The sequence below is a fragment of the Nocardia sp. NPDC004260 genome, from assembly GCF_053603155.1.
The window spans coordinates 1-50,322 of sequence record NZ_JBSGEZ010000056.1; the positions used below are offsets into that span (position 1 = coordinate 1).

47 protein-coding genes and 3 pseudogenes are annotated in these 50,322 nt (G+C 66.0%); 32 read left to right on the plus strand and 18 right to left on the minus strand.

The genetic code is table 11. From position 1 onward, the window contains the following. Positions 1-90 precede the first annotated feature (90 nt). Positions 91-870, minus strand: a complete 780-nt coding sequence (locus ACWEO7_RS27395) for an enoyl-CoA hydratase-related protein (RefSeq protein WP_452427357.1) — start codon at positions 868-870, stop codon at positions 91-93. A gap of 258 nt (positions 871-1,128) precedes the next feature. On the opposite strand from ACWEO7_RS27395, the gene ACWEO7_RS27400 reads away from it, so the two are divergent. From ACWEO7_RS27400 to ACWEO7_RS27410, 3 genes are all read left to right on the plus strand, one after another. Continuing rightward, a complete protein-coding gene (locus tag ACWEO7_RS27400) occupies positions 1,129-2,691 on the plus strand; it encodes an esterase-like activity of phytase family protein (protein WP_452427433.1) in 1,563 nt (520 codons plus the stop codon). Positions 2,692-2,849: 158 nt separating this feature from the next. After that, positions 2,850-3,440 carry a TetR/AcrR family transcriptional regulator gene (locus ACWEO7_RS27405; protein WP_452427359.1) on the plus strand — a complete coding sequence of 197 codons (591 nt, stop codon included), beginning with the start codon at positions 2,850-2,852 and terminating at the stop codon, positions 3,438-3,440. 68 nt (positions 3,441-3,508) lie between these two features. After that, positions 3,509-4,396: a haloalkane dehalogenase gene (locus ACWEO7_RS27410; RefSeq protein ID WP_452427361.1), complete on the plus strand. Its 888-nt coding sequence runs from the start codon at positions 3,509-3,511 to the stop codon at positions 4,394-4,396. An 88-nt stretch (positions 4,397-4,484) separates the two neighbouring features. Here the strand turns inward: ACWEO7_RS27410 and ACWEO7_RS27415 are convergent. Further along, positions 4,485-4,688 (minus strand): annotated as a pseudogene (locus ACWEO7_RS27415) (hypothetical protein); the annotation flags it as partial. On the opposite strand from ACWEO7_RS27415, the pseudogene ACWEO7_RS27420 reads away from it, so the two are divergent. Then, positions 4,644-4,915: pseudogene (locus ACWEO7_RS27420) on the plus strand (MarR family transcriptional regulator); the annotation flags it as partial. The pseudogenes ACWEO7_RS27415 and ACWEO7_RS27420 overlap by 45 nt on opposite strands. A 134-nt stretch (positions 4,916-5,049) precedes the next feature. On the opposite strand, the gene ACWEO7_RS27425 reads toward ACWEO7_RS27420, so the two are convergent. Continuing rightward, complete coding sequence (locus ACWEO7_RS27425) at positions 5,050-6,006, minus strand: GlxA family transcriptional regulator (RefSeq protein WP_452427363.1); 957 nt, start codon at positions 6,004-6,006, stop codon at positions 5,050-5,052. Between the two features lie 60 nt (positions 6,007-6,066). On the opposite strand from ACWEO7_RS27425, the gene ACWEO7_RS27430 reads away from it, so the two are divergent. From ACWEO7_RS27430 to ACWEO7_RS27440, 3 genes are all read left to right on the plus strand, one after another. Beyond that, the gene (locus ACWEO7_RS27430; protein WP_452427365.1) at positions 6,067-6,381 is read left to right on the plus strand and encodes a putative quinol monooxygenase; all 315 of its coding nucleotides are present in this window, start codon (positions 6,067-6,069) and stop codon (positions 6,379-6,381) included. Positions 6,382-6,385: 4 nt separating this feature from the next. Further along, positions 6,386-6,802 carry an alcohol dehydrogenase catalytic domain-containing protein gene (locus ACWEO7_RS27435; protein WP_452427367.1) on the plus strand — a complete coding sequence of 139 codons (417 nt, stop codon included), beginning with the start codon at positions 6,386-6,388 and terminating at the stop codon, positions 6,800-6,802. Positions 6,803-7,101: 299 nt separating this feature from the next. Continuing rightward, positions 7,102-7,899: a crotonase/enoyl-CoA hydratase family protein gene (locus ACWEO7_RS27440; RefSeq protein ID WP_355073858.1), complete on the plus strand. Its 798-nt coding sequence runs from the start codon at positions 7,102-7,104 to the stop codon at positions 7,897-7,899. Between the two features lie 276 nt (positions 7,900-8,175). Here the strand turns inward: ACWEO7_RS27440 and ACWEO7_RS27445 are convergent, their stop codons facing one another. Genes ACWEO7_RS27445 through ACWEO7_RS27455 form a run of 3 tightly spaced genes read right to left on the minus strand, consistent with a single transcriptional unit; the run spans position 8,176 to position 10,875 of the window. Beyond that, the gene (locus ACWEO7_RS27445; RefSeq protein WP_452427369.1) at positions 8,176-8,628 is read right to left on the minus strand and encodes a PaaI family thioesterase; all 453 of its coding nucleotides are present in this window, start codon (positions 8,626-8,628) and stop codon (positions 8,176-8,178) included. 44 nt (positions 8,629-8,672) lie between these two features. Beyond that, on the minus strand, positions 8,673-9,779 hold the full coding sequence (locus ACWEO7_RS27450) for a zinc-dependent alcohol dehydrogenase (RefSeq protein WP_452427371.1): 1,107 nt from the start codon (positions 9,777-9,779) through the stop codon (positions 8,673-8,675). Positions 9,780-9,783: 4 nt separating this feature from the next. Next, a complete protein-coding gene (locus tag ACWEO7_RS27455; RefSeq protein WP_452427373.1) occupies positions 9,784-10,875 on the minus strand; it encodes a hypothetical protein in 1,092 nt (363 codons plus the stop codon). Between the two features lie 470 nt (positions 10,876-11,345). Here ACWEO7_RS27455 and ACWEO7_RS27460 point away from each other — a divergent pair, with 470 nt between their 5' ends. Further along, positions 11,346-11,651: a putative quinol monooxygenase gene (locus ACWEO7_RS27460; protein WP_452427375.1), complete on the plus strand. Its 306-nt coding sequence runs from the start codon at positions 11,346-11,348 to the stop codon at positions 11,649-11,651. Between the two features lie 155 nt (positions 11,652-11,806). On the opposite strand, the gene ACWEO7_RS27465 is transcribed toward ACWEO7_RS27460, so the two are convergent. Beyond that, positions 11,807-12,805 carry an NAD(P)H-dependent flavin oxidoreductase gene (locus ACWEO7_RS27465; RefSeq protein WP_452427377.1) on the minus strand — a complete coding sequence of 333 codons (999 nt, stop codon included), beginning with the start codon at positions 12,803-12,805 and terminating at the stop codon, positions 11,807-11,809. A 222-nt stretch (positions 12,806-13,027) separates the two neighbouring features. Here ACWEO7_RS27465 and ACWEO7_RS27470 point away from each other — a divergent pair, with 222 nt between their 5' ends. From ACWEO7_RS27470 to ACWEO7_RS27500, 7 genes are all read left to right on the plus strand, one after another. Then, positions 13,028-13,591, plus strand: coding sequence for a PadR family transcriptional regulator (locus ACWEO7_RS27470; protein ID WP_452427379.1), 564 nt, complete (start codon positions 13,028-13,030; stop codon positions 13,589-13,591). A gap of 279 nt (positions 13,592-13,870) precedes the next feature. Further along, positions 13,871-14,380, plus strand: a complete 510-nt coding sequence (locus ACWEO7_RS27475; protein WP_452427381.1) for a winged helix-turn-helix transcriptional regulator — start codon at positions 13,871-13,873, stop codon at positions 14,378-14,380. A 304-nt stretch (positions 14,381-14,684) separates the two neighbouring features. Further along, positions 14,685-15,902 carry an acetyl-CoA C-acetyltransferase gene (locus tag ACWEO7_RS27480; RefSeq protein ID WP_452427435.1) on the plus strand — a complete coding sequence of 406 codons (1,218 nt, stop codon included), beginning with the start codon at positions 14,685-14,687 and terminating at the stop codon, positions 15,900-15,902. Between the two features lie 235 nt (positions 15,903-16,137). After that, the gene (locus ACWEO7_RS27485) at positions 16,138-17,139 is read left to right on the plus strand and encodes an NADP-dependent oxidoreductase (RefSeq protein ID WP_452427383.1); all 1,002 of its coding nucleotides are present in this window, start codon (positions 16,138-16,140) and stop codon (positions 17,137-17,139) included. 136 nt (positions 17,140-17,275) lie between these two features. Next, entirely contained in the window at positions 17,276-17,878 is a 603-nt protein-coding gene (locus ACWEO7_RS27490; RefSeq protein WP_450026058.1) for a TetR/AcrR family transcriptional regulator, read from the plus strand. 316 nt (positions 17,879-18,194) lie between these two features. Continuing rightward, complete coding sequence (locus tag ACWEO7_RS27495) at positions 18,195-18,707, plus strand: SRPBCC family protein (protein WP_452427385.1); 513 nt, start codon at positions 18,195-18,197, stop codon at positions 18,705-18,707. After that, positions 18,707-19,780, plus strand: coding sequence for an LLM class flavin-dependent oxidoreductase (locus ACWEO7_RS27500; RefSeq protein WP_452427387.1), 1,074 nt, complete (start codon positions 18,707-18,709; stop codon positions 19,778-19,780). The genes ACWEO7_RS27495 and ACWEO7_RS27500 overlap by 1 nt, the downstream gene beginning before the upstream one ends. Positions 19,781-19,865: 85 nt before the next feature. On the opposite strand, the gene ACWEO7_RS27505 is transcribed toward ACWEO7_RS27500, so the two are convergent. After that, positions 19,866-21,110, minus strand: a complete 1,245-nt coding sequence (locus ACWEO7_RS27505; protein ID WP_452427389.1) for a PucR family transcriptional regulator — start codon at positions 21,108-21,110, stop codon at positions 19,866-19,868. A 176-nt stretch (positions 21,111-21,286) separates the two neighbouring features. Between ACWEO7_RS27505 and ACWEO7_RS27510 the strand changes: the two genes are divergently transcribed. The 3 genes from ACWEO7_RS27510 (at position 21,287) to ACWEO7_RS27520 (ending at position 26,351) form a co-directional block, all read left to right on the plus strand. Next, positions 21,287-22,855 (plus strand): GMC family oxidoreductase, encoded by a 1,569-nt coding sequence (locus ACWEO7_RS27510; protein WP_452427391.1) that lies wholly within the window; start codon positions 21,287-21,289, stop codon positions 22,853-22,855. Next, positions 22,852-24,552, plus strand: coding sequence for an aldehyde dehydrogenase family protein (locus tag ACWEO7_RS27515; RefSeq protein WP_452427393.1), 1,701 nt, complete (start codon positions 22,852-22,854; stop codon positions 24,550-24,552). The genes ACWEO7_RS27510 and ACWEO7_RS27515 overlap by 4 nt, the downstream gene beginning before the upstream one ends. 122 nt (positions 24,553-24,674) lie before the next feature. Next, positions 24,675-26,351: a long-chain fatty acid--CoA ligase gene (locus ACWEO7_RS27520; protein ID WP_452427437.1), complete on the plus strand. Its 1,677-nt coding sequence runs from the start codon at positions 24,675-24,677 to the stop codon at positions 26,349-26,351. 108 nt (positions 26,352-26,459) lie between these two features. Here the strand turns inward: ACWEO7_RS27520 and ACWEO7_RS27525 are convergent, their stop codons facing one another. The 3 genes from ACWEO7_RS27525 to ACWEO7_RS27535 form a co-directional block, all read right to left on the minus strand. Then, complete coding sequence (locus tag ACWEO7_RS27525; protein WP_452427395.1) at positions 26,460-26,927, minus strand: hypothetical protein; 468 nt, start codon at positions 26,925-26,927, stop codon at positions 26,460-26,462. A gap of 11 nt (positions 26,928-26,938) precedes the next feature. Further along, the gene (locus ACWEO7_RS27530) at positions 26,939-28,147 is read right to left on the minus strand and encodes a zinc-dependent alcohol dehydrogenase (protein ID WP_452427396.1); all 1,209 of its coding nucleotides are present in this window, start codon (positions 28,145-28,147) and stop codon (positions 26,939-26,941) included. Positions 28,148-28,216: 69 nt separating this feature from the next. Beyond that, positions 28,217-28,558, minus strand: a complete 342-nt coding sequence (locus tag ACWEO7_RS27535) for a DUF3140 domain-containing protein (protein ID WP_450026074.1) — start codon at positions 28,556-28,558, stop codon at positions 28,217-28,219. Between the two features lie 139 nt (positions 28,559-28,697). Here ACWEO7_RS27535 and ACWEO7_RS27540 point away from each other — a divergent pair, with 139 nt between their 5' ends. From ACWEO7_RS27540 to ACWEO7_RS27550, 3 genes are all read left to right on the plus strand, one after another. Next, complete coding sequence (locus ACWEO7_RS27540; RefSeq protein ID WP_452427438.1) at positions 28,698-29,300, plus strand: hypothetical protein; 603 nt, start codon at positions 28,698-28,700, stop codon at positions 29,298-29,300. Positions 29,301-29,432: 132 nt separating this feature from the next. Beyond that, on the plus strand, positions 29,433-29,780 hold the full coding sequence (locus ACWEO7_RS27545) for a hypothetical protein (protein WP_452427398.1): 348 nt from the start codon (positions 29,433-29,435) through the stop codon (positions 29,778-29,780). Continuing rightward, a complete protein-coding gene (locus ACWEO7_RS27550) occupies positions 29,777-30,214 on the plus strand; it encodes a MerR family transcriptional regulator (protein WP_452427400.1) in 438 nt (145 codons plus the stop codon). The genes ACWEO7_RS27545 and ACWEO7_RS27550 overlap by 4 nt, the downstream gene beginning before the upstream one ends. 160 nt (positions 30,215-30,374) lie before the next feature. Here ACWEO7_RS27550 and ACWEO7_RS27555 read toward each other — a convergent pair whose 3' ends face one another. After that, a complete protein-coding gene (locus ACWEO7_RS27555; RefSeq protein WP_452427402.1) occupies positions 30,375-31,397 on the minus strand; it encodes an Lrp/AsnC family transcriptional regulator in 1,023 nt (340 codons plus the stop codon). 132 nt (positions 31,398-31,529) lie between these two features. Between ACWEO7_RS27555 and ACWEO7_RS27560 the strand changes: the two genes are divergently transcribed. Both ACWEO7_RS27560 and ACWEO7_RS27565 read left to right on the plus strand, forming a co-directional pair. Next, positions 31,530-32,384: an NAD(P)H-binding protein gene (locus ACWEO7_RS27560; protein ID WP_452427404.1), complete on the plus strand. Its 855-nt coding sequence runs from the start codon at positions 31,530-31,532 to the stop codon at positions 32,382-32,384. Between the two features lie 178 nt (positions 32,385-32,562). Then, positions 32,563-33,325: pseudogene (locus ACWEO7_RS27565) on the plus strand (lipase family protein). A 143-nt stretch (positions 33,326-33,468) separates the two neighbouring features. Here the strand turns inward: ACWEO7_RS27565 and ACWEO7_RS27570 are convergent. From ACWEO7_RS27570 to ACWEO7_RS27590, 5 genes are all read right to left on the minus strand, one after another. Next, positions 33,469-34,485 (minus strand): hypothetical protein, encoded by a 1,017-nt coding sequence (locus ACWEO7_RS27570; protein ID WP_452427405.1) that lies wholly within the window; start codon positions 34,483-34,485, stop codon positions 33,469-33,471. Beyond that, positions 34,482-35,816 (minus strand): Dyp-type peroxidase, encoded by a 1,335-nt coding sequence (locus ACWEO7_RS27575; protein ID WP_452427407.1) that lies wholly within the window; start codon positions 35,814-35,816, stop codon positions 34,482-34,484. The genes ACWEO7_RS27570 and ACWEO7_RS27575 overlap by 4 nt, the downstream gene beginning before the upstream one ends. Positions 35,817-35,834: 18 nt before the next feature. Beyond that, complete coding sequence (locus ACWEO7_RS27580) at positions 35,835-36,395, minus strand: hypothetical protein (protein WP_452427409.1); 561 nt, start codon at positions 36,393-36,395, stop codon at positions 35,835-35,837. A 71-nt stretch (positions 36,396-36,466) separates the two neighbouring features. Continuing rightward, the gene (locus tag ACWEO7_RS27585) at positions 36,467-38,662 is read right to left on the minus strand and encodes a serine/threonine-protein kinase (protein ID WP_452427411.1); all 2,196 of its coding nucleotides are present in this window, start codon (positions 38,660-38,662) and stop codon (positions 36,467-36,469) included. A 171-nt stretch (positions 38,663-38,833) separates the two neighbouring features. Then, positions 38,834-39,280, minus strand: coding sequence for a CBS domain-containing protein (locus ACWEO7_RS27590; protein WP_452427413.1), 447 nt, complete (start codon positions 39,278-39,280; stop codon positions 38,834-38,836). Between the two features lie 146 nt (positions 39,281-39,426). Here ACWEO7_RS27590 and ACWEO7_RS27595 point away from each other — a divergent pair, with 146 nt between their 5' ends. Continuing rightward, entirely contained in the window at positions 39,427-39,993 is a 567-nt protein-coding gene (locus ACWEO7_RS27595) for a TetR/AcrR family transcriptional regulator (RefSeq protein ID WP_452427415.1), read from the plus strand. Positions 39,994-40,066: 73 nt separating this feature from the next. After that, a complete protein-coding gene (locus ACWEO7_RS27600; RefSeq protein WP_452427417.1) occupies positions 40,067-41,098 on the plus strand; it encodes a medium chain dehydrogenase/reductase family protein in 1,032 nt (343 codons plus the stop codon). A gap of 154 nt (positions 41,099-41,252) precedes the next feature. On the opposite strand, the gene ACWEO7_RS27605 is transcribed toward ACWEO7_RS27600, so the two are convergent. Further along, entirely contained in the window at positions 41,253-41,447 is a 195-nt protein-coding gene (locus tag ACWEO7_RS27605; RefSeq protein WP_452427419.1) for a hypothetical protein, read from the minus strand. 167 nt (positions 41,448-41,614) lie between these two features. On the opposite strand from ACWEO7_RS27605, the gene ACWEO7_RS27610 reads away from it, so the two are divergent. From ACWEO7_RS27610 to ACWEO7_RS27640, 7 genes are all read left to right on the plus strand, one after another. Beyond that, positions 41,615-41,920 carry a hypothetical protein gene (locus tag ACWEO7_RS27610; RefSeq protein WP_364426146.1) on the plus strand — a complete coding sequence of 102 codons (306 nt, stop codon included), beginning with the start codon at positions 41,615-41,617 and terminating at the stop codon, positions 41,918-41,920. Between the two features lie 76 nt (positions 41,921-41,996). Beyond that, the gene (locus tag ACWEO7_RS27615; RefSeq protein ID WP_452427421.1) at positions 41,997-42,479 is read left to right on the plus strand and encodes a nucleoside deaminase; all 483 of its coding nucleotides are present in this window, start codon (positions 41,997-41,999) and stop codon (positions 42,477-42,479) included. Positions 42,480-43,486: 1,007 nt separating this feature from the next. Beyond that, positions 43,487-44,875, plus strand: a complete 1,389-nt coding sequence (locus ACWEO7_RS27620) for a hypothetical protein (protein WP_452427423.1) — start codon at positions 43,487-43,489, stop codon at positions 44,873-44,875. Positions 44,876-44,931: 56 nt separating this feature from the next. Beyond that, on the plus strand, positions 44,932-46,173 hold the full coding sequence (locus ACWEO7_RS27625; protein WP_452427425.1) for an AAA family ATPase: 1,242 nt from the start codon (positions 44,932-44,934) through the stop codon (positions 46,171-46,173). Next, a complete protein-coding gene (locus tag ACWEO7_RS27630) occupies positions 46,170-47,408 on the plus strand; it encodes a vWA domain-containing protein (protein ID WP_452427427.1) in 1,239 nt (412 codons plus the stop codon). The genes ACWEO7_RS27625 and ACWEO7_RS27630 overlap by 4 nt, the downstream gene beginning before the upstream one ends. A 139-nt stretch (positions 47,409-47,547) precedes the next feature. Beyond that, complete coding sequence (locus tag ACWEO7_RS27635) at positions 47,548-49,038, plus strand: glyceraldehyde-3-phosphate dehydrogenase (protein ID WP_452427429.1); 1,491 nt, start codon at positions 47,548-47,550, stop codon at positions 49,036-49,038. Positions 49,039-49,359: 321 nt separating this feature from the next. Beyond that, a partial coding sequence (locus ACWEO7_RS27640; protein WP_452427431.1) for a fatty acid desaturase occupies positions 49,360-50,322 on the plus strand: 963 nt, incomplete at its 3' end.

The window sequence follows — 50,322 nt, forward strand, 5'->3', positions numbered from 1 at the left end:
AAACACCCAGCAACCAGAAGCCATCCAAACCCCCCGGGCCACGACCCCGCCGAACAGGATAAAAACCCAGCTCAGAGGTTAAAACTCAAGCTAGTCGCGCCAGACAGGTGGGCGCTTCGCCAGGAAGGCCGCCATTCCTTCGCGGGCGCCGGGAAGTTGAGCGGCCGCGGCCATGACTTCCAAGGCGAGGGCGTAGGCATCTGCTTCCGGACGGTCGAGCTGGCGGTAGAGAGTGCGTTTGCCCAGTGCCTTGCTGGCGCGGCTGCCGCGGGTAGCTCGGGCGAGCAACTCGTCGACGGCGGTGTCCAGCTCGGCATCCGGCACCGCTTCGTTGATCAGGCCCCATTGTTCGGCGGTGCGGGCATCGATCGGGTCGCCGGTGAGGGCGAGTTCCATCAGTCGTTTGCGGCCGACGGCGCGGGCTACCGGCACCGCGGGGGTGTGGCAGAACCAGCCGCCCTTGCCGCCGGGCAGCGCGAAACCGGCCGATTCGGCGGCGACAGCCAGATCGCACGAGGCCACCAGTTGGCAGCCGGCGGCTGTGGCCAGACCTTGCACCCGAGCGATCACCACCTGCGGGACCGACTCGATGGTCGACATGAGCTCGGTGCACAGTGTGAGCAAATCTCGCACGCCGAGCAGGTCACGAGCGGCGACATCGGCGAAATCATGTCCTGCGGAGAACACCGGACCGTGCGCCCCGAGCACTATGCCGGTGGCGTCGGTCTCGCCGGCACCCCGGAAGGAGGCGAGCAGCTCGGCCAGATGTTCGCCGGACAGCGCATTGCGCCGCTCCGGCCGGTTCATCGTGATGCGCACTGTGTCGCCGTCCCGCGCGACCAGCACATGCCGATACTCCAAGGCGGTCATATATCCACCGTAGATCTCTACGGGCAACTACACGACGGTTCCGCAGTGCCGAACGGCCCGCATGGCCGAGAGGTGATCGCGGCGGTGGGCTGATCCCGGCGCGGTGACGGCTCAGACCGCGCTCGGCTATCGCGATGTCCACGCTCGTCAACGTTGGTAACACCGCACAATGATCGGATGATTGTGGGGACCGACGGCTCATGTTCAGCTCGATGCCAACTGGTGGTCGGGCTCGGACGGTACGCATCGCTGGTGAGAATGCACCGCAGTACCCGAAGCGCGCTCGTCATGGTCGCCGTGTGCGCGACCGCCGTTCTGTCCGCTTGCTCGTCATCGAACTCGGAGGCGGGCTTCACCGCCGCCAAGGACCAGCCATTGGTGATCTCGCTGGATGATCTGCTGGCCGCGACCGGCGGCAGCGCCGCGGTCGGGATCGCCGATCCGCGGCACGGCACGATCACCCGCCGCACCGACGGCGCGGTGGTGTACACCCCTGCGGCTGGATACACCGGTTCCGACAGCGTCACCGTGACCACCACCGACGCCGTGAAGCTGTTCACCACCGACATTCCGCCGCTCGGTGACTTCGGTGGCGTGAGTCTGCAGGGCAGCGGGTACGGGTCGGCGTTCACGCCGGTGCCCGGATCGACCGACGAGTTCTACGGTCTCACCGACCGCGGTCCGAACGTGGACGGCAAGGGCAAGAACGAGAAGCTCACGCCGATACCGACTTTCACGCCCACCATCGCGAAATTCAAGTTGGTCGGCACCAAGGCGGTGCTGGAAAGCGCCATTTCCCTGAAGAACTCGGCGGGCCAGCCGTTCAACGGCCTGGTAGACACCTCCGCAAGCACTGGCGAGACCATCCGCGATCTCAACGGCACCGTCCTGCCGCCGACCGATCACGGCATCGACAGCGAGGGCCTGGTCGCGATGCCCGACGGCAGCTTCTGGGTGTCCGACGAGTACGGGCCGTTCGTCGTGCACTTCGACGCCAACGGCACCGAGCTCGAGCGGCTCGCACCGGGACGCGTTCTGCCCAAAGAGCTTTCGCTGCGCACCCCGAACCAGGGTATGGAGGGACTCACCATCACGCCGGATGGCAGCACACTGGTCGGCATCGTGCAGAGTGCACTGAACGAGCCAGGCGTCACGTCGGCGCGTGAGGTGCCCATGACCCGGATCGTCACCGTGGATCTGAAGACCCGGGACGTCAAGGAATTCGTATATCCGCTGGAGAATCCGAAGCAGAAGCTCGCGGTCTCCGAGATCACGGCGCTGAGCAACACCACCTTCCTGGTCGACGAACGCGACGGCAACAAATCGCCCAAGGCCGACAAGAAGCTGTGGACCATCGACATCACCGGCGCCACCGACATCGGCCCGCAGGCGAAAATCCAGAATGCGCAATACGATCCACAACTCGGCCTGCTGGTCGACGGCAAGCCGCTGGAACTCCTCGTCGGTGCCGTGCCCACTGCCGAAGGCGTCGCCACGCTGTGGAAGGCGGGTGTCACCCCCGTCACCAAGAAGTCCGACCTGGACCTCGGCGGTCTGCTGGACGGCCTGAACGCCGACGGCAAGTTCTTCGGCCACGACAAGATCGAAGGCGTCGCCACCCGTGACGGCGGCAAGACCCTGTATATCGCCGATGACAGCGACTTCGGCATCGAGGCCGCCACCGGTGACCAGCCGCCGTTCGGACTGAAAGCCAAGCTCCTCGCCAACGGCGCCCAGGACGCGGGTGAGGTGCTGATGGTCGACACCACCAAGCTGCCCGCCAAGACGCAGACGCGGACGATCACGATCACCGTGAAGTAGCGGACGTACCGCGCGATATCCCGCGCGCGCCCCGACCGCTCGGCCGGCTGGGCGCATTGACATGACGGACATCATGCGAGAATGTAGTTCACATGATGGTCGACATGCCAAATTCTCCCTCCGGGGAGGGGCGGCGAGCGCGACAGAAACGAGAGTCGTTGACGCGCATTCTCGACGCGAGCGCCGCTCGGCTGCGGGCGGATGGTCCCGATGGCGGCGCTATCGGGAAGGTCATGCAGGACGCGGGCCTGACGCACGGAGCCTTCTACTCACATTTCGCGAGTAAGGACGATCTGGCCATCGCGGCCTTCCGGCACGGGCTTGCCGAAAGCCGGCCGCGTTGGATCGGCAAGACGCGCGACGCGTCCTGGGGCGCCCGCGCGGCCCGCCTCGCGCGCGGCTATCTCAACCGGACCCACCGCGACGAGCGGGCGGATTCGTGCGCGTTCTCGGCGATCGGATCCGACGCCGCGCGCATGCCCGCCGAGTTCCGGACAGCCTACGAGGAGGAACTGCGCAAGACCCTCAACGCGATGGGTGGCCGTCCGGTGGATGATCCGCAGGAGCACGAACTCTATGACGAAGCCATCGCGACCCTGGCCTTGTGTATCGGCGGACTCGTGCTGTCACGGGCCGTCGAATCCGAGTCCTTCTCGTCGCGGATTCTTCGTGTGTGCCGGAATGCGGCGGCGCGGATGGGTGCCGCGGTCGATGAACGCGCCGAGCGCGGACACGGGGCAGAGGTATGAGTTACCGGACTGCCGCAGCGGCATAGATTTGCCTCCAACAGGACACCTACATATCAGGAGACCCTGTAATGCCATATGGTACAGCGCCTTTCGCGGCGAAGAAGTTCTCAGATGTTCGTGGCCTGCGCATGGCCTACATCGATGAGGGGCAGGGCGACGCCATTGTCTTTCAACACGGCAACCCCACATCGTCGTATCTGTGGCGCAATGTCATGCCGCACTGTAAGGGGCTGGGACGGTTGATCGCCTGCGACCTCGTCGGCATGGGTGATTCCAGCAAGCTCCCCGATTCCGGTCCCGACCGATACACCTATGCCGAGCACCGCGAGTATCTTTTCGATCTGTGGGATGCGCTCGATCTCGGCGACAATATCGTGCTGGTCCTCCACGACTGGGGGTCGGCTTTGGGATTCGATTGGGCCAATCAGCACCGCGACCGTGTCCGGGCAATCGTCTACATGGAAAGCATCGTCTTGCCGGTGACGTGGGAACAGTGGCCCGAAGGCGCACGGGGCGTGTTCCAGGGTTTCCGGTCGCCTGCCGGTGAGGGAATGGTGCTCGAGAAGAACATCTTCGTCGAGCGGGTTCTCCCCGGTTCGGTACTGCGGGCGCTGAGCGACGCGGAGATGGCGGAATATCGGCGGCCGTTCGCGTCGCCGGGCGAGGATCGGCGGCCCACTCTGAGCTGGCCTCGCCAGATCCCGATCGAAGGGGAGCCGAAAGACGTCGTCGAGGTGGTCGAGGACTACGGACGATGGTTGAGCACCAGCGATGTCCCGAAGTTGTTCGTCAACGCGGAACCGGGCTCCATTCTCACCGGACCGCAACGCGAATTCTGTCGCACCTGGCCCAATCAGCGCGAAACGACCGTCGCGGGATCACATTTCATCCAGGAAGACAGCCCTGATGAGATCGGCACCGCCATAGCGGAATTCATCAAGGAAGTACGCTACTGAAGGTACGTGAGTCGCCGAGGCGACAGCGACTTCTGAGGTGAGCCCGGGCCGGTCGGAAAGCGTATGTCCAGCAGCCGCGCCGGTCCGGTGCCGTCACGGATCCCGGTGAGGTCGATGATCGTCCGGTGGCGCTGGTCCTGTCGCGGAGTGCGAACGCGATCGGGTTCGTCTCGAAGACGACGGCGTGTGGAGGTCCGGCCTGCGAGCGGACGAGGCCGACGTACTGCTCGTAGAACGCCTGCGAAGCGGCCAGCTCGCGCGGGGCGCGTTCGTGACACGGCAGACGAGGAATGTGCTACTCCAGGCCCTGGAACGAGACGGCTATGTGACCAGGCCCGCAAAGGCACCCGTCGGAAAGGCTCTTCCCACACGGCTCACGCCCCGCGGACGACGAAGCCTCGAGAAGGCGACCTAGCGGTCCGGTCCGTCGAGGTCAGAATGCTCGCCGGCCTGACCGAGACCGAGCGGTCCAACGCGTTGCGGATCCTGCGGAGCATGATCCATTCCCTGCGCGATGGCAACGACGGGTGCACAGCTCGTTCCCCGGCGCCCGTCTCGTCGCGCTCGGATAGCAGTGCAGCCGAGCGCGAAAATCCCGTGCGGGCGACCTCGAAAACCGACGACTCGACGGCACCCTCTTCTGCCATGAGCCGTCAATTGTTCTCGCGGCATTCGCTGGCGGTCAGTGCGTTGCGTAGTGCGGCGCTGCTTTGGTAGCCGACCATCGGCGCGATCTTGGTGAGGGGAAGATCGGTGGTGCGCTGGAGGTGGCGGGCGCGTTCGGCGCGAATGTGTTGCACGAGGGTATTGGGGCTGGTGCCCAGTTGTTGCCGGACGTGACGTTCCAGAGTGCGACGGGTGGTCCCGATCGCGGTGGCGGCGTCGGAAATCGAGATGGGCTCGGTCAGATGTGCGCGGATCCAGTTTTCGAAGTCGGTGATGAGCCGGTCGGTGCTGGAGAGATAGCCGAGGGCGGATTCGATACTGCGGGAGGGACGTTCATCGATGAGCAGAGTCGCGGCCGTGAAGTCGGCGAGTTGTGGACTCGCCCGAGCCACGAGGTTGATCGCGAGATCGATGTGGGCGAACGCGGCGCCCGCGGTGGTGATGTGCCCGTCTTGGACGACCATTCGGGTCATGTCGAGATCGACGCGCGGGTAGCGGCGCTGGAATTCGGTGGTGAGCCACCAGCTGGTGGTGGCGCGGCGTCCGTTGAGGATGCCCGCCTCCGCCAGCAGCAGTGTGCCGGTGCAGGCGGCGGCTAGTTGACGGCCTTCGTCCGCCCAGTCGCGTAGCTGCGTGCGCAGCCGATGTATGTCGGGGCGCAGGAGGGCGTCGATCACGCCGGGTGGGCTGTTGGCGCCGATGGCGGGAATGACGAGGATGTCGAGATCGCCCGTGCGGGCGTCATCGAAGGTGAAGTCGATCGGGACCAGCAGGCCGCCCTGCGTGGGCATCGGTGCCGGGGTCGCCGCGATTGTGCACACGGAAATCGCCGGAATATTCCGGTCGACTCGTTCTCGTGCGGCTTCGGCGGTACGGAGGACATCCAAGACGGTGGTCAGGCCGGAGTCCCAGCCGCCGGCGATCGCGGCAACCCCGATCTTCATGTCGCAAAGTGTAGCCGTTTTGTCGCAATCATTAGTTTTGTCGTCAATAGTGTCGCGGCCATGACAACGAATGCCGCATTGATGGTCACCTTCACCACCGCCGAGGGTAAAGCGGACGCCTTCGCCGAACTCCTCGAACGCGCCCGTCCCTTGATCGAAGCCGAAGCCGGGACGACGGTGTGGCTGGCCGGACGGTCGGCCACGGAACCGTCGACGTTCTTCCTCGTCGACGTGTTCACCTCGCCGGAGGAGCAGAAGGCGCACATGGCGGGCGCGGCCGCCGCACTGATTCTGGGTGAGGGCAGCGATCTGCTCGCCCAGCCACCGACGGTGTCACCGCTGTCGGTGGTCGCGATCAAGAACGGTCCGGCGTAACTTCATGCGAGCCACGTATTTGTACGGTCCCGGCGACGGTCGCGTCATCGATGTCCCCGACCCGGTGATCCACGACGCCACCGACGCCATCGTCCGCGTGGTGCGCGCGTGCGTGTGCGGGACGGATCTGCACCCTTACCATTCCATGGCTCCGACACCTCGGGGCAGTTCCATGGGCCACGAGTTCGTCGGCGTGGTCGAAGACATCGGCGGCGACGTGCACACCGTGAAGAAGGGTGACCTGGTCATCGCGCCGTTCGTATGGTCGGACGGCACCTGCGATACCCTGCTGCCGGGCGTCCTGGACGGCAGGGTGGAACCCGGCAAGGTCTTCGACCGCGAAGCCGGCCTCGACCAGATCGCCGCTGCCTACCGCGCCATGGATTCCCGCGAAGCGCTCAAGGTGCTCGTCCGACCCTGAACAGGCGGCCGAGCCGGACTCTGTTGTCGCCGACCATGTCGCAAACGGTGGCCGTTATGCCGCATCAGGTATCCGGGCGCTCCGTAGCGTCGGCCGCGACGACGAAATCGGTCGTCGTCGATGTCCCGAACGGAGAACTTCATGAAGGCACAGGTAGATTCTCGGCCATATTGTTTCCGGCGGCTCGGAGTTTTCCGCGCCGCCGGACAGTCCGCAAAGGACGGCTCGCGCACGGACTGCTCGCATTTCCGAACATACGAGTCGATGGTGAAACAGGCCGTGTCGACGGTGGTCTCGGCATGACCGAGAATCTGCGGCCAAGTGCGGTCCTCACCGTCGAGCGGCGCGGGCATGTCTTGTTGATGGGCCTGAATCGCCCTGCCAAACGCAATGCGTTCGACATGGAGTTGCTGCGTGCGCTCGGAAATGCCTACTACGTCCTGGAAACGGACGACGACCTGCGGTGCGGTGTCCTGTACGGCCACGGCGCGAATTTCACCGGCGGCCTCGATCTGGCCGATGTGCTGCCGCAGATCACCGACAGCAGCGTCGATTGGGCCGAGGACGAGTTGAATCCGGTGTCCACCACCGGACCGGCGCGCACGACTCCGGTCGTGGCGGCCGTGCACGGATGGTCCATGACCATCGGTATCGAACTGCTGCTCGCGGCGGACGTGCGCATCGCCGCCGCCGACGCTCAGTTCGCGCAGATGGAAGTCCAGCGCGGTATCTTTCCCCTCGGTGGCGCGACCTACCGGCTTCCGCGCGAGGCAGGCTGGGGCAACGCGATGCGCTGGCTGCTCACCGGCGATCCGTTCGACGCGAACGAAGCACTGCGCCTCGGGCTCGTCCAAGAGGTGGTCGAGCCCGGCCGTCAACTCGAGCGTGCGCTCGAGCTGGCGGAACGGATCAGCGAGCAAGCGCCGCTCGGTATCGAGGCGACCATGGCTTCGGCGCGCCGCGCGATAAACGACGGCGAGGTCGTCGCGGGCGAAGCCATCCGTGCGGACCTGCGGCGTCTGGTCACCAGTGAGGACGCCAGGGAAGGCATGCTGTCGTTCCTGGAGCGGCGACCGGCACGATTCACCGGGCGATAACAAGCGGATGCCGGGGCCGAGTTCGCAGTTGGGAAACGCAATTTACGCCATCTGACAGTTGATTTCGGCCTCGGCTCACAACTGCACTTCATCGCATCCTGGGAAGCGGCGGTGATATTCGCACGGGAATCGACTGCGAAGGGATGGGCCCGGACCGTGACACTCGATGACCGAGTAGAAGGAAGCTATCCGTCCATGCCGTGCCAAGACCTGTGGTCATAGGTCGGCCACTGCCGGGCGTGACGGCGAACGGACGCCGCACGCCCGGGCCGCTGCCTACCGGGGGAGGAAGATCATGCAGGTGGTGGTGGCGTGCGCGACGAGCTTGCCACTCTCGTCGAAGGCCTTGCCTTCGGCGGTGGCCACCGTTCGCCCGACATGGATCACTCTGCCCTCGGCGGTGATTCGCCCCGCATCGAGCGCGACGGGGCGGATGTAGTTCACCTTCAGCTCCAGAGTGGTGTAGCGAGCTCCGGCCGGAAGGGTCGTGTGCACCGCACATGCCATGACCGAGTCGAGCAACGTGGCCGCGATGCCGCCGTGGACCTGGCCGAGCGGGTTCGAGAAGTCCGGCTGCGTACGTATCGACATCGCCGCATACCCCTTCTCGACCTCATTCATGGTGATACCGATCAAGCGGCCGATGGACGGTGTGTCAGCAGGCCGATCCCGTTGGGCCCAGCGCATCAGTTCGAGTCCACTCATGCTGGTGAAGTCGACTGCGGTCATGGTTGTCTTCCTGTCGGTCTCGTCGGGGCGTTCGTCAACCGTGCTCACATTTCCTCGACGCCGCTGCTGGATCCGCGAACGCAGACGGGTTTGTATCCGGCCGTCGGTATCGCCTGGTCGGCGCTGTCGAACGGAATCACGTCGGTGATGATCAGTTCCGGATGCAAGCGGCTGCTGGACAGCAGATCGAGCACCTCGGGCATGTGCGAGCGGGCGTTGCTGAGCGCGCTGCTGAAATGGATGCCTTTCATGTGCATCGCGGGCAGCGGCAGCCCGATGTCGCTGAAATAGAACGAGCTGCTTTCGACATAACCGCCCGGTGCTGTCGCCAGGATCGCGTTGCGCAAGGCACGGACCGATCCACTGGAGTGGTTGAGGGCGATCTGGTACTCGTGGGCGCTGGGCTCGAACTCTTCGGGAGCGCTGGTCCTGGCGCCCAGTTCGGCGGCGATGCGACGCCGGTCCGGGTCTGGGTCGACATAGTGCACGACACGAGCGCCGCAGGCACGCGCGACATCGGCGCTGTAGAGGCCGATCGTGCCTCCGCTCATCACCAGGACATCGGCGCCGGGGTCGCGGCGCAGATGCGGAACCACCGAGCGCCAGGCGTCCGCGAGGTTGTCGCCGACCGAAACAGCTTGGATGGCAGTGACATTCGGTGGCAGCGGTAGCAGCGCATAGCTCGCGAACGGGACTCGCACGAGGTCGGAGAACAGTCCGCCGTATCCGCCGCCGAACGGGATTCCGTATGCCGCCACACCGTGGGCGGCGGTGGCGCGGCAGTAGAGCGGCAGGTCCGCGCGGCACCGGTCGCAGTCCCCGCAGGACACGTGGTAGGGGATCGCGACCAGGTCGCCGGGGGCGATACCGGTGACCGCGTCCCCGACCTGCACGACTTCGCCGACGCCTTCATGACCGATGGCGAACGGGGCGTCGACACCCGGGAGAGGTACCGCGCCGCGGATCACTCGCTGATCCAGATCGCAGGTCGAGACCGCGATGGGCCGGACCAGCGCGTCGGTCCGGCTTCGGATCACCGGCTCGGGTTCGTCGCGCCATTCCAAGCCCCCGGCTCCGTTGTAGTAGAGCACTCGCATGCGTCGCAGCTTTCTTCTCGGTCCGGCGCCAGTGCCGGACTTGGGGTGTGTCATTCGGTCATGCTTGATGAGTGATGATCGGCGGATGCTCGGCGTCGACGGGTGTCGTCGCCGTGGCGTCGTGTGCGCGCTCGCCGAAATACAGCAGTTCCCAAATGGTTCGGCCGTCGAGACTGTCGGTGTGCCCGTCGCTGGTGTGCGTCAGCGTCACGTCGCCGAGGAAGCGGTGGTAGGCGCCGTACTCGCCGAAGTCCAGCCGGAAGATGTCGTCGAGGTAGGTGAAGGTGACGGTGTAGGTCGTGCCCGCTTCCTCGATCGTGTACCGCAGCCGCTTGTCGAACGGCACGCCGCTGTCGGGATGTACGGCGGTGTCGTCCGCGGCGACCTCGATGCCTTCCGCGCCCACTCTGGCGGCCACGATCTCGCCTGCCTTGACGATCAGCAGTATGGGGACCGTCACGCCGCCGTACTGATCATCAGCGACGAACGCCAGCGTCACGATCGTGTAGTCGCCGAGCAATGCTCGACCCCAATACCAGTGGTCGAGGATCTTTCGTGGTGCGATGTTGCCCCAGTTGTGGTCGTGGTAGCCCAGTCCCGTCGATCGCACGACCTCGTCGTCCACGGTCAGAACGGCGTCGACGGCACCCCTCGCCACCACCGGCAACCAGGCGATGTAGTGCTCTTCGTTCTCGCCGAAGAAGAGCAGCCCCGATTCGGGCCGCCACGGTGGCACCTGCGGGTTCAGCGTGAGGTCGACGGTCACTTCATCGATCTCGACATGAATGGTGTAGCCCTCGGGGCCTCCGCGGAAGACGTTGGCGCCGATCCGCACGTCGCAGCCGGCGGTGGCGGCTTGGAAGGCGTCCGGTGACTCGATGCAGGTCTTCTGAATTCGTGTTCCGTCCGGGCGCGTCAACGTCAGCAACACGAACGGAGTCAGCGGCGCCCTGGGGGAGACATACGGCGGCTTGGTGTGGAACTCGACCGTGAGGGTCGAACCATCCTCCAAATGCGCGTCGCAATACCACCATTCGAATGTCCCGTCGGCAGCGCCGGTGCGGAGGCCGTCCTCCCAGGGCTCGATCACGCCGGGCGTGAGACCCAACCGCTGGTAGTGGCTGGGGCTGTTGCCAATGACAGCTTTCATCGGTGTTCCTCACCTTTGATGACTCGAACGACTCGGTTGGCGTGGCGGTGACACTGGGTCCGGGGGGTCTTGCTTCGGACTCGACCAGCGGCAGGGAGCGTGCGAGCCTTGAGCGCACACCGCGACCGATAGTTAAGGAGTTGAGTATTTGTGTTCCCGTTGCCACGTTTGCGACGCTAGCCAGCGACATGGTCAAGATTGCGACAATAGAACGAGCGATTGCGACATTATGGGCATTTGCACTGCGGAATCAGTGCCGCTGCACGACTGTTCAGCGTGCCCGGGCGTGATGTGCGCCGACGCGCGAAACGTTGATCTCGACGCCATGGCCTGTGAAGCATATAGTAAGAATGTTGACTATGGCGCGTCGGGTAGACACCTGGAACAGGCCGCCATGGCAGTGCGGCACTGCTACGCCGCTGCATTCGCCCCGCCCGAGAGCATCGGCCGCGATATGGAGAAGAAACCAGATGAGTCAGACTTACTTTCAGGTGATCGCCCACTACCACGTGCAGCCGGAGCAGTTGACGACCGTCCTCGAACTGCTCGCCCGGTTGCGCGCCGCCAGCCGCCGAGAACCGGCCAACCTGTCGTACGACTATTTCCAAAATGCCGACGACCCAACGCACCTGGTGATCCTCGAGCGTTACACCGATGCCGGGGGCTTCGCCGCCCACCGCGAATACGACCACTTCCGGACTCTGGGAATCGACGGAATCATTCCGCGACTGGATCGCAGGCAGGTCGACACCTACCCGGTCGTCGCGGCCGGCTGAGACTGCTGCCGCGGGCCGGTCACCGGCGCGCCGGAACGCGGAATACCCGCCTGCCTGGCAATGATCGCGTTACCAGGTAGGCGGGTATTCCGCGTCAGCGGCCGGTGAACTCCGGCTCGTCTTCGGCGGGGAAGGCCTCGACGGCCATGTGCGGGTCAGGCCGGCTGTACGACGGTGTCGGGCCTCGGTGTCTTGCGGGCGAGAGCCTGGAGCGCCTCGTCGTACTGGGCCTTGAAGCGAGCCACCAAGTCCGCGACAGTGAGGTTTTCCTTGATCGCGCCGATGCCTTGTCCGGCGCCCCAGATGTCCCGCCATGCCTTGGCGCTCGCATTGCCGCCGGAGCCGAAATTCATGACGGAAGGGTCGGAATGGGGGAGGTTGTCCGGGTCCAGGCCTGCGGCGACGATGCTGCCGCGCAGATAGTTGCCATGGACGCCGGTGAACAAGTTGCTGTACACGATGTCCTTGGCCCGGGAGTCGACGATCATCTGCTTGTATTCCGCAGCCGCTATCGCTTCGGCGGTCGAAAGGAATGCCGAACCGATATAGGCGAGGTCAGCGCCTGCGGCCTGCGCGGCGAGGATGGAACGGCCGTGGGCGATCGCGCCGGACAACAGCACCGGCCCGTCGAACCACTCCCGGATCTCCTGAACGAGCGCGAACGGTGACTGCGTTCCGGCGTGGCCGCCTGCGCCGGCAGCGACGGCGATGATGCCGTCCGCGCCCTTTTCGATTGCCTTCCGAGCGAACTCGTCGCTGATCACGTCGTGCAGGACGATTCCGCCGTAGGAGTGGACGGCGTCGTTGATCTCCGGGCGTGCGCCCAGAGAGGTGATCACGATAGGCACGCGGTGCTGCACGATCACGTCCATGTCGTGTTCGAGGCGGTCGTTGGTCCGGTGGACGATCTGGTTGACGGCGAACGGCGCGACGGTGGCGTCCGGGTTCACCGCCGCGAACGACGCGTTTTCCTCGGTGATGCGGTCCAGCCAGTCCGCCAGCAGTGATGCCGGACGTGCGTTCAGCGCGGGAAAGGATCCGATCACCCCGGCCTGGCACTGAGCGATCACGAGTTCGGGTCCGGAGGAGATGAACATCGGCGAGCCCACGATGGGCAGGGTGAGGCGACCGGACAGAGCGGCGGGTAAGGCCATGATGACGTCCTTCGAGGAGTTCTGAAGCGTTGACTCGCGGCGATTCGGGCCGCATGGCGCTGCGTTACGACGAAGCTATCGACGCACCCGCATTCATGCAATAAGTTGCAAAAACATGTGTGGCCGATCACATGCCCGGTGGTCCCGCGCGCAGCCTTCGCCGCGGATACTCCGGATTCAGGTCGCGGGACCAACGCGCTCGACGCTCTCTAACATGGGGCCGTGGCACTGCAGTTCGCGATCCTCACCGCGTTGACCGAACGGGCCTCGACCGGAATCGAGCTCGCTCGGCGCTTCGACCGCGCCTTCGGATACTTCTGGTCGGCCACCCATCAGCAGATCTATCGCGAATTGGATCGGCTCAGCGGTGGCGGTTTGGTCGCCGAGGTTTCGCAGCCACAGGCGCCGGGACGTGGTCAGCCGAAGCGTTTCTCGATCACGCCTGCGGGCACCGCTGCGCTTCGCCGTTGGGTGTGCGAGGTCGACGAGCCGCCGCAGCAGCGAGAAACGCTGCTGATCAGGTTGCGAGCAGCGGCCGCCACCGGGGACTTCGAAGGTGTCCGCGAGGTGGTCGCGCACCACCTCGCGGTGCACGAGAAGACGTTCGCGACCTATCGGGAGATCGAGGCACGTGATTTTCCGGCTGTCGGCGACGATGCCGGCGCGATGAGGCATCTGATCCTGAAGGCCGGTCTCGGGACCGAACGTGCCTGGGTCGACTGGTGCCGGGAAGTCATCGAAGCCCTCGATGCCATGCAGACGCCGAGCCAATCGCGCTCGACCTGAGCCTTCGCCGTCGTTCGATCGCGACGCGAACCATCACCCACAAGTCGACGGCCGGTTCCGGTCGACAATCCCTGCCGTGCGCCGCCGATCGCGGCCTGAAGGCGCTGAAGCCTCTCGCCGACCGAGCTGTGGCCGCCGAACCACCCATGCGCGGCGGCCAAACGCTACCGGCGAAATTCGGGGTCGCGGCTTGTCCGATGGATGGCCGCCCAGAGCGGGAGCGGCCGCGTGGCCGTCGCCAAGTGCATGGTCTACCTATGAAACCGATATTCTCGCTGCATGAGGCGTACATCCTTCGCACGGTGGCCATGCTCCGTCGCGCGCACGATGGATCTGCTCGGTGATTGGTGGACCCCGCTGGTGATGCGTGAGGCCTTCTATGGAGTACGCCGTTTCGAGGACTTCCAGCAGCAGTTGGGCATCGCGCGCAATACCCTCAGCAGCCGTTTGCGTCGTCTGGTGGACGAAGGCTTGCTCGAGAAACGGCCGTATCAGGTCGAGCCGACCTGGTACGAGTACGTGCTCACCGAGAAGGGTGCCGACTTCTGGAGCGTGTTGCTGGCGATTTCGAGCTGGGGTGATCGCTGGCTCGCCGACGAATCGGGTCCGCCGGTGCTCGTGCAGCACACCGCGTGCGGTCATGACACACAGGTCAAGGTGGTCTGCGAGCACTGTGAACAGCCTGTCCCGATCGAGGAATCCCGCCTGCGCATGGGCCCGGGCTACCCCGAACATCTGCGTGAACGCCCCGACGTCGTGGAGCGCTTCGCGCGGCAAGAGTCGAAGTAACTGACGAAAGTTCACCGGGGCCGGTTCCAGGTCCCGAGGCGTAGCGGCACACCGAGTTGCTGGTCCACCGCCATCGTTCGCTTCGGTGCTCTGCTCTGCCGAAGGACACTCAGAACGAGGCGGTACTCGCACCGTGGCCACGTCTCTTCGAGAGCCAGATTCACCTGCGTTACCAGCGCTTATGTACATGTTGTGTGATAGATCGCATCGATAAATGGGGGCCACCGGTATTGACCGCGGCCTGTCCGATCGCGCATCGTATGCGCTGAATAAGCGCTTAGTAAGTAACTGGGAGGTTGGGCACATGCCCGAAGCCGTCATCGTCTCCGTCGCCCGGTCGCCGATCGGACGCGCCGTCAAGGGCTCGCTGAAGGACATGCGACCCGATGACTTGGCGGCGCAGATCGTCAAGGCCGCGCTGCAAAGGGTGCCCGCGCTCGATCCGGCCACGATCGACGACCTGATGCTCGGCTGCGGCCAGCCCGCGGGTGAATCGGGTTTCAATCTGGGGCGGGTGGTGGCGGTACTGGCCGGGCTCGATCGGGTGCCCGGCGTCACGGTCAATCGCTATTGTTCGTCGAGCCTGCAGACGACCCGCATGGCGCTGCACGCGATTCGAGCCGGTGAAGGTGATGTGTTCGTCTCGGCGGGCGTCGAGACCGTCAGCCGCTACAACAGCGGCAATGCCGACGGCCTGCCGGGCACCCAGAACTCCCTGTTCGAGGACGCGGTCGCGCGGACGTCGAAATTCGCTGCGGGAGGACAGGTTTGGTCGGACCCCCGCGAAGACGGAGCACTGCCCGACATCTACATCGCGATGGGGCAGACTGCCGAAAACGTCGCGCAGTTCGCGGGTGTCAGCCGCGCGGAGCAGGACGCCTTCGGCGTGCGTAGCCAGAACCTCGCCGAAATCGCGCTGTCGAATGGATTCTGGCAACGCGACATCACCCCGGTGACTCTGCCCGACGGCACGGTGGTGTCGGCCGATGACGGTCCGCGCCCGGGTGTGACGCTGGACGCGGTCGCGGCGTTGAAGCCGGTGTTCCGGCCGGATGGCACGGTCACCGCGGGCAATTGCTGCCCGCTCAACGACGGTGCTGCCGCGGTGGTCGTCATGTCGGATACCAAGGCGGCGGAACTCGGATTGACGCCACTCGCGCGCATCGTCTCCACCGGTGTCAGCGGCCTGTCGCCGGAGATCATGGGCTTGGGCCCGGTCGAGGCGTCGCGGCGGGCGCTGGCGAACGCGGGCATGACGATCGGCGACATCGACCTGGTCGAGATCAACGAAGCCTTCGCGGCGCAGGTCATCGCGTCCATGCGCGAGCTGGATGTCGACCTCGACAAGCTCAACGTCAACGGCGGCGCGATCGCCGTCGGCCATCCCTTCGGGATGACCGGTGCGCGGATCACCAGCACCCTCGTCAATTCGCTGCAGTTCCATGACAAGCAGTTCGGCCTGGAGACCATGTGCGTCGGCGGGGGCCAGGGTATGGCCATGGTGCTCGAGCGGCTGTCCTGAGCGCGCTCCGCTGTCGTCCACCGGTTACGCGTGGACCGTCGAGCATCTGTCCATCCGGGATTTGTGTCGGGACAAGTCGTGTACGTCGCCGGAGGACCGAAGAACTGACCGACACGGTTCGGACCGTCTGCGAGCGGGACCTGCAGTTGACCAGATTGGTTGTGGGGCAGGGGTTCCCGACGGCAATGGATGCCGTCCCCGGACGTATGACCGAATCGATGAGAAGAGGAATGTCATGACGAAGACTCAGCAGATCCGTCTCGCGCGGCGTCCATCGGGGCTGCCCGGCGACGACACCTGGAGCCTGACGACCGAGGAACTGCCCGACCCCGCCGAAGGTCAGCTGCTGGTGAAGATCGACTTCATCTCCCTCGATCCCGCCATGCGTGGATGGCTGAGAGATCAGCGTTCCTATGTGCCGCCGGTCGGGATCGGCGAGGTGATGCGGTCGTTGGACATCGGCACGGTCGTGGAATCGGCGCACCCCGACTTCGCCGTCGGTGACACGGTCAGCGGCCCTTTCGGGGTGACCGAATACGCGATCAGTGACGGCAGTGACGTCTCGAAGGTCGATCTGACCGTCGCTCCCGGCCCCACCTGGCTTGGTACCCTCGGAATGCCCGGTATGACAGCGTATTTCGGCCTGCTCGAGGTCGGGAAGCTGCAGGCAGGCGACACCGTGGTGGTCTCGGCGGCGGCAGGCGCCGTCGGGAGCGTGGTCGGTCAGATCGCCAAAGCCAAGGGCGCGGAGGTCATCGGGATCGCGGGTGGCCCGGAGAAGACCCGGTTGCTCACCGAGGAACTCGGCTTCGGCGCGGCTGTCGACTACCGCAACGACAATGTTGCGAAGCGGTTGCGCGAGCTCGCCCCGCAGGGCATCGACGTCTTCTTCGACAACGTGGGCGGTGACATCCTCGATGCCGCGCTGATGAACCTGCGCCGCGGGGCCCGTGTGGTGCTGTGCGGCGCGATCTCGGCCTACAACGCCGAGCAGCTGCCTCCCGGTCCGTCGCGCTATATGTCACTGCTGGTCTTCCGCGCCTCGATGACGGGATTCGTAGTCTTCGACTACGCCGATCGCTACGGCGAAGCCGTGGCGCAGATCGCGCAATGGCTGGCCGAGGGCAAGATCGAGAGCCGCGAGCACGTCATCGAGGGAGGCGTCGCGCGTTTCGGCGAGACGCTGAACATGCTCTTCAGCGGTGCCAACTACGGAAAACTCGTGCTCGCGCTCTGAGCGGCGGCCACCGCAGCGTATCCGGGATCACAGCCGTGCGACGCGCCGAAGGTCACGACAGCATCGACGCCGGTCGCGCGAGGACCGGACCGATACCGTCCGGAAGTGTTCGATGGCAGGATGCGAGACTGTTCAGGTGACCGAATCAGAGGCTCGTTGCTCACGTGCGGACGACACACGAGCTCGGCTGCTGGATGCCGCGGTCGTCGCCTTCGCCGAGCGGGGCTTCCACGGCTCGACCACTCGCGACATCACTTCGATCGCGGGGCTGAGCACGGCAGCCATCTATGTGCATCACCGCTCGAAGGAGGAACTTCTCTACGAGGTCTCCCGGACCGGTCACCACAACACGCTGGAGCGTATAAAGAGCGCTGTCGCTTCCGCTGACGATCCGGTCGATCAGTTGATCGCGGCGGTCCGTGCGTTCACTGTTTTCCATGCTCGGGCGCACACCGTGGCCCGGGTCATCAACTACGAACTGGCCGCACTCAGTCCGGAGCATCAAGGCGAGATCAAGGCGATCCGTCACCTCATCGATGCGGAGATGCGGCAGCTGATCGAGCGAGGTGTGGCGGCGGGTGTGTTCGACAACCCGAATCCGCATATGGCGGCGGTCGCTCTGCTGTCGCTCGGCATCGACCTCGCTCGCTGGTACCGCGAGGACGGCTCTCTCTCGCCGGAGGAGATCGGCGACTATTACGTGGACCTCGCGCTGCGCATCGTGGGTGCGTCCAAGTAGACCGGCCGCCCGGTGAACGACCGGCTGCCAATCGCCGGATTCTGCCGACGCCCTCGTCGGCGAGCTATCGATTGCCCTCAGCCGGTCATGTCCGCGATCGAGGAAGGGTCGCCCCAACTGGAGGCGTCCAGAGTCGCTCCCAGCAGATCAATCGTGCGGGGCGTCGGGGACGGTCACAGTTCGCCGACGATGTGCGCGGCATAGCCCTCCCCGTGAGTCCAAATGTGAAACTCGGCTGTTGAGTGCGCTGAAGTGACCGTTGTAGTGCTTAGTCTATCTATGCAACTATGAGCGATACAGACGGAAGGAGCTGATCGTGGAGTGGACCGGGCAGGTGTATGCCGACACCCCGACCGTGGCGGTTCAGACCTTCATCGACGCGCCACCACGACGGGTGTGGGCATTCGTCAGCGATATGCATCTCATGCCGCGGCTGAGTAAAGAACTACAGGGTGTGGAATGGCTCGACGGCGCGGCCGGACCCGCGGTCGGCGCGCGGTTCATCGGCCGCAACGCCCACGAGGCCCTGGGGAACTGGGAAACGACCAGCACGGTCGTGGAATTCGAGCCGGAGCGGCGCCTCGCCTGGGCCGTTGGCGATCCCGGATATCCCTCCAGCATATGGCGTTTCACCCTCCGACCCGAGGGCGCGGGCACCGTCCTGGAGCAGTGGACACAGATGGGTCCCGCGCGGTCCGGACTCAACTCCGCGATCGATGCCATGCCCGAGAAGGAGCAGAAGATCGTTTTCGTGCGGCTGCGCGAGTTCGAGGCCGGCATGGCGGCCAATCTGTCCGCCATCAAGGATCTAGCGGAGAAGGACGCGTGATGCGCACGGCCACCACCGTCGAGGCCTCGGGGGCGAACTGGCCCGACCTCGTCGAATTCGTAGTCGAAGCCGAGAAACTCGGCCTGGACATCTGCTGGATGGCCGAGGCGTGGGGGAGCGATGCGGTGACACCGCTGGGCTTCCTCGCCGCGTGCACCGAGCGAATGCGGTTGGGTACCGGCATCATTCAGCTCGGCACCCGTTCGCCGGTCCTGATCGCCCAGACTGCCATGACGCTGGCACGAATGTCCGAAGGCCGATTCCTGCTCGGGCTCGGCGCGTCCGGCCCGCAGGTCATCGAGGGACTGCACGGCGTGCCGTTCGCCCGTCCACTGGCGCGCATGCGTGAGACCGTGCAGATAATCCGGGCGGCCTGCACCGGCGAGAAGATCGTCTTCCAAGGCAGGCACTTCACAATCCCGCTGCCCGGTGGCGAGGGCAAACCGATGCGGCTGAGCGTGCCCGCGGTCACGGTTCCCATCTACCTGGCCACCCTGTCACCGAAAATGCTGGAGTTGACCGGCGAGATCGCCGACGGCTGGCTGGGCACCAGCTTCGTCCCCGAGGGAGCGGACGCCTATTTCGAGCATCTCGACGCCGGGCTGGCCCGTTCCGGCCGGGACCGCGCGGATCTGGACATCTGCCAGGGCGCGGAGATCAATATCGTCGCCGACGAGGCCCAACTCGACGAGGTCGTCGGCAGCCGCAAGAAGGAACTCGCCTTCTCGCTGGGCGGAATGGGATCCGGCTCGACCAACTTCTACAACAACGCCTACAGCCGCCAAGGCTGGGCCGATGTCGCCGCCCGAGTGCGTGAACGGTGGCAGAGCGGTGATCGCGATGGTGCCGCCGCGCTGGTCACCGACGAAATGGTGCTGGCGACCACGCTGATCGGCACCGAGGACATGGTCCGCGAGCGGTTGCGAACCTGGCGCGACACCGGCGTGGACACGGTACGTCTCTATCCCGCGGGCGACACCTTGCGCGCGCGACTGGACAATCTCGGCCGCGGCATCGATCTGGTGCACGGGCTGGATGGTCTTTCGACGACCTGTCGATCCCAAGGTGGTTAGACGCATGTTCCTGCGCGAGTGGCGTGCTCCGACCAGCCGGTGCAAGACTGTCGCGGGCGAGCCGGTGGTGCGCCCTCGTATGTGATCAGAAGCCGAAGCGTTGTTCCTGGCCACGCGACGGGGGATCGGCGGGAACCCCGGACCGGTCCAGTCCGATGAGCCGCACGGCAGTGAGGGCGACGTAGAGTTCGGCGGCCGCCTTGGGATCGGAGCAGCGGCGGTCGGTCAGGGTTTCGATGCGGCGCAGCCGGTAGTGGATGGTGTTGCGGTGGTAGTGCAGGCGTTGCGCGACTTCGGTATTGGAGCCGCCGCATTCGAACCACATCGCGAGCGTGTCGAGAAGGGGATCGCACTCCTCGGGTGGGAGGTCGAGTATCGGTCCGAGTATTTCGTGCGCCAGTTCGTGCGCCGCGGACGGAGCATGCGCGAGAACGAGCGGGATGGGTGTATTGCCGTAGACGGTGACCGTGGAGGTGCCCGCCGGTGCGCAACGCCCGGCCAGTTCGGCCTCACGTAGTGCGCTGCCTGCGTCACCCGCGGTGGAGAACGAGCGGCTCACGCCGATCCGGCCGGTGGCGTGTTGCCGCAGTTGGGCCAGTACCTGCTGGTGCGCGCGTTCGGTGGCCAGGCTGAGCAGTCCGATGCGAGCACCGGCTTCGGTGATCCAGATCGATTCGACGTATTCGGCGCGGAGCCGGGACTCGATGCCCATCAGTGGCGCCAGTGCTTCGGGATCGGCTTCGGCATGCACGACGACGAAGCTGCCCAGCGGGGGCAGGTGGAGGGCGCGGGCGATGTCGCGTTGTGTCGGATCGTGGGAATCGCCGTTCAGTAGACGGCGCAACAGAGCGCGGCGTTCGGAATCGTCGTGGCGGACTCGTTCGGTCAGATAGTCGCCGTACGCCTCGGCCGCTGCTCCCGAATAGTCGTCGATGATCCGCCACATCTCCGACCCGAGCTGCGGCAACACGTCGAGTCTCGTGCCGGTGGCCACTGCGAGCGCGCGTTCCCACAGCAGCCGTCCGGCGAGCCGGTATGCGTGCAGCACCGCGGGGAGGGGCACGCCGAGTTCGGCTTTGAACCGGCCCACTACGGTAGCGGGCTGCAGCCGACGCCCGACACCGCCGGAGAGCTGGCCCAGCAGCGAGACGAGGTTGTCGCGGACGACGAAGCCCAGCTCGGCGTCGGTGAGCGCGGTCGATTCCGCGTAGGCGTGGTCCCCGGTCCGGATCCGGCCGACGAGTTCGGCGGTGAGGTCGTCGACCTCCGCGAGCAGCGTGCGCGCCACCGCGGCGGAATCATTCACGGGCGGCTCCGTCAGCGTGGTCATGGATAGATGGTAGGCATTCGCCGGGAATGCGATTGTGCTCTGGCACACATATCCGCCGTGGATCGGTAGGCCCGTGCACATGGTGGCTCGAGCATCCCGCCAGCAGTATCGACTGCGACAGTGACCGGGGTCATAGCGCCCCGATTCGAGAACTGATTTCGAGAGAGGTGCCGACCGTGTACGACTATGTCGTCGTAGGCGCCGGATCCGCTGGATCCGTGCTGGCGAGCCGATTGTCCGAGGACCGGCGGGTCCAGGTCGCCGTGATCGAGGCGGGGCCGCAGGACACGGCGGACGAAATCCATCTGCCGGTCGCATTTCCCTCTCTGTTCAAAAGTCCGCTCGACTGGGATTACGACACCGAGCCCGAAGCCGGGCTGCAATTCCGCCGCGCCTATCTGCCGCGTGGGCGTGTGGTCGGCGGAAGCAGCTCCATGAACGCGATGATCTACATTCGCGGAGCACGTGCCGACTACGACGGGTGGGCTGCGGGCGGCGCCGACGGATGGAGCTACGACGAGGTCCTTCCGTATTTCATGAAGGCCGAGGACAACGAACGCGGCAAAGACGCCTACCACGGCGTCGGCGGGCCGCTGGCGGTGAGCGAAAGCCGATCGCGGCATCCACTGGGCGACGCGTTCCTGCGCGCCGCCGAACAAGCGGGCCACCTCCGCAACGAGGACTTCAACGGGCCCACGCAGCTGGGCGTCGGTCGCTATCAGGTAACACAGCGCAATGGCATGCGGTGCAGCGCCGCCGTCGGTTACCTGCACCCGGCCGCGTCGCGCCCCAATCTGACGGTGATCACCGGCGCGCTCGCCCATCGAGTGGTCATCGAGAACGGCCGCGCGACCGGTGTGGTCATCGGCCGGGACGGGAGCACGGAACTGATCCAGGCCCGGCGCGAGGTTGTTCTCGCCGCGGGCGCATATGGATCGGCGCATCTGCTGCTGCTGTCGGGTGTCGGCCCCGCCGAACAGCTGTCGGCGTTCGGGATCGAGGTGGTCCGTGACCTGCCGGTCGGGCGGAACCTGCAAGACCATCTGTCGGTGTTCCTCAACTACCGCACCGATCGCGAATCGCTGATGACCGCACTCACCCCGGAAAACCTCGCTCTGCTGCAGGAACAAGGGCGCGGCCCGCTGACCTCCAATATCGGCGAGGCAGGGGGCTTCATCGAGACCCGCGGCGGTCTCGCCGGGCCCGACATCCAGTTCCACATGGCGCCGGTGCTCTTCCACGGCGAAGGCATGGGGGCCGCGACGGAGCACGGATACGCCTTCGGCCCGTGCCTGATCAACCCGACGAGCCGCGGCGAAGTCACCTTGCGTTCCGCGTCCCCCGGCACGGCGCCACGTATCCACCACAACTATCTCCGGACCGAAGAGGACCGCCAGAGCGTGATCGCCGGCCTGCGCAGCGCCCTCGGGATCGCCGATCAACCCGCGCTGCGGGAGCTCACGACTGGTGAATTCGCAACCCCGCCAGGCGATTCGGATGCCGAGCTGCTCGATTTCGCGGCTCGGACGGCACAGACCCTGTACCACCCGACGTCGACCTGCGCGATCGGTGCCGTCGTGGACCCGCGATTGCGCGTGCTGGGATTGCGTGGTCTGCGCGTGGCCGACGCGTCGGTCATGCCGTCGGTAGTGCGCGGAAACACCAACGCTCCCACGATCATGATCGGCGAGAAGGCTTCCGACATGGTCCTCGAGGATGCCGAATCGGAAGGAACCGAAGCATGACCTCGACCGTGACGGCAACCGTCGGCGCCGCGGTCTCCGCGCTACGGCGTGGTGAAGTCGAATGGGCGCGCACCGCGCTGCCCGCCCGGCGCCGACTGCTGGATCAGATTCATGTCAACACGGCGCGGCATGCGCAGGAATGGGTCGAGACCGCGGCCCGGATCAAGAAACTGACCTCGGATTCGCCCTTGCTGGGTGAGGAGTGGGTGAGCGGACCGTACTCCCTGCTGACCGGGGCTGCCGCGCTCGCGGAATCCCTGCTGGCATTGGAGGAGGGGCGCAGCCCGGTCGACGGATACCCGATGCGTCCGGCCCCTGGTGGCCGCACGGCCGTCGAAGTGTTCCCGCACGGAGTATTCGACGCTCTGCTGCTCAACGGATTCCGCGCCGAAGTCTGGTCGCGGCCCGGCGTCGACGCCGAAACCGTTCGCGCCCGTGCGGGCCTGGGGCAGCGCACGCCGACGAGCACCGGCGGCATCGGCGTCGTCCTGGGGGCGGGCAATATCTTCTCGATCGCCCCTCTGGACGTGTTGTACCAGCTCTACGCGGACAACAGGGTGGTGGCGCTGAAGCTCAACCCGATAACCGATCCGCTGCTGCCGGTGCTGGAGAAGATCTTCGCTCCGGCGATAGAGCGCGGTTTCGTGCGCCTGATCACCGGCGGCCCTGAGGTCGGCGCGGCCTTGGTACACCACCCGGATGTGGACGCCGTCCACATGACCGGCAGCGCGGCGACCCACGACGCCATCGTGTTCGGCACCGGAGCGGAAGCCGAACGAAACAAGGCGGCAGGCACGCCCAGACTCACGAAGCCGATCACCAGCGAACTCGGCGGTGTTTCGCCCACCATCGTGGTGCCGGGTCGATGGTCCAACGCGGACCTGCGCTTCCAAGCCGAGCACCTGGCGACGCAGCGCCTGCACAACAACGGGTACAACTGCATCGCCGCACAGGTGGCGGTGATCTCCGCGGATTGGCCGCAAAAGGAGCGGTTCCTCGCCGAACTCCGTGCGGCTATCGGCCGCGCGCCGCAGCGGCCGGACTACTATCCCGGATCCTCGGACCGTGTCGAGGCCGCCCGACAGAGCTACCCGCAGGCGCAAGTGATCGGCGCACGCACCCTCATCGAGGGCCTGACACCGAATCGGCGCGAACCCGCTCTGCACACCGAATACTTCGCCCCGGTGCTCGGCGTGATCGAATTGCCCGGCGGCGACCCGGCCGAGTTCCTGGCGCGGGCGGTGCAGGTATGCAACGACGAGTTCGAGGGCACGCTCGGCGTCAACATCATCGCCCACCCGGCCACCATCAATCAGTTGGGCGACCGATTCGACACGGCCGTCACCGAACTGCGCTACGGCACGATCGCTGTCAACGCCTGGACCGGCCTGGGCTACCTCACCGCCCGCGCGTCGTGGGGCGCCTTCCCGGGGCACTCTCTGACCGATATCCAGAGCGGCATCGGTGTGGTGCACAACGCCTTGCTGATCGCCGAGCCGGAACGAACCGTCCTCCGCGGGCCGTTCCGCCCCTCGCCTCGGTCGCTGCTGCACGGCGAATTCAGCCTGTCGCCGAAGCCGCCGTGGTTCGTCACCAACCGGACGGGCGCCACGACCTTGCGGCGTTTGACCAACTTCGCCAAGAAGCCCGGCGTCGCCCCGCTCGCGCCGATTTTCGCCTCCGCGCTGCGCGGCTGAAACCCATCAGACCAGCCCGGGTCCGGCGGCAACGCCGGCCCGGGCTCACCACCGCTCCCATCGGCCGGGCATCCTCCGAGAAAGACGAGCACGCAATGACTTATCACGAGCACGACCTGCCGATGCCGAGCACCATGCAGGATGAACCTCTTTCCTTGGCGACGTTGCTGCGCTACGCCACCACCGTGCACGCCGATGCCACCGTCCGTACCTGGACGGGCAGCGGGTCGCGGGTACTGACCTACCGCGAACTCGGTGATCGGGCGGCCCAGCTCGCGCACGCCCTCACCGCGCTGGGGATCGGCCGCGGCGACCGAGTGGGCACTTTCATGTGGAACAACAACGAACACCTCCTCGCCTACTGTGCTGTACCCGCCATGGGCGCGGTGCTGCACACCCTGAATATCCGTCTCTTCCCGGAACAGATCACCTTCGTCGCGAATCACGCGGCGGACAAGGCGGTGATCGTCGACGGTTCCCTGGTGCCCGCCTTCGCGCAGGTGCTGCCGCATTTGCGTACGGTCCGCCACGTCATCGTCGCCAACGGTGACGCGGCGGCGTTGCGCGCACCCGAGGGTGTCGCGGTACACGAACTCGACACGCTGCTGGCCGGACAATCGTCCACGTTCGACTTCCCCGTGCTCGACGAAAGATCCGCCGCCGCGATGTGCTACACCTCCGGCACCACCGGTGACCCGAAAGGCGTTGTCTATTCGCACCGTTCGAACTGGCTGCACTCCATGCACGCCTGCACCACCGACGGCATGGGCATCAGGACGGGGGACCGGGTGCTGGCCATCGTCCCCTTGTTCCACGCCAACGCGTGGGGCCTGCCCTACGCCGCGCTCATGGTGGGCGCCTCGTTGGTGATGCCCGACCGATTCCTGCAGCCGTCGCCGCTGCTGGAACTCATGGCAGCCGAACGCCCGAGTTTCGCCGCCGCCGTACCGACGGTGTGGAACGGTGTGCTCGCGGCGGTCGACGCCGCCCCGCAGGACCTCGGCCATCTGCGTGCGGTCGTGGTCGGAGGCTCGGCCGTGCCGCCGCAACTGATGCGTGCCTTCGAGAACCGCCACGGAGTGCGCATCATCCAGGCATGGGGGATGACCGAAACGTCGCCGCTGGGCTGCGTCGCGTGGCCGCCACCCGGAACCGAAGGCGAAGACGCCTACGCCTACCGGGTCACCCAGGGACGTTTCCCCGCTCCGGTGCAAGCGCGCCTCGTCGGCGATGACGGCACGGAGCTGCCCCGCGACGGAAAAGCCGTGGGGGAGGTGGAGGTTCGGGGTCCCTGGATCACCGCGTCCTATTACTCGCCGGATGCGGGAACGGTCGGCTCCGACGCGTTCCGTGACGGCTGGCTGCGCACCGGCGACGTCGGGACCATCACTGCCGACGGCTACCTCACCCTGGTCGATCGAGCCAAGGACATCATCAAGTCCGGCGGCGAATGGATCTCGTCGGTCGCCCTCGAGAACGCGATCATGGCGCACCCGGACGTCGTCGAGGCCGCCGTGTTCGGCGTACCCGACGAGAGATGGGACGAGCGACCGGTCGTCGCCGCCGCGTTGCGGGCCGGAGCGGAGGCGGACGCGGGCGTGCTGCGTGCGTTCTTGGCCGGTAAGACAGCGAAATGGCAATTGCCCGAGCGCTGGACATTCCTGCCCGAAGTGCCCAAGACCAGTGTCGGCAAATTCGACAAGAAAGCCCTGCGCGCCCGGTACTCGTCAGGCGAACTGGATATCGTCGTCATCGATTCGACCAGCGCGCAGACGAACTCGGACAGCAGGGCACGTTGAGCCGGCACAGGCTCGCCGACCCGGCTCCGCGCAGTCGCGAACCCATCACCGAGATGGCCGGCACCGCTGGGGTCATGCCCACATCCGTTGCCGACGTCGTCGCGGGGTCTAACGACCGTCGGCCATGGCGGCGTAGGTGAGGGAAGTGACCAGCCCGTACGCAAGATGTGGCACGAGATCACTGAGCCAGTCGGAACGTGTCCATCGGCGCGGATCGGAAACTCCCGAGCTGAGAAGCGACAGCGCCGTGACGGACATGGCCGTGGCGGTATTGACCGTGGTCGCGGCGAGAATCGACGGCTGCCATCTCATGGAACGGGCGAAACCGTAGGCACAGCCGACCGCAGCGCCGGTCCCCGTGCCCAGCAGCGCACCCGCGCCGGAGATCCGGCTGCGCCGTTGTTCCTCGTCACCGGGCACCTGCACGCCCAATCGGTCGGTCACGCGCTCGACGCTCTGTTCGGGCGTGCGGCTCGGTGGTCGGCCCCGCGCGATCATGTCGAGGAAGGTGACGGCGTTCAACGCGGTCGTGCCCGCGGCTCCCGCTGCGGCGCCGCAGAGGATCGGCTTCAGCATCGCCACACACCTCACATCGGCACGATCGTCTTCAGCCAGCCGTCTTCGCGCCGGTCGAACGTCTCGTAGGCCTCGATGACGGAGAGCGGGTCGGCGCGTTGGGTGATGAAGGCGGCCGGATCGATGTCGCCCCGGGCCACCCTGCCCAGCAGGCCGGGGACGTAGCGGCGGTGGTTGCAGTTGCCGCCTTGAACGGTGAGATTGCGGTTGACCACGGCGCCGATCGGGAAAGCGTCGAAATTCGGCGGATAGACTCCGATGACGCCGACGCTACCGGCTTTGGCGACTGCCTCGAGTGCCCACCGCGCCGCCAAGCTGGGCGCGTCCCCGGCCAACCACTGCGCGCCCTCGGTCCTGCCCTGCGGGGCCGCCTTCTCGCGCTCGGCGTCCAGCGTCGAATCCGAAACCGGAAGATCCTGTGCGGCCGGTCCGGACTTCGGGCGTTGGGCATCCACACCGACCGCGTCGATCACCCTGTCCACTCCGATACCGCCGGTCAGCTCGCGCACCGTTGCCACCGGATCCTCGGCATTGAAATCGATCGGCTCGGCGTTCTGCGCACGAGCGGTCGCCAGACGGTCGGCGATACCGTCGACAACCAGCACCCGCGTCGCGCCTCGACGCTTCGCTGCGGCGATCGCGCATTGCCCGACCACGCCCGCACCGAGCACCAGCACCGTGTCGCCCTGCCCGACTTGCGCCAATCGGGCGCCGAACCAGCCGGTCGGCAGCACATCGGAGATCATGATCGCCTGTTCGTCGGACACCGAATCGGGGATTTTCACCAGCGTCGTGGCGGCGAAGGGAATGCGCGCGTAAGCGGCCTGCAGCCCCGCGACGGGGCCTGTGCTCTCCGGTCCGCCGAAGAAGCTGGTTCCCGCCTGCGGTCCGTTCGGATTGGCGGTGTCGCACTGGGCGAAGTAGCCGGCACGACAGTAGGAGCAGGTCCCGCATGCGATGGTCGAGCACACTACGACCCGATCGCCCTGGCGGAAACCGCGCACCGCCGCCCCGGTCTCCTCCACCACTCCGACAGCCTCGTGCCCGAGCACTGTTCCCGGCTGCATGCCCGGCATCGTGCCGCGCACGAGATGGAGATCGGTACCGCAGATAGCCGAGGTCGTGATCCGCACAAGCGCATCGGTCGGCTCCACTATTTTGGGATCATCGACTTCGTCGAGCCGGATATCTCCCACGTCGTGCCACACCACTGCCTTCATCGAAGCACCCTCCTCGCCGTCGACTTGCAGATCGCACACCCCTCCGCTTGCCGCGCGATGCGGAGATCATCACGACGGCTGGAGTGGGTCGTGTCCGAGTGACATCAGATGCCTGCGCCAGTCGTCTCTGCCCGCGCGCGGCTCGCGCTCTGCTTCCGCACCGCGCGCCGCGGTGATTTCGTCCACGGCCCGGCGCATCACCGCAATGTCGTCGGCATCGAGGTCGGTACGACGTTTGCCGAGAACCGCAAGGATGTGCCGACCGATCTCCGGCCCCGCGCGCTCGGGTTCCGTTTCGGTGCCGGTGTCGGCGCCTTCGGTGCGCAGCCAGTCGCGCAACTGCCGGGACGACATATTGACCAGGCGGTGGAATTCCTCCCATAGCTCGTCGTCGATGACGGTTTCGGCCATGGCTTCACCTCCAGTCGGTTGTCCCGGCGAACGCGTGGCGACTACCCGGGCCTGGGTCGGCCAAACCACCGTTCGGAGCGCATTCCGAATGCACTCGCGGGTCCGGGTTCGTGGACGCCGAGGCGGGTACGCGCCGGATGTGTATGGCATTGATCTCAGAGAAATAGCGCAACGGCGGGGCCCGTTCGTATCGCTCTGCGTCGACGCCTCGCACAACACCGAAGACGCCGAGCAGCAAAAAGCGTTACGGTGGCGCTCGATCCGCGAGCAATTGGCCGCCCAGGACGTTCCCGAGAAGGCGCTGACGCTTCTCGACGACACGATCAGCAAAGTCAGGGCGGAGCAAGGGCGGGCAGGCCGCGTGCTGATCGCCGATTCGGACAGCGTCCTCGTCGATCACATGCTCGCCGAGCCGCCCGCACGCGAGATTGCCGGTGGTCACATTGCCGCAGGGTGGCTCGATCGTGCCCGTCGAAGGTGCTGTCGTACCCCGGGAAGGGGTCGCCACACTTTTGCGCCACCGCTAGCGCGCCGGTATCCAGCAACCGCAACAGGAGAAAATCCCATGGAACGAGGAAATAGCAAGCACGGTCCCGTACACGACGACGAGTTGGCCCACGAGTTGGAAGGCACGATACGAGGCAATCGTTCCAGCCGAGCAGAAGAGTGGCGTGAGCCCGAGCCGCCGGCTGACGACGACACCCTCATCAACGAACAGGTGCAACGGACCGAGCATCCGTAGCATTTCGAACCGAATCATCAATTCGCCGGACGCGCGAACGCTGGAATACAGCAGTGCGGAATGGTGGGCACACGCATGTTTCCGCGGTTCGAGGTTGCATCTCGTACCTGGGTACAGGGTTACCGTGAGGGCATGATGATCACGCCTCCCACCGGGGATTGGGTACCGGACTCGTGCACGCTGCCCACCGTTGAACAGTCGGTACGAGTCGCTGAGTTCGACCGGTTCTTCACCGAAGCGGTGCGGCGCACGGATCGGCCCGCGCCCACGCGACTGCATCTCTTACTGGCCGCCGGCACGGAGGGGGAGGGCCGTGACCTCGCCGCGCGCGAGTCCGGTTGCTGCTTGTTCTTCACCTTCGGCTTCGATGCCACCGAGGACGGTCCGGTGATGCGTATCGCCGTTCCCGACAATCAGGTCGCGGTCCTCGACGCGCTGGCCGTGCGGGCGGACGCCTGGATCGGCGGCTATCGGCGTTGACCGGGTTGCGCACCGGCGAGCTGGCCGCGGCCGCCGGGGTGAACACCCAGACGTTGCGGTACTACGAGCGGCTCGGTCTGCTCGCCGAACCGCAGCGGTCTCTCGGCGGGCATCGACTGTATCCGGAGCGGTCCGTCACGGTGTTGCGTGTGATCAAGGCGGCCCAGCGGCTGGGGTTCACCCTCGACGAGGTCGCCGAGCTTTTGGCCACCACCCGATCGGGTCGCCGTAATGCGGTCGGGCTACAAGCCCGCGCGGCGGCCAAATTGGCCGAGATCGACGCGAAACTCACCGAGCTGACCGCGGTGCGCGACACCCTGCATGCCGCATTGGAGGCAGGTTGTGACGACTTGCTCGCCTGCAGCGAAGCCTTTGCTGCCCAGTACCGTTTCGGCACCGACTCCGCCGGTGAAGGAGGCGAGTGTGGGTGCTGAGCGCCCGCGGACGACGCTGGTGGGAACCGATCGTGCTCGGCGCGCTTCTGTGTGTCGGATGCTGCACGCTTCCAGTCCTGGTCGCCGCCGGAATCTTCGGCGGCGGGGTGGCGTTGGTGAGCGTTGCACGAATGCGGGATGCGGCTGCGGCACGGGCGCCTCACTTTGAATTCGCCGTGCTTTTCGAACGGCGGGTGGCTGTGCCGTGCCTGGTGCGTTCGGTGGTGACGTGACCCGCGGCTTTGACCGTGGCGAGTACGGGCGTCACTTCCAGGGTTCGAATGGCGTCGTCGCTGCCGAGGCGGCGGGTCAGGTAATGGTGCAAGGCGCTGGGATTCGGGCACATCGCCTGCGCCACAAGGTTACTCGGACCGGTAGTGGCCAGCACGAAGGCGAGTTCGGGATGCCGCGCCAACTCGAGGCCGACCTGGTCGAGCCGTGCGGGAGCGACCGACATCCACAGCAGTGCCTGGGTGGTGGCGCCGAACAGGGTGTCGTCGGCCTGGACATCGAAGAAGATCTCGCCCTGCGCCCGTAGATCGGCCAGGCGGCGCGCGACTGTCGCCGGGGACCATCCGGTGGCTGCCGCCAACTCGGCCAGCCCGGCCCGTCCATCGGTCTGCAGCGCGGACAACAAGGCGTCGTCGGCGCTGGAGAGCCCGCGTGCGGACAGCGCGTCGTGATGGCGTGGTGTGAGTTGTCGCTGCTGGTGATCGGTGAGCGTTGCGACTTGTCCGTGCCACGGCGTCGGACCGCCCAAATAGGTGTGCAGCACGTAGTGAGCCGACACGGTCGTGATACCGGCGGTGCGGGGGATCTCCTGCAGCAGCAGCGGATGTGCCGCGTCCGCCTGGTGCGGCATGCGAAGGATGAGAAGGATTTCCGTGCCACCCGACAGGAGTTTGATCCATGAAGTGTCGGGTCGTCGGGCGAGGGAATGAGCGAGTGTCCGGGCTGCCGTCGTGGTGGCGCCGAGGCGGACCAGCCAGCGGGTGTGGTCGTCGCGGTCGAGACGGCTCAGCCCGACCACCCGCAAGCCGGCCTCGGCGCGCAGTCGCCGGTAGCGCCGGGCCACCGTCTGCGTCGACACACCGACCACCGTGCCGATACGGCTGAACGGTGCGCGGCCATCGAGGTGCAGAGCATGGACGATGCCCCGGTCCAGCTCGTCTATAACGGTCATTTCTTTCAGCATTCCGTCTTCAATGGAAAATTTCCACTGATATCTCCCTGTGGGTGGAGCTAGCGGAGGCTCCGGATCGATGCTGGTCCCGTCGTCGGACAGCGACGGCAACGATCCACTGAAGGGACTGTCATGATTCTGGTTACCGGAGCAACCGGCACTGTCGGCCGCTCGCTCGTCGACCGACTCGTCGCCGCGAAGGTGCCCGTGCGCGCGATGACCCGCAGGCCCGCTGCCGCCGGTCTTCCCGCTGCCGTCGACGTCGTCGCGGGCGACTTGGGTGATCGCGGCAGCATCGCCGCGGCGCTGCGCGGGGTGGACCGCGTGTTCCTGCTTTCCACCGGACCCGACATCCCGACCCACGACGCGAACCTGATTCGCGAAGCCACACGCGCCGATGTCGCGCACGTCGTCAAGCTGTCCTCCGGGCGTACCGGCGACGACACCGCGACCGACCCCATCCCGAGCTGGCATCGCCGCGGTGAACAGGCCCTGCGCGACAGCGGCATTCCGTGGACGATCCTCGGCCCGCTCGGGTTCATGGCCAACGCATTGCACTGGGCCGACTCGATCCGGAGCCGCGACAGCGTGTTCGCCGCCTACGTCCACGGCCGCATCGCGGTCGTGGACGAACACGACATCGCCTCCGTCGCCGCCACCGTGCTCACCACCGACGGCCATGACGGGCGAATCTACCGGCTCAGCGGACCGGAGGCTTTGACCCCCGCCCAGATGACCGCCGTACTCGCCGACGTGCTGGGCAGGCCGCTACGGTTCGTGGAAGTCGAGCCCGCCGCCGCCCGTCAGGCGATCCTGGACCACGGACTGTCCGAGATCATGGCCGACGCCATCATGGCACTGCGCGCCACCGCACTGGAGTCGTTCACCTCTGTCGTGCATCCGACGGTGCAAGATGTCACCGGCGTGCGGCCGACCTCGTTCCGGGAGTGGGCCGCCCGACACCTTGCCGACTTCGCGCGTGTGTGACAGCGCGTGCACATCTCGATTCCTAGCGTTTCAGATTTTCCTGCGGCGTGTCGCTGAAGGTCAGCCCGCAGCGTCGGATTTGAATGCAGGCTGGCTGGTCGACAAATGCGCGAACTACTGGAGGTAGAAGATCGTGATCCGGCGGTTTCTTTTGCCCGGCAGCAGGCGCAGCGGTGCGATCGGCGGTGTGGCACTCGGGCTGCTCTTGGCGACGAGGGCAACCGCGCAACCGCTGTATCCACTGCCCGATCCGGACCCGTTCTATGCCGCCCCGGCGGATCTGGCGGCACACGAAGCAGGGGATGTGCTGGGTGTGCGGGCACTGCCCGCGCTGGCGATCTTCCCCGCGGCCACTGTCACGCTGGTCAAGTTCCGGTCCACCGACTCGCACGGAGCGCCGATCGCGGCGACTACGACGGTTCTGACTCCCTTCGGCCGACAGCCCGGCGGGCCGCTGTTGTCGTATCAGCACTTCATCAACGCGCTCGGCACCGGCTGCGCGATATCGCACAAGCTGTACAGCGACGATCTGAACCTGGTGGCGACCACGCCGATCTTGAATGTGGCGCTGGCGCGGGGCTGGACTGTGGCGCTGCCGGATCACGTCGGACCGCAGTTCGCTTGACAACACCTCGATCGTCGACAGCCGCGAAGCCCGCTCGGTGGTGGAGGAGAACAGCCTGGAACTCGCTCCCGAGATGCCGGAAAACCCTGTCCTCGAATGGCATTCGCCGAAGGACCAGCATATTCCGCTCGGTGCCACCGAGAATACCGTCCGCCGCTGGTGCGCGGCCGGGGTGCGGGTGCAGACGGTGCTGGTGCCCTCGGTTGAGCTGCCCTCCGCGCTGGAACATTTGGCCCCTGCGGTATCGGGTGCGCCTGCGGTGCTGCTGTGGCTCGAAGCCCGGGCCCGCGGAGAGCTCGCCCCTACCAACTGCTGACATCGACGCCCAGGTAGCGGAGCGGAACTGCGGCATGTGGCCGCCGAACTCGCCGGGGCGGATGGCTCCTGACCGGCTTCACCAACTGGGACTCCGCCCGCGTCGAAGTCGAACGAGGTGGACCCCGCCGATGTGATGCGCCGTCACTTCATCAGGGCGAAGTTGCGCCAGAGGTTGGTGAGGCTTTCGGTCCCTCCGAACAAGGTGGTGAAGTTGGTGGAGTCGATCATGACGATGTCGCTTGCGCGTCGTTCGGTAGGCGGCAGCCAGATCAGGGTGTTGAATTCGGTATTGCCTTCGGCGGTGAAGGGGTGGGGTCGGTCGAGGTCGATGGGTTGCCGGGCGAGCAGGCGCACGGATGCGCTTGCGGGCGCGGTGAGGTGATAATGCGGGAGGTGGGGGTGGAAGTTGAATGTGGTGACGTTGTCGAGCAGGTGCAAGTCGTCGAGGTCACGAAATGTGCTCAGGGGCGCAATGGATTTCGTGCCTTCGACGACGGCGGGTCGGAGTCCGTACATGTTGTGCACCGGAACGTCGAGGGCCTTCATCAGTGAGCGGGTGTAGGCGCTGAAGCGTTGTTGGCGCGGCACCAGCGGGTCGCCGTGGTGTTGGTATTCGACTTGGCGTTGCTGAAGGTCGTCGGTGCAACCCACGTCGTGATGGGGCGCCAAAAGCAGACAGGTGCCTTCGCGTCGCAGCCATTCGTCGAGGGCCGCGATCTCGTCGGGCGTGGCTTCTGCCTGACCGAGAACGTGGTCGAGGCCGAAGATCATGAGGGTATCGGTGTCGGCCAGAATGCGTTCGTCGAGGGGCAATTCGAACCCGGCTTGATCGATGCGCTGGAAGACCGCGACGGGGTGGCCGGTGGCCTCTCCGGCGATCTGCTGGAAGGTGAGGGTGGAGCGGTGGAACAATTCCAGCGTTCCGGCGATCCCTTGCAGAAAGTGCGCGGCGTCGTACTCGGGCGTCTCGTAGGCAGGCCAAGCCGCTTGGCGCACCTCGGTCATGGTGGAGAAGCGGTTGTCGAGCGCGGCGGGATCGCGCTGGGCTTCCCAGGGATAACTCCAAGTCCAGTAGATGCTCAACCGGCGTCTGCCGGGAGTGTAGGTACGTGGCAGCTGAGATTGGTTGTAGGTGCGTGCCCGGGTGACGGTGCTCATGGTGCCACCTCGTTGTCGGTAGGAGTGCAGAGGTAGCGCAGTGCGCGAACACCGGGCATGAAGAAGTACGCGCCACCCCTGAGAGTTGTGAACGCCGGTAATCCTCTGATGGTCTTACGGATCGGACGTTTGGGGATCTTGTATTCCAGGGTGCCGTCTTGGTTGCCGATGATCGGATCCCGCTCGTTGCCGAGCTCGTGGAACGTCTTGTCGTTGATCCACACGTTCTGGGCGAATTCGAATTGGCGCACCAGGCTGGCACACAGCACGAAGGCCGCGATTCCGCGCTCGGCGCCGTCCTCGGAAACGCCTTCGGGGAGATGCGGTCCGTAGGTGGCGCCGCGGCGGATCATGCGCCGCCGCTGCATATTCACCGCGGTGTCACGGGGATTCAGCCTGCGGATGTGCGAGCCCAAAGGCACCGCGTACCCGTAGGGGTCCATCTGTTTGTAGTTGAAATCGTTGTTTCGCTGCATATCTGCCCCGAGTTCGGGATCGTCCCGCTCGGGGGCGAGCACCAGGGGAGCGCCGCTGCGCCAGCGGCCCATGAGTTTCGCGGCCAGCAACTCCTGTTCCTCCGGGGTGTCGGTGTGCTCGGCCAGGAAGTCGCGGAATCGCCCGACGTGTTCTTGTAGGCGCCGGTAGGCCATGTAGCTGCCGTTGCGCGACAACACCTCCGGTTGCGGCAATCCCACCGGAGGACCGTCCTCGTCGGGATATCCCAGGATGAACTCGCCGGCCTTGATCGGGGCACCCGTGCCCGGTGTGGGCTGCTCACCGGAGCCTTCGATCACCGGCTGCGACAACCTGTCGCGGTAGCCGAAATGGTCGTGCGGGTACTCCAACGGCGGAACGGCCGCGAGGTCCAGCGACGACAGCACCGTCACTCCGGTGCAGCGGCCGACCAGCTGGTGGTGCTCGTGCACCCAGCGAGCGCGTTCGGCGTCGTCGTGGGCGAACAGGATCGCGATCGCGTGCAGATCGTCGCCCGCCAATCCACCGACCCAATGGTCGGGGTGATCGGTCCCGGTGTCGCCCAGGACGCCGGCCCGCGCTGCCATGCCCTGGCGGAGCTCCTCGGGGAACGTTGCCAGTGACTGTTCGGGCACGCCGAGTGCGCGTAGGCCGGTCCAGGTGAACGCGAGCGTCACCCACCGGCGGTCGGTGGTCACAGAGCGTTGTGCGTCGGCAGCCGAGGCCACGCGGTCGACCATGGCCGACAGCCACGCCCGCCCACCGGTGGCACTGGCGAACGACAGGAACTCGTAGCGTCCGGTCAGCGCGGGGACGCGGGTCAGCAGAATGTGCTGAATGTCGTCGAGTTCGAGCATCAGCAAATCTCTCGGTCGCTACTGCATCTGATCGAGCATGTCGGAAAATGCCGCCTTCACGCGCAACGCCTTCTTGACCTCGTCCGCGGTCACATAGGGATACTCACCGTACTCGAGGAAGCTCGGGAATTGATGCTCACGAAAGAACTCGACCACCGCCTCGGTATTGGTCTTCCAGTCTTCGGGGAACCCTTCGAGGTTCACGAATACGGTTGTGATGCCCGTCGACAGGAACAAGGCGATAGCATCCTCGACGTACTTGTCGAAGTCGGTGTCGAAGATCCCCTGATATTGGAAACACAATCCGTCGCCGATGTCGAACAGTACCCACCGCAAGTAATGCAGCCGGAGCGGCGCCAGCACAGTGGGATCTTCGGCGACCGTGGCCTCGATTTGCTTGCCGTACTCCCGGATCGCCTCCTCGCGGCCGGGTTTGACCCGCGCGATGATCGAGAAGCCGTAATTGGCAGGTGTGCGGGGAAAGATCGGCCCGTACCGGCCTCGCTCGAGCTCGAAGAACCCCTCCTTCGGCAGGGCCATCGCCGCCGGCCTGGACCAATCAGCATCGCCTGTGGTCATGTCCGCCTCCATCTCGAGCGGTGCGGCGCGGAGCGAGCTGAAATCCCTTGGCCGAACCGCTCTCGTCGTTGTTATCTGATGGTTTGTCCGAAGTGTGGGTCTCGAAATCCATCGCTTCCCTTGGGTAAGCGGATTGCGACGATCGCTGAAGCCGGGGATGGATGGGGCTGCTGGTCCGCATTGCCGCCTGCGGCAGCGGGCCGCGCGCCGGTCGAGCCGACCCGCCGCATTTCGACCGTGGCACGGCTGGTCTCGGGACAAGGATCCGATTTCTCGCGGGTCCATGTACCGGTCAAGAATTCGGCGGGGTCGGGACCCACGTCGGACGCGAACAAATCCCAATGAAATGTCGCGTTGGTGTGCGGCTCGTTCGATTCCGCGAAGCAGGGAAAGGGGATGCTGTAATCGGCCTGCCAGACCCCGCCTTCGAGCATCAACATCGGAGCGAAGACGGCGCGAGGATCTTTGCGGGGATCTGTGCCGGAATCTGTGTCCGTCGTTGCGGCGCAGCGGTCGCCCTCACGCATGCACAGGGTGTTGTATTGCTGCCGGAACTTGTTGGGCGGCGGGGGATTGGGAACGTCTGGTGTCGCGGTATATGTGATGGTTACGTCATAGGCGCCGCTGATCGGCGCGATAGTCGGGCTAGGACCGCGGTTGGGGACGGTTTCGGGAGGGACGACGTCGACCTTCGGATCGATCTCGCCGACGCGGGAAAGCTTCATCTCTTGCTGTTGAGTGTATGCGCAAGGGCCACCGACGAAACTGAAGGAGTTTCCGGTCCACGCCGGGATGGCGGGTCGGAATTCTAGCCTCTGCCATGCCGGGACGTTCTGCGGCACCTTGGTGATCGGATTTTCGCAATCGCGGTCGGGGCGGGGCCGTATGTCTCTTGTGATCGTCCACGTGCCGTCGCGATAGTCCGCGCTGAACTTGGCCGGGGCCGTCTCCCGCTCGGTCTTGCTCTGGCTGGTTATCGAGGCCACGCAGCGTTCGCCGTGCGATGGACAGTCGGATCGGACTGACCATATCCTTTCTTGTGGGGGACTGTTGTCCGGCTTCCCGTTGAGAATTTTGGGCGTGTAGGTGACCTCGTATTTGCCATCGAAAGCCGCCTCGGGCTTCGATGGCTGGCTCAGCCACCAGATACCCGACCCCAGGGCCGCAGTGATGAACGCGGCGACCACGGCGACGACTATCGGAACGACAGGCCGCTTACGTCGAGGCGGTGCGGTGCCGTCCCGTCGGGATCCCCCGCCCGATTCGGATCGTATGGGCTCGAGACCGGGCAGATCCACGGGAGGTCCAGCATTGATCGTGGACCTTTGCTCCGCATACGGCTCTGTGGAGGGTATCGGCGTCGGCGTCCTGGGCCGATCGCTGAGACCTCCGAAGCCGGGGGGCACCGATGTGGGGCCCGATCGAGGGGCGCTTCCGGCGGCAACCGCAGGGGCAGTGGCGAGAGCGTGTTCGGCAGCGGCTGCCAGCTCTCCGGCGGTCTGGTAGCGGTCGTCCGGGTCCTTCGCCATGCCCTGGGCGATGACATCGTCGAAACCGACCGGCAGGTCGAGCCGCCGCATGCTCGGCGACGGGGGAGCGGCGGTCAGGTGCGCCGCGATCTGTTGTTCGGTGCTGGTGCTCGGGTAGGGCGGTATTCCGGTCAAGAATTCGCACAGCACGCAAGTAAGGGCGTATACGTCGGACCGAGCGTCGGCGACCCCGCTGGTGAATCGCTCCGGAGCCATGTAGGCCAAGGTTCCGATCATCGTGCTGGTGCTGGTCAGCGGGGTATTGCTGGCCGAGCGGGCGATACCGAAGTCGATCAGATAGACGAAGCCGGTATCGGTGACCAACAGGTTGGACGGTTTGACGTCGCGGTGCACCAAACTTTGGGCGTGCGCCGCATCCAGCGCCGCCGCGACTTGGGAGATCACCCCAACCGCTGTCGCCGGCTCCATCGCACCATCGCGGTTGAGCAGTGTTCTGGCATCGTCGCCGTCGATCAGGCGCATATCGAGATAGAGGTGGCCTTCGATCTCGCCGTAGCCATGGATCGGAACCACATGTGGTTCGCGCAGTTGAGCGGTGTCGTGAGCCTCCCGCCGGAATCGCTCCCTGAAGCTGGGATCAATCGCACAGCGCTCGGGCAGCAATTTGATCGCCACGATGCGGTCGGTAGCGGTGTCGTAGGCCCGCCATACCTGGCCCATGCCGCCTTCGCCGATCAGCTCGTGCAACCGGTAGCGACCGAACGCTATGCCGTTCACCGACCACCTCCCGCACGGATGAATCGCGTTCGCTATGGAGGATCAGCATCGTGAAAAGGTCGCGTATCGATGATATCGACCTCGGCATTCCTACTGCATCATCGTCGCGGTGCTGCCCGCGTTGCGCCTATGCGAGACAGTCTTCGGCGGGCTGGCCGACGTGTCGGATCCTCACACTTTCTCGGTGGCGGGCAGATGGGCCGCGCAGACCGCCTCGACGAATTCGCCGACGGTGTTATCGGCCAGATTGCGGGCCAGATCCGCCTCGGTGATGATGCCGACCAGCATGCCGTTGTCGGTGACCGGGAGCCGACGGATCCGCTGCTGCTCCATGAGGACCAGCACGTCGCGCACATCGGTGTCGATATCGACGGTGTGCAGTCGGTCGGCGCCCTGCGCCAATTCGCCGGCGGTGGTGGTCTTCGGATTCGCGCCGACACCGACCACCTTCACGACGATATCCCGGTCGGTGACTATGCCGACGGGGCGGCATTCGCCGTCGCAGATGGGCAGTGCGCCGATGTCGAGCTGCCGCATCCGCTGGGCGGCTGCCTCCATGGTTTCCCGAACACTGATGTGCTGTACGTCGGGCCGCATGATGGTCCGCGCGGTCGTCATGATGCATCTCCTTCTATTACGGCGGCGTGTTCGCTACTCCGATCATCATTCGACGGCGGCGAACCTACCGACAGGGCAGAAGGTCATCTGGCGAACGCCTCTGGCACCGTTGCGCAACCTCGAAGAGTGAGTGTACAGTCACTCACATGAGCAGACGTGCCACTCTTTCCACCGCGGAACTCCGGCGCGAGGCCGTCGTCGACGCCGCGATCGACGAGTTCGCCCGCACCGGCTATCACGGCACGCCGATCGCGAGCGTCGCGGCACGCGCATCGATCTCGCCCGCGTACGTCTTCAAGTTGTTCCCCGGCAAGGTATCGCTGTTCGTCGCCGCGCTCGATCGCGCCTTCGAACTGATCGAGGAAGCGCTGTCGGCCGGTGCGTCCCGGCCGGGCGAGACCGACCCGGATGCGATCCTGGACCGGATGGGCGGTGCCTACGCCGAACTCATCGCGGACAACAGACTGCTCATGGTGCAGGTGCACGCCCAATCCGCGGCCGACATCCCGGAAATCGCCGCCGCTATGCGCAGCGGGCTCGAACGGGTTACCGCGTTCGCCGCGGAGCGGTCCGGCGGCAGTGCCGAGCAGGTCCAGCGCTTCATCGCCTACGGCCAGCTCTGTCATCTGATCACCACGCTCGACATCGACGCGAGCGCAGGAGGGTGGGCGGCAATGCTCACCCAGGGGATCCGGCACCCGAACCGCATGTAATCGACATCCTGACCGGCGAAATCGCCGTTTACCCACAGAGTGATTGATCAATCACACACTAGGAGGTTCCGAGATGAGCACAGCGAACGTGACAGTTACCGAGATCGTGTTGCCCGGCAAAGTCGAACCGAGCGGACTGCGGGTGCGGCAGCGCGAACTGCCGCCACCCGGTCGGGGGCAGGCGCTGGTGCGGGTGGAGGCCACCGGAGTCTCCTTCGCCGAGCAGCAGATGCGCCGTGGCAAGTACTACGACCAGCCGCCGTTCCCGTTCGTGCCCGGCTACGACTTGGTCGGCGAGGTCGTCGCCGTGGGTTCGGGAGTGGACGCGGCGCTGCGGGGCCGCCGGGTCGCCGCGCTCACCAAGACCGGCGGCTGGCGCAGCCACGTGCTGCTGGACGCCGCCGACCTGGTGCCGGTGCCGGACGGGCTCGACCCGGCAGAAGCGGAGACGCTGGTCGTCAACGGGATCACCGCGTGGCAGATGCTGCACCGGGTCGCCGGAACCCGGCGCGGTGCCACGATTCTGGTGCACGGCGCGAACGGCGGCGTCGGCTCCACGCTGGTGCAGCTGGCCCACGCGGCCGGTATCGCGGTGATCGGCACCGCGTCGGCCCGCAACGCGGACGCGGTCCGGGCGCTCGGCGCGCAGTGGGTGGACTATCGCGGCGACGTGCCCGCCCAGGTCCGGGCGCTGGCGCCGAACGGTGTGGACGCGGTGTTCGACCACGTCGGCGGTCCCGGCATCGTGGACTCCTTCCGGCTGCTCGCGCCCGGTGGCACCCTGGTGTCCTACGGCACCGCGGCTACCCGCGACGTCGAAGGCGATTCCCGGCTTCCCGTACTGAAATTGCTCGCCCGGCTGCAACTGTGGAATGCGGTGCCGAACAAGCGCAGAGCGCACTTCTTCAATCTGTGGGCGGGCAAGCGCGACGCCGCAGCCTTCCGCGCGCGGATCGCCGAGGACCTCGGGCAGGTGTTCGATCTCGCGGTGGCCGGGTCATTGCGAGGACAGGTCGCCGCCCGGTTGCCGCTCACCGAGGTCGCCGAGGCGGTGCGGCTCGCGGAGTCCCGCACGGTGGTCGGCAAGGTTGTGCTGGAACCGTGAACCACGGCTCCTGAACCCCCGACGGTCGCCGGCTTTATCCACGAGTTCACCCGACATAAGGGCTGAAAAACATGGTCTACCATTGCAACCGACTCACCCTGGAGACCGGCGTTACGCAGGAGCAGCTGGACGAGGCGCTGGAAAGCCTGCGCAATCAGGGCCGTGTCATCCCGTCCGTACGGCACTTCAGCGTCTTCGCGACCACGGCGGCGAGTACGAATGGGGCGCCGTTTTCGCCCTCGACGACCTCGGCGGTTATCGGGAGTACCTGATTCACCCGGCGCACCTGCATACCGACCGGATCGGCCTGCCCCAGCCGAGACGGTCGCCACCATATCCGAATGGTCACAGCGATCGGCATTCCGCATCAGGTCGGGTATCCCGGGGGTAGCGTCCTTGTCGCAGTGTGCACGTTCTCTCCTGAGCACCAAGCAGTTTCTGCTCGCTACCACTCGGACTGTTCGTCCGGGACGGTTACCGATTCAGACCGCACGGAACCAGGACAAGGAGATCGTCATGAAAGCCACACGCCTCGTTCGTTTGGGTCTTCCCCCGTTCTTCGCCGCCGCGGCAGCGCTGTTGTTCTGTCCGCCGACCGCCACGGCGCAGGAGATGTGGAACTACAACTGTTCGTCCCATTCGCCGGTGTGGGAAGGCAGGGTGACCGCTATGGACTGCACGCCGTCGAACGGTGCGCCTGCGAGTGGAGAGATCACGCAGCCGTTCCAGGTGAACGGCGGCGAGGTCATGAACTGCTCGTCCGGATGGGCGCATCTCCCCGACTTGATGGGTAAGGAATGCGGACCGGCGCCGATGCGATAGCTGATCGACCGCGTCGGCGGGTGGACCTTGTCGATTCCGGCAAGGCCCACCCGTTTTCTGCTACCAGGATGATTCGATGACCATCGCTGCCGAGGACCTTTCGCACCTGCGCCGCTGCGTCGAACTCGCCAGGGAGGCGCTCGACGACGGGGACGAGCCGTTCGGCTCGCTCCTGGTCTCGGCCGACGGGGAAGTGCTCTTCGAGGACCGGAACCGGATCAAGGCGGGTGACGCGACACGTCATCCCGAATTCGAGATCTCTCGGTGGTCCGCGGCGCATCTGTCGCCTCACGAGCGCGCCGCGGCCACCGTCTATACCTCCGGCGAGCACTGCCCGATGTGCGCGGCGAGCCACGGATGGGTCGGCCTCGGGCGGATCGTGTACGCCGTGTCGTCCGGTCAACTGGTGTCGTGGCTGGCGGAGTGGGGTGTCCCGCGCGCCCCGGTCGCGGCGCTGCCGATCACCGAGGTCGTGCCGGACGCCGTGGTCGACGGACCGGTCGCCGAACTCACCGACTCGATCGAGGCACTCCACCGTGCGCACGCTTTCCGCAGCTGAAGCGGCGCCGCTCAGCTCGGTGGCACACTGACAGCTGAGCCCGGCGCGGCCCGAGAGCTGCTGCGACGCATAGGCGCGTGTAAGACAGTGGCGAAGCGAGGCCCGCTGGATCGACGGCAGCATCGGCCGCTGACCAGATCGCTGCATACGCTACGGCCACCCACGGCGATCCCGCGTTCGAGAACACTTTCCGGCAGGAGTTCGCCGAGGTCGACAGTGTCGGTATGCACTACGTGACCGGCGGTAGCGGCACGCCGGTCGTCCTCATCCACGGCTGGCCACAGACCTGGTACGGCTGGTGGCCGATCATGCCCGCACTCGGCGAGATTCCCCTCCGCGGCAGCCATAACCCCGGCGGTATTCCGATTCCACGAGGATGCTCGGAACGTGGGGCAGACTCGACGTGATCGGCGACCTCGCGACTCCGGACAGCGACCCGTCCTCGCTCGAACCCGCCGCCCCGGACACCGTTCGGCTGGTACTACTACGTGATCGAGGTCTTCTCGGAGATCTCCACCGCCAGTGCCAGGTTGCTGCCGACGGCCGGACGATGACCTCGGTGCCCGGTCGCTGAGCTGTCGGAGCGCGAAGGCGAAGCCCTGTTCGAGCGGCATAGCTCTCGCGCGGATTCAGGCGAGGTTCGGCGGCGCCTCGTGAAGGAGGTGGTGGACGCACTCGAAACCTCCTGCTCGCGAATCAGATTCGCCGGTTCAATAGGTAGGCGCGGTTGCCGTACGGCTCAAGTGGCGCTTCCGGGGGCGACTGGATCTCTGGTGCAGTCGTCCCCCCGGGCGATGCCGCGGGCGATGTGGCGCCGATGTACCGTCGGATGCTGATCATCAACTGCGCCAACGGTTCTGGCGGGTACTCGTCAGGGGAAGCGGTTCGGCAAAAACGCCGCCGAGCCCCTTCGGCTGGCCGGTGGCGGTTCGGGAGGTTATGATCAACGCGATGATGACTCCATCTGTTCAAAGATTGGGGGTTCCGTTCGCGCAAGGTGAGTGCTGATGCTCACTCAGATCGTGAACGGGGACGACTCCCGCCTTTCCTTCTGGCTGCGTGTGCGTGAATTCGCCGTGCCGCCCTCCATGATCGAGACTGCTACCGCCCGCCGTCGCGTGGGGGACTGGGCGGGCGCGTGTGCCGCGGCAGGCTTCGATGTCGATTTCACTGTGCGGTCGGTGGCGCGTAGCCACGGGCACGAACTCGCGGCTCGAATCCGGGCCGATCTCCGCCATCTGGCTCCTGACCTGTTGCGCTGGCATCTACCGAGGGTCGCTCCGGACGGATTGTTGCGGCCGGGTCTGACCATCGCCTTGGCGCGGTACGACACGGCACCGGACCGGCGCGGCGGCGCACGTCCCGTGCACCTTGTCGTTCGGACCGCGCCGGCTTGGGCGGACGCCGGTCAGCGGATCAGCCTCGCGCTGTGGGACGGATCCGCCGCCGGGCTCCATCCGCATCCTCGCCCACACCGGCGTTTTCGCCTGGATCTCCATCGCCATTTGTGGGACGCGCGCAGAGTCGGCGAACTGCGGACACGGTCCGGGGCCCAGCGGTCCGGGGATACTTGCGCGATGCCTGGCCCCGAACTGCTCGCCGCGGTGCCGCAGGTCCGCCGCTGCGCCGTCGACCGCTGGGCGGCCGAAGCGGAGATTCTGCGCCACGCCGAGGGACGGTGTAGCGGTACTTTCGTGGTGCGGTTCGGGGCCCGGCAACGGTTGGTTCTGGACTTGGACGGAAACGGTTCTGGACCGTCCATGGTGCGGATCGCGTCGGGATGCCCGGTTGGCGGCGTCTCCGCGCTGCCCGTCCTGCCCGACGCGGCGACCTGGGTGCTGCCCGATCTGGAACTGCTTCGTGCCGGCGCGATAGCGGCCGATCGGCTGCATCCGCTGGTCGCCTCGGCACTGGTACCCGACTACTCGCCGAACGATGCGCCCCGCATCCCGGACCGCGCAGGTCAACCGCGCCTGGTGCAGTGCAGAGGAGAACAGCACAGGATCGGGCTGGTCGACGGGTTCCTGGCCGCGCTGGACCACGACCAGGCCGAGATCCGGCGGGAGGAACTGCTGGTCGCCCTGACCGGCACTCCGCTGCCTTGCCTGCAGGCCATCGATGAGGCGCACCGTCATCCGGACTGTCTGGTCGGCGTCCGTGAGCGTTTGGACCATGGCGACACCGCCGGCGCGCTGGCCATCGTAGAGGGACTGCTCGGTCCCGACGCGGTACTGCGCGACGATGCTCTGCGCGACGAGCTGGAAACGTCCGCGCGACAACGAATTACCTACGGACTGTTCAAGGCGGGGCTGTCCGAGCCAGGGATCGGGCGCGTTCCTCCGGTGCGCCGTCCACGCGACCGCCGCGCGCACCCACGCAACGCGACCTCGCGCTGACCCGGCGACCTCGCTGCACATCCACTCGACAACGCGACCCCTTCAGGTGATCACACATGCTTACTGCTGTCCGCACGTCCGCCGATCCGGCCCGCCCCGCCCAACTCGATGTGGCCGACGAGTTGCTGAGCCTGCTCCGCGAGGTAACCACCGAACCGCGCCCCGATAACCAACTGGAGGCCTTGGCGCTGGCCGTGGCCGCCGACCTGCCGGTTCTCCTATGGGGTGAACCAGGGATAGGGAAGACCGCGGCCCTGACCCAGCTCGCCGCCGACCTGGATCTTCCGCTGACCACGGTGATCGCGAGTGTGCATGAGCCGTCCGACTTTTCGGGCCTGCCCATCATCGGGGACGATCCCGCGGAACACGGAGTCCCGATGGCTCCGCCGGATTGGGCCGTACGGCTCGTCCGGGCCGGGCGCGGGCTGCTGTTTCTGGACGAACTGTCCACCGCGCCGCCTGCCGTGCAAGCCGCCCTGCTCCGTCTGGTCTTGGAGCGGCGGATCGGCACCGTGCAACTGCCGCCCGGTGTCCGGATCGTTGCCGCGGCCAATCCGCGCTCCTCGGCGGCCGATGGCTGGGAACTCAGCCCGCCGCTGGCCAACCGGTTCGTGCATCTGCAATGGACCCACGATCACGACGTGGTCGTTCGCGGCCTCGGGGGGACCTGGCCCCACGCGACACTACCGCGGTTGGCCCCCGAAAGATTGGGCGAGGCTGTGGCTTTCGCGCGCCGCGCGGTGTGTGCGCTCCTGGCCGCTCGTCCCGCTCTCGTGCATCAACTCCCCAGCACCGAAACCCGCCGAGGCGGTCCCTGGCCGTCGCCTCGAAGCTGGGAGATGACATTGCGGCTGATCGCCTTCGCCACCGCGGCCGGTTCGTCCCGGGATGTGCTTTCCCAGCTGGTCCGAGGCACTGTGGGCGACGGCCCGGGCTTCGAGCTGCTGGCAAGCTTGGACCGAATGGACCTCCCTGACCCGGAAGCACTGCTCGCCGACCCCGCGGGAGCCGTCCTGCCCGAGCGGGGAGATCTGCGGCAGGCTGTGCTCGACGGCGTGGTGGCGGCGGTACGCAAACGGCCGGAGAAATCCCGCTGGGATGCGGCATGGGCGCTTCTGGTCAAGGCTTCGGAAACCGGGGCGCCGGATCTGATCGTCGTTCCCGCAACCACTCTCGCCACGCTGCGCCGGGACGACTGGGACGTGCCTGCGGCAATCGAGGAACTCGCCGGAGTCGTATCGGTGTCCCGGGAAGCGGATCGGGCAGCCGGCCGTGTCGCAGCGAAGGCAGGCCGATGACCGCGAACGCGCTGGGGACCCTGGACCGCGACAAGCTCTTCGCCGCCCGATTGCACGCCGCCAGGGTCCGGCCCTACCTGGCGACCGCACTGTTCGCGCTGTGCGTCGTCGAATCGCGCCGAGTACCGACGATGGGTGTCGACCGGCACTGGCGCTGCTACGTGTCGCCTGCGTTCGTGGACCGGACTTCGATAGCGGATCTGGCCGGTGTGTGGGTGCACGAGGTGTCGCATCTGCTGCGCGACCATCACGGTCGCAGTGACCGCTTCGCCCGGCAACACGACTTGACCGGCCCGGCGGAACGACTGCGGATGAACATCGCCGCGGACTGCGAAATCAACGACGACGCATTCGGCGACGGGCTGGGCCGCCCCGATGACGCTGTCACGCCCGAGTCGTTGGGGTTGCCCGAAGGGGAACTCATGGAGGACTACCTGCGCAAGTTCCGGCTCGGACCCACTACGCAGGCGATAGCCTGGCTCGACTGCGGCAGCGGCGCAGACGGATTGGACCGTGAATGGGAACTCGGGCCCGATGGTGCGGACGTACTCAGCGAACAGGAAAGAGACGCCGTCCGATTCCGGGTGGCGCAGGGCATCATCGGCCGTCCGGGGAACGCCTCCAAAGGGTGGCGGCGCTGGGCGGAAGAGGCGTTCCATCCGCCGCAACCATGGCGCGATCTGCTGGGAGCGGCTCTCCGCGCCGCGGTTTGCGTCGCCGGTGCGGGTGAGGACTACACCTATGGCCGGCCGGCACGGCGCTCGGCGGGGGTGCCCGGCGTAGTGCTGCCGAGTCTGCGGCGAACGCCGCCTCGGGTCTCGGTGCTCATCGACACCTCGGGGTCGGTCAGTGATACGGAACTGGGCAGCGCGCTGCTCGAGGTGGCCGCCATCGCCCGTGCCGTGGGCGGCCGCCGCGATCTGGTCACCGTGCTGCCGTGCGACGCGGCGGCGAGGATCGTGCATCCCTTGTGTCGTGCCGAGCGGATACCACTGGTGGGCGGCGGCGGCACTGATCTGCGCACGGGCATCGCCAAGGCGATACGAGCCCGCCCCCGCCCCGATGTCCTCGTGGTGCTGACCGACGGCCAGACACCCTGGCCGACCACACGGCCACCGTGCCGGACGGTGGTGGGCCTGTTCCGTCGACAGCACGCCGCTTCCTGGCGGGAAAATGATCCCGATTACGTCCCGGACGCGCCTCCCGCATGGGCTCGAGTAGTCGATATCGGATAGAGGCGCCCGCCGCTCGGACGATGGTGCTCGCTCGGCGTCGCCACCTGGCGATCTCACGAGGGGGGATCCGGCCTCGGTGATATCGCGGCCCTCATTAGCATCGATACGCGTGTAAATCGAGGAGATCCGAGGACCTACGTTGACTACCGAACAACTCGACCGCTGGAACGCCCAGGAAGCCGCCGCCGAGGCGATGATTCCCATCATCGGCACGTTGTATCGGGGGAAGGGCGTGACGATCCTGCTGCACAGTCGGTCGCTGGTGAACAAGTCGGTGATCAGCATCCTGCGGACGCACCGGTTCGCGCGGCAGATCGAAGGCGAGGAGTTGTCGGTGGACGAGACTCTTCCCTTCCTGCGAGTGCTCAGTGAACTGGATCTCGGGCCGTGCAAGATCGATCTCGGTCAGTTGGTCATGACCTATCGCGCCGACGATCGCGGACTGTCGATCCGCGAGTTCACCGCGGCGGTGCTGGCCGAGGTGATCAACGGCAACAAGGCTCTGTCACCGGGCCCGAGGGATGTCGTCCTCTATGGCTTCGGCCGCATCGGTCGCCTGGTCGCTCGCCTGCTCATCGAGAAGGCCGGATCCGGCAACGGGCTGAACCTGCGTGCCGTGGTGGTGCGCAAGGGAGGTGACGACGATCTGGGCAAGCGAGCTTCGCTGCTTCGCAGGGATTCGGTGCACGGCGCCTTCAACGGCACGATCAAGGTCGATACCGGCAATGACACGATCACCGCGAACGGGAACACGATCAAGTTCATCTACAGCGATGATCCGACGACGATCGACTACACCGAGTACGGGATAACGAACGCGATCCTGATCGACAACACGGGCAGGTGGCGTGATCGGGACGGGCTGTCGCAGCATCTGCGCCCCGGCATCGCGAAAGTCGTTCTCACCGCGCCCGGTAAGGGCGATATCCCGAATATCGTGCACGGCGTCAACCACCGCAGCCTGGACCTGTCGCAGCAAATCTTCTCGTGTGCCTCGTGCACGACCAATGCGATCGTTCCGCCGCTCAAGGCCATGGACGACGAGTACGGCATCATCCGCGGGCACGTGGAGACGGTTCATTCGTTCACCAACGACCAAAACTTGCTGGACAACTATCACAAGGCGGACCGGCGCGGTCGTTCCGCGCCGTTCAATCTCGTGCTCACCGAAACGGGTGCCGCGTCCGCGGTCGCGAAGGCTATGCCGGATTTCAAGGCCAAGATCACCGGCAACTCGATTCGCGTTCCCACCCCTGACGTTTCGGTCGCGATTCTGAACCTGCAGCTTCAGCGGGAGACGACGAAGAGCGAAGTGCTCGCTTACTTGCGCGGGGTTTCGCTCGCCGGGCCGTTGAGCCGAAACCTCGATTACACCGCCGCCACGGACGTGGTTTCCAGCGATTTCATCGGATCGCGCGCAGCGTCGATCATCGATGCCAATGCCACGATCGTCGAGGGTGACACTGCGATTCTCTATGTCTGGTACGACAACGAATTCGGCTACTCGTGCCAGGTGGTGCGGACGGTGCAGTACATCTCGGGCATCGAGTACCCGACCTATCCTCAGGCCGGCGCGCGGCTGGACAGCACCGCCGACGCCCGCGTGCTGACTGCGACCGACGCTGGGTAACTCACACAGCCGAGATATCGGTCGGCATCTGGGCGCTGCACGCCGCCGGGCAGCGCGACGGACATATATCTCGCGCTCGCCGATGTCTGTGCAACCCGATCGTCACGCGGATGTGTCGTCGATCGGCACATCCGTTCACCTCGCGGTGGTCTCATCGCGACACTTCAGTTCTCGAGGCAGGCGAGTCTTCCGCGCTGACTTCCGATAGCCTGCTGTCGTCGACGCCGGGCGTGGAAGGACAACGGTCCGACCCCGGAGACCAACAGTGACAACAGGATGTGCAGGCAATCCGTGGTTCTCGAAAGTTCTACCGGTCGGACGATGCCGACATCCTCCGTCACGACAACCGCGCTCGCGGACTATGACCCGATCGACCGGGACGGACAGCAAGCCACGCCGGTTCCTTCGTCGCCGACCGCCGAGACCAAGGAAAACCGACCGGCGCGTGGCAGCGAGTATGCGGTGTTGCTGCGTCGAGTGCGCCAGGCCGGGCTACTGGATCGGCGGCTGCGGTATTACGTCGGGAAGGGTGCGGTCACCGCGGTGGCGTTCGCTGCCGGGTGGGCGGCGTTCGTCATGGTCGGCGACTCGTGGTGGCAGTTGGTGGTTGCCGTTTTCTTGGCAGTGGTATTCGCGCAGATCGCGTTCCTCGGTCATGATGCCGGGCACCGACAGATCTTCGCCGGTCGGCGGGCCAACTACTTGTTCGGTGTGATCGCGGGCAATCTCGGTATCGGGGTGAGCATCGGCTGGTGGGTCAGTAATCACAATCGCCACCACGCTCACCCCAACACCGAGGGTTCGGATCCGGACGTGATGGGGGTGCTGGCCCATTCCGGCGATCGAGCACGGACCGGCAAAGGCATCCGGCGGTTGATTTTCCGCTATCAAGCCTTGCTGTTCTTTCCGATGTTGTTGCTCGAGGCCGGCAGTCTGCACTATGCGAGTGTCCGGGCGGTGCTGCGCTGGGCGATACCCAACCGCGTCTGGGAGGCCGCGCTGCTGGCGGCACACGCCGCCGGGTATCTCGCCGCGGTCTTCCTGGTCTTGTCGCCGGGTAAAGCGGTCGTCTTCATCGCTGTGCACCAGGGCCTGTTCGGGCTCTATATGGGCTGCACTTTCGCGCCCAACCACAAGGGGATGGAGGTACTGGCCGAAGGCGAGTCGACAGACTTTCTGCGCCGACAGGTGGGCGGTTCCCCCCGGGGTGTGGACACCTTGAGTAGCTGGACCGTAGGGTCCGGAGTTCGAGGAGTTGATAGTGGGGACCAGGCCCTATCCGAA

Excerpts from the sequence above, each read along its gene's own strand:
- ACWEO7_RS27570 (WP_452427405.1), bottom strand. The coding sequence starts at position 34,485 with ATGAGCACCGTCACCCGGGCACGCACCTACAACCAATCTCAGCTGCCA.
- ACWEO7_RS27525 (WP_452427395.1), bottom strand. The coding sequence starts at position 26,927 with ATGCTGAAGCCGATCCTCTGCGGCGCCGCAGCGGGAGCCGCGGGCACG.
- ACWEO7_RS27455 (WP_452427373.1), bottom strand. The coding sequence starts at position 10,875 with ATGAAAGCTGTCATTGGCAACAGCCCCAGCCACTACCAGCGGTTGGGT.
- ACWEO7_RS27430 (WP_452427365.1), top strand. The coding sequence starts at position 6,067 with ATGACAACGAATGCCGCATTGATGGTCACCTTCACCACCGCCGAGGGT.
- ACWEO7_RS27545 (WP_452427398.1), top strand. The coding sequence starts at position 29,433 with ATGATGATCACGCCTCCCACCGGGGATTGGGTACCGGACTCGTGCACG.
- ACWEO7_RS27535 (WP_450026074.1), bottom strand. The coding sequence starts at position 28,558 with ATGGCCGAAACCGTCATCGACGACGAGCTATGGGAGGAATTCCACCGC.
- ACWEO7_RS27610 (WP_364426146.1), top strand. The coding sequence starts at position 41,615 with ATGAAAGCCACACGCCTCGTTCGTTTGGGTCTTCCCCCGTTCTTCGCC.
- ACWEO7_RS27400 (WP_452427433.1), top strand. The coding sequence starts at position 1,129 with ATGCACCGCAGTACCCGAAGCGCGCTCGTCATGGTCGCCGTGTGCGCG.
- ACWEO7_RS27395 (WP_452427357.1), bottom strand. The coding sequence starts at position 870 with ATGACCGCCTTGGAGTATCGGCATGTGCTGGTCGCGCGGGACGGCGAC.
- ACWEO7_RS27520 (WP_452427437.1), top strand. The coding sequence starts at position 24,675 with ATGCCGAGCACCATGCAGGATGAACCTCTTTCCTTGGCGACGTTGCTG.
- ACWEO7_RS27530 (WP_452427396.1), bottom strand. The coding sequence starts at position 28,147 with ATGAAGGCAGTGGTGTGGCACGACGTGGGAGATATCCGGCTCGACGAA.
- ACWEO7_RS27440 (WP_355073858.1), top strand. The coding sequence starts at position 7,102 with ATGACCGAGAATCTGCGGCCAAGTGCGGTCCTCACCGTCGAGCGGCGC.
- ACWEO7_RS27600 (WP_452427417.1), top strand. The coding sequence starts at position 40,067 with ATGAGCACAGCGAACGTGACAGTTACCGAGATCGTGTTGCCCGGCAAA.
- ACWEO7_RS27465 (WP_452427377.1), bottom strand. The coding sequence starts at position 12,805 with ATGGCCTTACCCGCCGCTCTGTCCGGTCGCCTCACCCTGCCCATCGTG.
- ACWEO7_RS27475 (WP_452427381.1), top strand. The coding sequence starts at position 13,871 with ATGAGGCGTACATCCTTCGCACGGTGGCCATGCTCCGTCGCGCGCACG.
- ACWEO7_RS27435 (WP_452427367.1), top strand. The coding sequence starts at position 6,386 with ATGCGAGCCACGTATTTGTACGGTCCCGGCGACGGTCGCGTCATCGAT.
- ACWEO7_RS27445 (WP_452427369.1), bottom strand. The coding sequence starts at position 8,628 with ATGACCGCAGTCGACTTCACCAGCATGAGTGGACTCGAACTGATGCGC.
- ACWEO7_RS27615 (WP_452427421.1), top strand. The coding sequence starts at position 41,997 with ATGACCATCGCTGCCGAGGACCTTTCGCACCTGCGCCGCTGCGTCGAA.
- ACWEO7_RS27555 (WP_452427402.1), bottom strand. The coding sequence starts at position 31,397 with ATGACCGTTATAGACGAGCTGGACCGGGGCATCGTCCATGCTCTGCAC.
- ACWEO7_RS27450 (WP_452427371.1), bottom strand. The coding sequence starts at position 9,779 with ATGACACACCCCAAGTCCGGCACTGGCGCCGGACCGAGAAGAAAGCTG.
- ACWEO7_RS27620 (WP_452427423.1), top strand. The coding sequence starts at position 43,487 with ATGCTCACTCAGATCGTGAACGGGGACGACTCCCGCCTTTCCTTCTGG.
- ACWEO7_RS27505 (WP_452427389.1), bottom strand. The coding sequence starts at position 21,110 with ATGACCACGCTGACGGAGCCGCCCGTGAATGATTCCGCCGCGGTGGCG.
- ACWEO7_RS27425 (WP_452427363.1), bottom strand. The coding sequence starts at position 6,006 with ATGAAGATCGGGGTTGCCGCGATCGCCGGCGGCTGGGACTCCGGCCTG.
- ACWEO7_RS27515 (WP_452427393.1), top strand. The coding sequence starts at position 22,852 with ATGACCTCGACCGTGACGGCAACCGTCGGCGCCGCGGTCTCCGCGCTA.
- ACWEO7_RS27595 (WP_452427415.1), top strand. The coding sequence starts at position 39,427 with ATGAGCAGACGTGCCACTCTTTCCACCGCGGAACTCCGGCGCGAGGCC.
- ACWEO7_RS27500 (WP_452427387.1), top strand. The coding sequence starts at position 18,707 with ATGCGCACGGCCACCACCGTCGAGGCCTCGGGGGCGAACTGGCCCGAC.
- ACWEO7_RS27460 (WP_452427375.1), top strand. The coding sequence starts at position 11,346 with ATGAGTCAGACTTACTTTCAGGTGATCGCCCACTACCACGTGCAGCCG.
- ACWEO7_RS27590 (WP_452427413.1), bottom strand. The coding sequence starts at position 39,280 with ATGACGACCGCGCGGACCATCATGCGGCCCGACGTACAGCACATCAGT.
- ACWEO7_RS27630 (WP_452427427.1), top strand. The coding sequence starts at position 46,170 with ATGACCGCGAACGCGCTGGGGACCCTGGACCGCGACAAGCTCTTCGCC.
- ACWEO7_RS27580 (WP_452427409.1), bottom strand. The coding sequence starts at position 36,395 with ATGACCACAGGCGATGCTGATTGGTCCAGGCCGGCGGCGATGGCCCTG.
- ACWEO7_RS27575 (WP_452427407.1), bottom strand. The coding sequence starts at position 35,816 with ATGCTCGAACTCGACGACATTCAGCACATTCTGCTGACCCGCGTCCCC.
- ACWEO7_RS27480 (WP_452427435.1), top strand. The coding sequence starts at position 14,685 with ATGCCCGAAGCCGTCATCGTCTCCGTCGCCCGGTCGCCGATCGGACGC.
- ACWEO7_RS27410 (WP_452427361.1), top strand. The coding sequence starts at position 3,509 with ATGCCATATGGTACAGCGCCTTTCGCGGCGAAGAAGTTCTCAGATGTT.
- ACWEO7_RS27625 (WP_452427425.1), top strand. The coding sequence starts at position 44,932 with ATGCTTACTGCTGTCCGCACGTCCGCCGATCCGGCCCGCCCCGCCCAA.
- ACWEO7_RS27560 (WP_452427404.1), top strand. The coding sequence starts at position 31,530 with ATGATTCTGGTTACCGGAGCAACCGGCACTGTCGGCCGCTCGCTCGTC.
- ACWEO7_RS27485 (WP_452427383.1), top strand. The coding sequence starts at position 16,138 with ATGACGAAGACTCAGCAGATCCGTCTCGCGCGGCGTCCATCGGGGCTG.